Origin of the sequence: Bradyrhizobium sp. CCBAU 11434, assembly GCF_028128895.1 — a bacterium.
Classification (GTDB): Bacteria; Pseudomonadota; Alphaproteobacteria; order Rhizobiales; family Xanthobacteraceae; genus Bradyrhizobium; species Bradyrhizobium zhengyangense.
On record NZ_LBJX01000081.1, the window covers coordinates 1 to 55188 of the forward strand.

60 protein-coding genes and 9 pseudogenes (1 of these 69 only partly in view) are annotated in these 55188 nt (G+C 61.0%); 44 read left to right on the forward strand and 25 right to left on the reverse strand.

Annotated features, from left to right (window positions below; translation table 11 throughout):
• The 9 genes and pseudogenes from XI06_RS17565 to XI06_RS17610 all read left to right on the forward strand — a co-directional run.
• Positions 1-201, forward strand: a 201-nt coding sequence (locus XI06_RS17565; RefSeq protein WP_271606006.1) for a DUF3363 domain-containing protein, incomplete at its 5' end; no start/stop codon positions are given.
• A gap of 35 nt (positions 202-236) precedes the next feature.
• A pseudogene (gene traG, locus XI06_RS17570) lies at positions 237-1489 on the forward strand (IncP-type conjugal transfer protein TraG); the annotation flags it as partial.
• Between the two features lie 10 nt (positions 1490-1499).
• Positions 1500-1916: pseudogene (locus XI06_RS17575) on the forward strand (ABC transporter ATP-binding protein); the annotation flags it as partial.
• Between the two features lie 14 nt (positions 1917-1930).
• Positions 1931-2797: an ABC transporter permease gene (locus tag XI06_RS17580; protein WP_237873155.1), complete on the forward strand. Its 867-nt coding sequence runs from the start codon at positions 1931-1933 to the stop codon at positions 2795-2797.
• A 49-nt stretch (positions 2798-2846) separates the two neighbouring features.
• Positions 2847-3864 (forward strand): annotated as a pseudogene (locus XI06_RS43495) (ABC transporter substrate-binding protein).
• 72 nt (positions 3865-3936) lie between these two features.
• The gene (locus tag XI06_RS17595; protein ID WP_237873152.1) at positions 3937-4776 is read left to right on the forward strand and encodes an MBL fold metallo-hydrolase; all 840 of its coding nucleotides are present in this window, start codon (positions 3937-3939) and stop codon (positions 4774-4776) included.
• The gene (locus XI06_RS17600) at positions 4773-4964 is read left to right on the forward strand and encodes a hypothetical protein (RefSeq protein WP_237873151.1); all 192 of its coding nucleotides are present in this window, start codon (positions 4773-4775) and stop codon (positions 4962-4964) included. Before XI06_RS17595 ends, XI06_RS17600 begins: the two co-directional genes overlap by 4 nt.
• 227 nt (positions 4965-5191) lie before the next feature.
• On the forward strand, positions 5192-5548 hold the full coding sequence (locus tag XI06_RS17605) for a hypothetical protein (protein ID WP_237892059.1): 357 nt from the start codon (positions 5192-5194) through the stop codon (positions 5546-5548).
• A gap of 368 nt (positions 5549-5916) precedes the next feature.
• A complete protein-coding gene (locus XI06_RS17610; RefSeq protein ID WP_237873149.1) occupies positions 5917-6306 on the forward strand; it encodes a response regulator in 390 nt (129 codons plus the stop codon).
• Positions 6307-6469: 163 nt separating this feature from the next.
• On the opposite strand, the gene rpoH is transcribed toward XI06_RS17610, so the two are convergent.
• The gene (rpoH, locus tag XI06_RS17615; protein WP_237873148.1) at positions 6470-7426 is read right to left on the reverse strand and encodes an RNA polymerase sigma factor RpoH; all 957 of its coding nucleotides are present in this window, start codon (positions 7424-7426) and stop codon (positions 6470-6472) included.
• 243 nt (positions 7427-7669) lie between these two features.
• Here rpoH and XI06_RS17620 point away from each other — a divergent pair, with 243 nt between their 5' ends.
• Positions 7670-7960: a hypothetical protein gene (locus tag XI06_RS17620; RefSeq protein ID WP_237873147.1), complete on the forward strand. Its 291-nt coding sequence runs from the start codon at positions 7670-7672 to the stop codon at positions 7958-7960.
• Positions 7961-8315: 355 nt separating this feature from the next.
• Here XI06_RS17620 and XI06_RS17625 read toward each other — a convergent pair whose 3' ends face one another.
• A complete protein-coding gene (locus XI06_RS17625; RefSeq protein ID WP_237873174.1) occupies positions 8316-8774 on the reverse strand; it encodes an Hsp20 family protein in 459 nt (152 codons plus the stop codon).
• Positions 8775-9208: 434 nt separating this feature from the next.
• On the opposite strand from XI06_RS17625, the gene groES reads away from it, so the two are divergent.
• The 10 genes from groES (at position 9209) to XI06_RS17675 (ending at position 17111) form a co-directional block, all read left to right on the forward strand.
• Positions 9209-9523 (forward strand): co-chaperone GroES, encoded by a 315-nt coding sequence (groES, locus tag XI06_RS17630; protein WP_237873146.1) that lies wholly within the window; start codon positions 9209-9211, stop codon positions 9521-9523.
• Between the two features lie 35 nt (positions 9524-9558).
• Positions 9559-11178 carry a chaperonin GroEL gene (groL, locus tag XI06_RS17635; RefSeq protein WP_237873145.1) on the forward strand — a complete coding sequence of 540 codons (1620 nt, stop codon included), beginning with the start codon at positions 9559-9561 and terminating at the stop codon, positions 11176-11178.
• 86 nt (positions 11179-11264) lie between these two features.
• The gene (locus XI06_RS17640) at positions 11265-11651 is read left to right on the forward strand and encodes a hypothetical protein (RefSeq protein WP_237873144.1); all 387 of its coding nucleotides are present in this window, start codon (positions 11265-11267) and stop codon (positions 11649-11651) included.
• A 17-nt stretch (positions 11652-11668) separates the two neighbouring features.
• Positions 11669-11857 carry a hypothetical protein gene (locus tag XI06_RS17645; RefSeq protein ID WP_237873143.1) on the forward strand — a complete coding sequence of 63 codons (189 nt, stop codon included), beginning with the start codon at positions 11669-11671 and terminating at the stop codon, positions 11855-11857.
• A gap of 216 nt (positions 11858-12073) precedes the next feature.
• Positions 12074-12532, forward strand: a complete 459-nt coding sequence (locus XI06_RS17650) for an Hsp20 family protein (RefSeq protein WP_128949211.1) — start codon at positions 12074-12076, stop codon at positions 12530-12532.
• Between the two features lie 81 nt (positions 12533-12613).
• Positions 12614-13105, forward strand: a complete 492-nt coding sequence (locus XI06_RS17655) for an Hsp20/alpha crystallin family protein (protein ID WP_237873142.1) — start codon at positions 12614-12616, stop codon at positions 13103-13105.
• Positions 13106-13186: 81 nt separating this feature from the next.
• Positions 13187-13522 carry a hypothetical protein gene (locus XI06_RS17660; RefSeq protein WP_194480939.1) on the forward strand — a complete coding sequence of 112 codons (336 nt, stop codon included), beginning with the start codon at positions 13187-13189 and terminating at the stop codon, positions 13520-13522.
• A 129-nt stretch (positions 13523-13651) separates the two neighbouring features.
• Positions 13652-14827, forward strand: coding sequence for a trypsin-like peptidase domain-containing protein (locus XI06_RS17665; RefSeq protein WP_377803196.1), 1176 nt, complete (start codon positions 13652-13654; stop codon positions 14825-14827).
• Between the two features lie 21 nt (positions 14828-14848).
• Complete coding sequence (locus XI06_RS17670; protein ID WP_237873141.1) at positions 14849-15154, forward strand: hypothetical protein; 306 nt, start codon at positions 14849-14851, stop codon at positions 15152-15154.
• A 1057-nt stretch (positions 15155-16211) separates the two neighbouring features.
• Entirely contained in the window at positions 16212-17111 is a 900-nt protein-coding gene (locus tag XI06_RS17675) for a hypothetical protein (protein WP_237892058.1), read from the forward strand.
• A gap of 102 nt (positions 17112-17213) precedes the next feature.
• Here XI06_RS17675 and XI06_RS17680 read toward each other — a convergent pair whose 3' ends face one another.
• Positions 17214-17723 carry a lipocalin-like domain-containing protein gene (locus tag XI06_RS17680; protein WP_237873139.1) on the reverse strand — a complete coding sequence of 170 codons (510 nt, stop codon included), beginning with the start codon at positions 17721-17723 and terminating at the stop codon, positions 17214-17216.
• 201 nt (positions 17724-17924) lie between these two features.
• Positions 17925-18896: an MBL fold metallo-hydrolase gene (locus tag XI06_RS17685; protein ID WP_237892057.1), complete on the reverse strand. Its 972-nt coding sequence runs from the start codon at positions 18894-18896 to the stop codon at positions 17925-17927.
• Positions 18897-19056: 160 nt separating this feature from the next.
• On the opposite strand from XI06_RS17685, the gene XI06_RS17690 reads away from it, so the two are divergent.
• From XI06_RS17690 to XI06_RS17700, 3 genes are all read left to right on the forward strand, one after another.
• Positions 19057-19542 carry a lipocalin-like domain-containing protein gene (locus tag XI06_RS17690; protein ID WP_128962341.1) on the forward strand — a complete coding sequence of 162 codons (486 nt, stop codon included), beginning with the start codon at positions 19057-19059 and terminating at the stop codon, positions 19540-19542.
• A gap of 181 nt (positions 19543-19723) precedes the next feature.
• The gene (locus tag XI06_RS17695) at positions 19724-19993 is read left to right on the forward strand and encodes a hypothetical protein (RefSeq protein ID WP_237867333.1); all 270 of its coding nucleotides are present in this window, start codon (positions 19724-19726) and stop codon (positions 19991-19993) included.
• An 84-nt stretch (positions 19994-20077) separates the two neighbouring features.
• Complete coding sequence (locus XI06_RS17700) at positions 20078-21844, forward strand: adenylate/guanylate cyclase domain-containing protein (RefSeq protein ID WP_237873136.1); 1767 nt, start codon at positions 20078-20080, stop codon at positions 21842-21844.
• A 43-nt stretch (positions 21845-21887) separates the two neighbouring features.
• Here the strand turns inward: XI06_RS17700 and ku are convergent, their stop codons facing one another.
• Positions 21888-22811, reverse strand: coding sequence for a non-homologous end joining protein Ku (gene ku / locus XI06_RS17705; protein WP_271606007.1), 924 nt, complete (start codon positions 22809-22811; stop codon positions 21888-21890).
• A gap of 166 nt (positions 22812-22977) precedes the next feature.
• Between ku and XI06_RS17710 the strand changes: the two genes are divergently transcribed.
• Both XI06_RS17710 and XI06_RS17715 read left to right on the forward strand, forming a co-directional pair.
• Positions 22978-23208, forward strand: coding sequence for a hypothetical protein (locus XI06_RS17710; RefSeq protein ID WP_237867329.1), 231 nt, complete (start codon positions 22978-22980; stop codon positions 23206-23208).
• A 362-nt stretch (positions 23209-23570) separates the two neighbouring features.
• Entirely contained in the window at positions 23571-24083 is a 513-nt protein-coding gene (locus tag XI06_RS17715; RefSeq protein ID WP_237873134.1) for a GAF domain-containing protein, read from the forward strand.
• Between the two features lie 70 nt (positions 24084-24153).
• Here the strand turns inward: XI06_RS17715 and XI06_RS17720 are convergent, their stop codons facing one another.
• The gene (locus XI06_RS17720; RefSeq protein WP_237873132.1) at positions 24154-24363 is read right to left on the reverse strand and encodes a hypothetical protein; all 210 of its coding nucleotides are present in this window, start codon (positions 24361-24363) and stop codon (positions 24154-24156) included.
• Between the two features lie 517 nt (positions 24364-24880).
• Between XI06_RS17720 and XI06_RS17725 the strand changes: the two genes are divergently transcribed.
• On the forward strand, positions 24881-25081 hold the full coding sequence (locus tag XI06_RS17725) for a hypothetical protein (RefSeq protein WP_237873131.1): 201 nt from the start codon (positions 24881-24883) through the stop codon (positions 25079-25081).
• 327 nt (positions 25082-25408) lie between these two features.
• The gene (locus XI06_RS17730) at positions 25409-25567 is read left to right on the forward strand and encodes a hypothetical protein (RefSeq protein WP_237864914.1); all 159 of its coding nucleotides are present in this window, start codon (positions 25409-25411) and stop codon (positions 25565-25567) included.
• Positions 25568-25586: 19 nt separating this feature from the next.
• On the opposite strand, the gene XI06_RS17735 is transcribed toward XI06_RS17730, so the two are convergent.
• Entirely contained in the window at positions 25587-26195 is a 609-nt protein-coding gene (locus XI06_RS17735; RefSeq protein ID WP_237873130.1) for a cell envelope biogenesis protein TolA, read from the reverse strand.
• A gap of 248 nt (positions 26196-26443) precedes the next feature.
• Here XI06_RS17735 and XI06_RS17740 point away from each other — a divergent pair.
• Positions 26444-27340 (forward strand): annotated as a pseudogene (locus XI06_RS17740) (3'-5' exonuclease).
• Positions 27341-27351: 11 nt separating this feature from the next.
• On the opposite strand, the gene XI06_RS17745 reads toward XI06_RS17740, so the two are convergent.
• The 3 genes and pseudogenes from XI06_RS17745 to XI06_RS17755 form a co-directional block, all read right to left on the reverse strand.
• Complete coding sequence (locus XI06_RS17745; protein WP_271606008.1) at positions 27352-28140, reverse strand: hypothetical protein; 789 nt, start codon at positions 28138-28140, stop codon at positions 27352-27354.
• A 91-nt stretch (positions 28141-28231) separates the two neighbouring features.
• On the reverse strand, positions 28232-29131 hold the full coding sequence (locus XI06_RS17750) for a methyltransferase domain-containing protein (RefSeq protein WP_271606009.1): 900 nt from the start codon (positions 29129-29131) through the stop codon (positions 28232-28234).
• Positions 29132-29207: 76 nt separating this feature from the next.
• Positions 29208-29390 (reverse strand): annotated as a pseudogene (locus tag XI06_RS17755) (DUF3606 domain-containing protein).
• 113 nt (positions 29391-29503) lie between these two features.
• On the opposite strand from XI06_RS17755, the pseudogene ligD (XI06_RS17760) reads away from it, so the two are divergent.
• Positions 29504-30423 (forward strand): annotated as a pseudogene (gene ligD / locus XI06_RS17760) (non-homologous end-joining DNA ligase).
• Between the two features lie 58 nt (positions 30424-30481).
• On the opposite strand, the gene XI06_RS17765 reads toward ligD (XI06_RS17760), so the two are convergent.
• The 4 genes and pseudogenes from XI06_RS17765 to XI06_RS17780 form a co-directional block, all read right to left on the reverse strand.
• On the reverse strand, positions 30482-30745 hold the full coding sequence (locus tag XI06_RS17765; protein WP_237873128.1) for a GlsB/YeaQ/YmgE family stress response membrane protein: 264 nt from the start codon (positions 30743-30745) through the stop codon (positions 30482-30484).
• A gap of 23 nt (positions 30746-30768) precedes the next feature.
• A pseudogene (locus XI06_RS17770) lies at positions 30769-31225 on the reverse strand (YidB family protein).
• A gap of 74 nt (positions 31226-31299) precedes the next feature.
• Positions 31300-31920: a hypothetical protein gene (locus XI06_RS17775; RefSeq protein ID WP_237864907.1), complete on the reverse strand. Its 621-nt coding sequence runs from the start codon at positions 31918-31920 to the stop codon at positions 31300-31302.
• A 37-nt stretch (positions 31921-31957) separates the two neighbouring features.
• A complete protein-coding gene (locus XI06_RS17780; protein WP_237873127.1) occupies positions 31958-32278 on the reverse strand; it encodes a hypothetical protein in 321 nt (106 codons plus the stop codon).
• A 466-nt stretch (positions 32279-32744) separates the two neighbouring features.
• Between XI06_RS17780 and XI06_RS17785 the strand changes: the two genes are divergently transcribed.
• The 4 genes from XI06_RS17785 to ligD (XI06_RS17800) all read left to right on the forward strand — a co-directional run bounded on the left by XI06_RS17785 (position 32745) and on the right by ligD (XI06_RS17800) (position 36688).
• Positions 32745-34424 (forward strand): DNA polymerase/3'-5' exonuclease PolX, encoded by a 1680-nt coding sequence (locus XI06_RS17785; protein WP_271606010.1) that lies wholly within the window; start codon positions 32745-32747, stop codon positions 34422-34424.
• A gap of 78 nt (positions 34425-34502) precedes the next feature.
• Positions 34503-34742, forward strand: a complete 240-nt coding sequence (locus XI06_RS17790; RefSeq protein ID WP_011090751.1) for a DUF2171 domain-containing protein — start codon at positions 34503-34505, stop codon at positions 34740-34742.
• Positions 34743-35418: 676 nt separating this feature from the next.
• Complete coding sequence (locus XI06_RS17795) at positions 35419-35607, forward strand: hypothetical protein (protein ID WP_080677645.1); 189 nt, start codon at positions 35419-35421, stop codon at positions 35605-35607.
• Positions 35608-35740: 133 nt separating this feature from the next.
• Complete coding sequence (gene ligD / locus XI06_RS17800; RefSeq protein WP_237873125.1) at positions 35741-36688, forward strand: non-homologous end-joining DNA ligase; 948 nt, start codon at positions 35741-35743, stop codon at positions 36686-36688.
• Positions 36689-37317: 629 nt separating this feature from the next.
• On the opposite strand, the gene XI06_RS17805 is transcribed toward ligD (XI06_RS17800), so the two are convergent.
• The 6 genes and pseudogenes from XI06_RS17805 to XI06_RS17830 all read right to left on the reverse strand — a co-directional run bounded on the left by XI06_RS17805 (position 37318) and on the right by XI06_RS17830 (position 41548).
• Complete coding sequence (locus XI06_RS17805; RefSeq protein WP_237873123.1) at positions 37318-38049, reverse strand: hypothetical protein; 732 nt, start codon at positions 38047-38049, stop codon at positions 37318-37320.
• A complete protein-coding gene (locus XI06_RS17810; protein ID WP_237873121.1) occupies positions 38046-38462 on the reverse strand; it encodes a phage holin family protein in 417 nt (138 codons plus the stop codon). The genes XI06_RS17805 and XI06_RS17810 overlap by 4 nt, the downstream gene beginning before the upstream one ends.
• On the reverse strand, positions 38459-39124 hold the full coding sequence (locus XI06_RS17815) for a hypothetical protein (RefSeq protein ID WP_011090757.1): 666 nt from the start codon (positions 39122-39124) through the stop codon (positions 38459-38461). The genes XI06_RS17810 and XI06_RS17815 overlap by 4 nt, the downstream gene beginning before the upstream one ends.
• A 10-nt stretch (positions 39125-39134) precedes the next feature.
• Positions 39135-40097 (reverse strand): DUF3618 domain-containing protein, encoded by a 963-nt coding sequence (locus XI06_RS17820; RefSeq protein WP_237873120.1) that lies wholly within the window; start codon positions 40095-40097, stop codon positions 39135-39137.
• An 813-nt stretch (positions 40098-40910) separates the two neighbouring features.
• Entirely contained in the window at positions 40911-41333 is a 423-nt protein-coding gene (locus XI06_RS17825; protein ID WP_028150871.1) for a hypothetical protein, read from the reverse strand.
• Positions 41334-41348: 15 nt separating this feature from the next.
• Positions 41349-41548, reverse strand: a pseudogene (locus tag XI06_RS17830) (hypothetical protein).
• Between the two features lie 221 nt (positions 41549-41769).
• On the opposite strand from XI06_RS17830, the gene XI06_RS17835 reads away from it, so the two are divergent.
• Together XI06_RS17835 and XI06_RS17840 are read left to right on the forward strand one after the other, a co-directional pair.
• Positions 41770-43134 (forward strand): carbohydrate porin, encoded by a 1365-nt coding sequence (locus XI06_RS17835; RefSeq protein ID WP_237873172.1) that lies wholly within the window; start codon positions 41770-41772, stop codon positions 43132-43134.
• 90 nt (positions 43135-43224) lie between these two features.
• A protein-coding gene (locus tag XI06_RS17840) for an IS630 family transposase (RefSeq protein ID WP_271606012.1) occupies positions 43225-44173 on the forward strand; the annotation gives its coding sequence in 2 pieces (ribosomal slippage) (positions 43225-43560 and positions 43562-44173; 948 coding nt in all).
• 6 nt (positions 44174-44179) lie between these two features.
• Here XI06_RS17840 and XI06_RS17845 read toward each other — a convergent pair.
• Positions 44180-45490, reverse strand: a complete 1311-nt coding sequence (locus XI06_RS17845; protein ID WP_028150869.1) for an NRAMP family divalent metal transporter — start codon at positions 45488-45490, stop codon at positions 44180-44182.
• A 274-nt stretch (positions 45491-45764) separates the two neighbouring features.
• Here XI06_RS17845 and XI06_RS17850 point away from each other — a divergent pair, with 274 nt between their 5' ends.
• The 5 genes from XI06_RS17850 to XI06_RS17875 all read left to right on the forward strand — a co-directional run bounded on the left by XI06_RS17850 (position 45765) and on the right by XI06_RS17875 (position 49190).
• Complete coding sequence (locus XI06_RS17850; protein ID WP_237891506.1) at positions 45765-46286, forward strand: hypothetical protein; 522 nt, start codon at positions 45765-45767, stop codon at positions 46284-46286.
• Between the two features lie 294 nt (positions 46287-46580).
• Entirely contained in the window at positions 46581-47213 is a 633-nt protein-coding gene (locus XI06_RS17855) for a cysteine hydrolase family protein (RefSeq protein ID WP_237891505.1), read from the forward strand.
• Entirely contained in the window at positions 47213-47716 is a 504-nt protein-coding gene (locus XI06_RS17860) for a hypothetical protein (protein WP_237891504.1), read from the forward strand. The genes XI06_RS17855 and XI06_RS17860 overlap by 1 nt, the downstream gene beginning before the upstream one ends.
• A 293-nt stretch (positions 47717-48009) precedes the next feature.
• On the forward strand, positions 48010-48153 hold the full coding sequence (locus tag XI06_RS17870; RefSeq protein WP_237864895.1) for a hypothetical protein: 144 nt from the start codon (positions 48010-48012) through the stop codon (positions 48151-48153).
• A gap of 881 nt (positions 48154-49034) precedes the next feature.
• Entirely contained in the window at positions 49035-49190 is a 156-nt protein-coding gene (locus tag XI06_RS17875; RefSeq protein ID WP_237891503.1) for a hypothetical protein, read from the forward strand.
• Positions 49191-49445: 255 nt separating this feature from the next.
• On the opposite strand, the gene XI06_RS17880 is transcribed toward XI06_RS17875, so the two are convergent.
• The gene (locus XI06_RS17880; protein WP_028150865.1) at positions 49446-50006 is read right to left on the reverse strand and encodes a type 1 glutamine amidotransferase domain-containing protein; all 561 of its coding nucleotides are present in this window, start codon (positions 50004-50006) and stop codon (positions 49446-49448) included.
• Positions 50007-50143: 137 nt separating this feature from the next.
• On the opposite strand from XI06_RS17880, the pseudogene XI06_RS17885 reads away from it, so the two are divergent.
• Both XI06_RS17885 and XI06_RS17890 read left to right on the forward strand, forming a co-directional pair.
• Positions 50144-50470 (forward strand): annotated as a pseudogene (locus tag XI06_RS17885) (SDR family NAD(P)-dependent oxidoreductase); the annotation flags it as partial.
• 109 nt (positions 50471-50579) lie between these two features.
• The gene (locus XI06_RS17890; RefSeq protein WP_271606011.1) at positions 50580-50900 is read left to right on the forward strand and encodes an SDR family NAD(P)-dependent oxidoreductase; all 321 of its coding nucleotides are present in this window, start codon (positions 50580-50582) and stop codon (positions 50898-50900) included.
• Between the two features lie 22 nt (positions 50901-50922).
• Here the strand turns inward: XI06_RS17890 and XI06_RS17895 are convergent, their stop codons facing one another.
• The 3 genes from XI06_RS17895 to XI06_RS17905 all read right to left on the reverse strand — a co-directional run bounded on the left by XI06_RS17895 (position 50923) and on the right by XI06_RS17905 (position 53261).
• A complete protein-coding gene (locus XI06_RS17895) occupies positions 50923-51600 on the reverse strand; it encodes an HAD family hydrolase (protein WP_237891502.1) in 678 nt (225 codons plus the stop codon).
• Positions 51601-52094: 494 nt separating this feature from the next.
• Positions 52095-52316, reverse strand: a complete 222-nt coding sequence (locus XI06_RS17900) for a hypothetical protein (protein WP_164935702.1) — start codon at positions 52314-52316, stop codon at positions 52095-52097.
• Positions 52317-53021: 705 nt separating this feature from the next.
• Entirely contained in the window at positions 53022-53261 is a 240-nt protein-coding gene (locus XI06_RS17905; protein WP_164935701.1) for a hypothetical protein, read from the reverse strand.
• Positions 53262-53730: 469 nt separating this feature from the next.
• Between XI06_RS17905 and XI06_RS17910 the strand changes: the two genes are divergently transcribed.
• Entirely contained in the window at positions 53731-54486 is a 756-nt protein-coding gene (locus tag XI06_RS17910; RefSeq protein WP_237891501.1) for a DUF72 domain-containing protein, read from the forward strand.
• A 154-nt stretch (positions 54487-54640) separates the two neighbouring features.
• Positions 54641-55188, forward strand: the beginning of a protein-coding gene (uvrA, locus tag XI06_RS17915) for an excinuclease ABC subunit UvrA (RefSeq protein ID WP_237891500.1). Its footprint extends 1996 nt past the window's final position; the window shows 548 of its 2544 coding nt (coding positions 1-548); it begins with the start codon at positions 54641-54643; the stop codon falls past the right edge of the window.

Here is a 55188-nt window from a genome sequence, read left to right on the forward strand (position 1 = left end):
GAGCACATGGCGGGCACGTATCGCCAGCGGCTGACGCTCACCTCGGGACGCTTCGCCATGATCGATAATGGGCTCGGCTACCAGCTCGTGCCCTGGTCGCACGAACTCGAAAAGAGGTTCGGCCAACACGTCACCGGCGTCGTGAAGGACAGCGGTGGCATCGAATGGGGCTTTGGTCGGAAGCGCGACCTCGGCTTCTAGCAATCTACCAATTCAGTTGCGGAAGGACGCTCGGAATGTCCGGAACCAAAATACTCTGGGGGCAAGTGATCGTTGTCGGCCTGATCGTCTTGCTGGCCATCTGGGGAGCAACCGAGTGGACGGCGTGGCGGCTCGCTTGGCAACCGGAGCTTGGGCGGCCCTGGTTCGAGCTGTTCGGCTTCAAGATCTATTATCCGCCAATCTTCTTCTGGTGGTGGTTCGTCTACGATGCCTACGCGCCACAAGTCTTTGTCGAGGGAGCCTTCATCGCGGCGTCCGGGACCTTCGTTTCGATCGCGGTGGCGATCGGCATGTCGGTCTGGCGCGCGCGTGAAGCAAAGAATGTCGAGACTTATGGCTCGGCGCGCTGGGCCGATGCCGAAGAGGTCCAGGCGGCCGGACTTCTTGGTCCGGATGGCGTGGTGCTCGGCAAGCTCGACCGCGATTACCTCCGCCATGACGGACCGGAGCACGGCAAAGGCGTCGGTCTTGTCGTCCCCTCCCTGCTGGCCTGGCCCGGCTCGGCCATCGTGCACGACATCAAGGGTGAGAACTGGCAGCTGACCGCGGGCTTTCGCTCGCGGCATGGCCGCGTCCTGTTGTTTGACCCCACCAACCCAAAGTCCGCAGCCTACAATCCGCTGCTCGAGGTCCGGCGCGGGGAATGGGAGGTTCGTGACGTGCAGAACGTCGCCGACGTCCTGGTCGACCCCGAAGGCTCGCTCGATAAGCGGAACCACTGGGAGAAGACCAGTCATTCACTCCTGGTCGGCGCCATTCTCCATGTCCTCTATGCCGAGGCGGATCGACCTTGGCCGGTGTCACCGCCTTCCTGTCCGACCCGAAGCGGCCGATCGAGGCGACGCTGAAGGCGATGATGACCACGCCGCACCTTGGCGAGCAGGGGGCTCATCCCGTCGTCGCCTCGACCGCACGCGAGCTACTCAACAAGTCGGAGAATGAACGTTCTGGCGTCCTATCTACCGCGATGTCGTTCCTCGGGCTGTACCGTGATCCCGTCGTGGCCCAGGTGACCCGCCGCTGCGACTGGCGAATTGCCGACCTGATCTCCGATCCTCGGCCAGCGTCGCTTTACCTCGTGGTGCCGCCTTCCGACATCTCGCGGACCAAGCCGCTGATCCGCCTGGTGCTGAACCAGATCGGCCGTCGCCTGACCGAAGACTTGCACGCCAGCAACCGCCGGCACCGTGTCTTGATGATGCTCGACGAGTTCCCGGCACTCGGGCGGCTCGATTTCTTCGAGTCCGCGCCAGCCTTCATGGCGGGCAACTGCGACCGAGGCTGAAGATCGCGCAAAGTCCTATATCGACAAGGTCGGGCTGACGAAATTCATCGACAGCTATCCTCACATGCTGTCGGGCGGTATGAAGCAGCGCGTCGCCATCGCCCGTGGCATGGCGATGGAGCCCGACGTCCTGCTCATGGACGAGCCTTTCGCTGCGCTCGACGCGCTGACGCGTCGTAAGATGCAGGACGAACTGCTGCGGCTGTGGGATGACACGCGCTTTACAGTGCTGTTCGTCACGCATTCGATCGAGGAAGCGATCCGCATCGGCACGCGCATTTTGCTGCTGTCGCCCCATCCCGGCGAGGTCAAGGCCGAGCTCAACAGCGTACCGCCGGAGGAATTGGGCACCGGGACGCAGGCGGCGCTCGAAACCCGCATCAACGACATGCTGTTCGCAGCGCATTGAGAGGAGCGACCAGCATGACCGATCTTCTCACGTTCCGCCCCGAAATTGTTCACGAAGTCCATTCCAGCGACGCACCGGTCATCGCCAAGTCAATTGGGGTCGCCGAGCGCATCTACAGCTATGGTTTCGTCCGTAAGACCTTGATCCTTGCCGGGCTTGCCATCGCATGGGAGGCGTATGGCCGCTGGCTCGGCAACCCGCTGCTGTTTCCAACCTTCGGTCAGACCGTCGAGGCCTTCGTCAGCAATATTGCCAGCGGCGTCATTCCGCAGCGCATGCTGGTATCGCTCCAGACGCTGGTGATCGGGTACGGTATCGGCATCGGCCTGGCTGCGTTGCTGACGACGCTGGCGATCGGCTCCCGGATCGGCGCCGACTTGCTTGAGACGCTGACCTCGATGTTCAATCCGCTGCCGGCGATTGCGCTGCTGCCGCTTGCGCTCATCTGGTTCGGCCTCGGCTCGGGTAGCGTGATCTTCGTTCTCGTGCATTCCGTACTCTGGGCGATCGCGCTGAACACCCATGCCCGCTTCCGGTCGGTTTCCAACACGCTGCGCATGGTCGGCCAGAATTACGGGTTGCGCGGCCTCAAACTGGTACGTCTTATCCTCATCCCCGCAGCGTTCCCTGCGATCCTGACGGGTCTCAAGGTCGGCTGGGCCTTTGCTTGGCGCACACTGATCGCGGCCGAACTCGTATTCGGCGTCTCGTCGGGGGCAGGGGGCCTCGGCTGGTTCATCTATGAGAACCGGAATCAGCTCGAGACGGCGAATGTTTTCGCAGGACTGTTCACGGTGATCCTGATTGGGCTCTTCGTCGAGAACGTCATTTTCGCGACGATCGAGCGCAAGACGATCCGACGCTGGGGCATGCAACACTGAAGCCTGTCACTAATAAAAGCCGAATGGACACACTACGGGAGGATACCAGATGTCATCGAAGAACCGCTTTATGGGCGCGCTTGCTGCCGCGGCTCTCTGCGCAATCTTTTGTTCGGGCATCGCCCGCGCAGAAGTGAGCGAGGTTCGCGTCTCCAAGGGTTTCGGTATCCTCTATTTGCCGCTGATCGTTATGCAGGATCAGCAACTCCTGGAGAAGAGGGCCAAGACGGCCGGGCTCGGCGACATAAAGGTGACGTGGCTCATGCTGGATGGCGGCAACGTCATAAACGATGCGATGATGGCCGGTACGCTCGATTTCGCGGGCACCGGCGCCCCCGGATTCATCACACTCTGGGCCAAGGCCAAGGGCATCCCGAATGTCGAGGTGGTCGGTGTATCCGGTATGAGTTCGACTTCGCTCTGGCTCAACACCAACAAGCCAGAGATCAAATCGCTGAAGGACTTTACCAGCAAAGACAAGATCGCGCTGCCCGGTATCAAGACGTCTCTCGCCGCCGTGGTGCTTCAGGCGATTGCGGCCAAGGAGTTTGGGGATACGAACTTTGCCAAGATGGACCCGATGACCGTGAGCTTGCCCCACCCCGAAGCCCTAACAGCGCTGCAGCGGCAAGACCGAGATTGACTCGCATTTCACTTCGCCACCGTTCCAATATATCGAAGCGAAGGCGCCCGGAATCCATCGTGTGCTAAACTCGGTCGACTATCTCGGCAACATCACTCTTGACGTCGCTTTCGCTCCGAAAAAGTTCGTAGACGCCAATCCGAAGATGACCCAGGCCTTCATTGATGCAATGGATGACGCGACAGCTCTCATCGCCAAGGACAAAAAACTGGCCGCCGAGATCTACGCCAGGAGTTCGAAGATCAAGGTCGACCCTGTGGAAATCCAAGACATGATCGTGGATCCGGATACGCGCTTCTCGACAGTACCGACAGGTATGATGCAGTTCTCTGAATTCATGCACCGAGCGGGGTCGATCAAACTTAAACCGACGAAGTGGAGCGATATGTTCGTACCCCAACTCGCGAGCCGTCCGGGGAGCTAGCGTCTGCAACACTTCGATTGAAAGCTCGCTACCCATAGCCTCTCACCGGCAGCAGCTCACGGGAAACTCTCCATGCCCAAATTCATTGGAATGATCGCCGGTGTTGCTCTTGGCCTGGTGTCCACCGCGCTGTTTGGGCAAAATGCTGCTCTGACCGACCCGCCTGCGGTCGCCGCGCACTTGGCTGAGGCCCGTGAATTCGCGGGCGACCTCTATCTGCCGGTGCAGCAGCATCTTTGTTACATTCATTCCCCCGAGGACGAGGCGCGGGTCGCAGATCGCAAGGCTCGCAATCGTCTCGGCCCGACACCGGTGTTCGACAATTTCTACTATGTTGGCACGCAGGAGGTCTCGGCTTGGGCGCTGACCACGAGCGATGGGATTATCCTTTTCGACTCGCTCAACAATCCCGATGAAGCGAAGGCCTACATCGTCCAAGGGCTGCGCGACCTCGGGCTGAATCCGGGACAGGTCAAATATGTCGTGATCACACACGGCCATGGTGATCATTTCGGCGGAGCCCAATATATCAGGGATACCTTCGGTGCGAGGTTGGTGGCCAGCGCAGTCGACTGGGATGTGATGGCCAACGGCATCAATCGCTTCCCACCACAATGGCGTGACGTCGTGCCGCAACGCGACATGGTGCTGGCGGACGGCCAGACGCTGACATTGGGGGACGCCAGCATCACGTTTCATATCACGCCCGGCCATACGCAAGGCACCCTGTCCTCGATCTTTCGGGTCCAGGATCACGGTAAATCCCACGTCGTGGCTTTTTGGGTGGCATTGGGGTTCCCACCAACGCCGAATCGCTGCGGCAATACATTCAATCCGACGAGGATTTCCGTCGGCTTGCCGACGCTGCGGGCGCCGAGGTGGGTATCACCAACCATCCTCACGCCGACATGACTCTGGAATGGGTCGCTGCGATCCGCGATGCCAAGCCAGCTGCAGCAAATCCGCTGGTCGTCGGCCAGCCTAACGTCGATCGCTGGCTCGGCGTGATCCGCGAATGCGCCGAGGCCCAGCTGGCTCGTCTCAATGCTGGCCTGAAGCCGATGGGACGCCGTCCGCCAGCCAACCTTGACAAGCCCTGATTTAACCGTTGCTCAATCACGCTACGCCACTCGCGGTTGCACTTAGTGCCACGGTTGCGGATAGCCCCTCGAGGCTTGCGGGCACAAGATTCCCGAGTTCTCCGGCGTTTCGAAGCTGTTGTCGAAGAAGAAGGGCCGAGCCCGAGACGAACGGAATCCCTTCTCTCCAGAAGACCTGACCTCGATTTTTCGACAGCCGCCGTGGACGGGATGTGAAAGCCTCAAGAATGTTTAGTCCGGAGACATGGAAGAACCGGGTGGTCCCGGGCGAGGTGATCTATCACGACGCTCTATCGATCGTGCCTTATCTCGCGAGATACACGTTGGCACGTCGCGAGGAACTCTGCGGCCTCGATGTCGATGATGTGTTGGACGAGAGTGGGATCCCCTACATTTTCGTTCGTCCAAACGAACACCGGACGCTCAAAAATCCGCAGTCCACGCGAAGAATTCCGCTGATCGGCGAAGTGGTTCGTCTCGGATTTCTTCGCTATCGCGCAGAAATTAAATCGCTCGTGCTGACATTCTGGGCCATGGTGGAGACAACGTCGCGGAAGAGCGTTATTCCAGTGCCGCCAAACTGAAGCAGATGCTTGAGGCACTCGAAAAGCTTCCGATCGTGACAGAGCAGATTGTGGCGAGGGAGATTTGCCTGCGTCCGGATGTCCTGCAAAAGCGACAGCGGCCGTCCGCTCGTCCGAGACGGCAAACGCAGGTGAAAAGGAAACCCCAACCATAAGCGGGCTCGTGCGTGAGCTTGCCGTCAATGCTCGCATAGTGGATACATGAAGCTACCGGGTCGTGGTTAGCTCAGCCGTCGGACTCTTCCGGTCGCGGAGCGGCCCCACACGTGCCATTGGTTTAGTTGACATTCCCGCGGGCCGGTTTCGCATCTGGAACTTATGTGCACTTTAACACTTAGCAGTTGCCGCATTGGTGCGGCGGAGATGGATTGTGCACAGCGCAGTACTATATAGTGGTAGAAGACGATTCTCTGATCCAAGACCTTGTCGACGCCGCGCTTGCCGAGGGCGGATTTGAAAACGAGATCGTTGCATCTGGTGAGAAGGCGGTCGCACTGCTTCAAGGCGCGCCTACGAAGTATCGAGCGCTCCTGACCGATATTAACTTGAAAGGCCAATTGACGGGCTGGGACGTTGCCAAACGGGCCAGGGAGCTTAATCCGGAGATGCCGGTAATTTACATGACCGGCGCTGCGGCGGACGAGTGGCCCTCGCATGGCGTACCTAATAGCATTCTTCTGAACAAGCCATTTGCGCCTGCCCAAGTCGTGACGGCTGTCTCTCAATTGATCAACCAGGCGCCGCCGCCGAAAGAATAAGCTCGCCTCAGTTCGCGGAACCTTCAACCAACGCAAATTTCCGCTATTGGCTCTTCGCGTCATTCAGCTGCGCTGCAGAATTTGGTTGCTATGGTGCATAGCGTACTGTGGCAATCGGTCCGCCCGGGAGGTTCATGCGTTCACGGCCTAGATATCGTTAAATTCAGTAACTCGCCGAAAGAGGTCTCTCTCGATTTTCTTGTGTCGATTGGATCGACATGGCATTACTTGCGACCAGTTGTCGCGGCTTCAAAGAATTGCCGGCCGGTTGCATTGCCAGCCTTATCTTCTCAAATGCTCGCTGCTCTATTTGGCGGACCCTCTCGCGGGATACTCCATATTCTGCCGCGAGTTCCTCCAGTGTTGGAGGCGTATCGGTCAACTGGCGCGCAGTGAAGATGTGTCGCTCGCGCGGACCAAGCGTCTGGATAGCGGCTCGCAACGCTTGTCGGCGTTGGACCAATTCGTGTTCATCAGCCAGCTTGTCGTCTTGTGCAGGCGAGGGGTCTACAAGCCGTTCTATCGCTTCGTCGGCGTCCGGATCGTCGTGAGTGCGGGAATTCAGGGATACGTCGCCGCGCAGGCGCCGGTCCATGTCTACTACCTCTCGTTCCGGCACCTCGAGGCGCGCAGCAATTGCTTGAACCTGCTCAGGATGCAGATCTCCGTCCTCGACAGCCGAGATCGCACGCTTAGCTTGCCGTAGTTTGAAGAAGAGTTTCTTTTGTGCGTTGTTTGTTGAAACCTTCACCATCGACCAGGATCGAAGTACGTATTCCTGAATCGTCGCCCTGATCCACCACAATGCGAACGTTGAAAGACGAACCCCTCGTTCTGGGTCGAAGCGTCGCACGGCCTGCATCAATCCGATATTGCCTTCGGAAACGATGTCGGCGATGGGCAATCCGTAACCGCGGTATCGCATCGCAACCTTTGCAACAAGGCGCAGGTGGCTTGTGACGAGGCGATAGGCCGCTTCGCGATCCCCCAGTTGGCGCCAACGTCTCGCGAATTGGGTCTCCTCTTCCTGGGTCAGGATCGGAAATTTCTTGATCTGAGCGAGATAGTGAGTCAGTCCGGTTGCAATCGAAGGCAGTGGCCGAGAATACGTGTTGTACATGTGCCCCTCGCAGTGGCTCTCATAAGGTAAGGCCGGTATGGAGCGGCGATCAGCGAAGGGTTGCTCTCGAAAGCACTCTTGCAATGACCGCCATGCTCAAAAGGCATCCGACTGATCCGACTAGTGCGGCAACATCAGCGGGATCCTTCAGCATCGATTTGTCCTCCAGAGGTCGTCATGATGCCGACGCCCTGAAGGGAACTGGGGTCCTGTCCGCCGATCCTTTTGATCCGGCCCGCATTCATGATCGAGCCTCTCGGTCTCCGTTTGCGAGGAGAGATCACACAGCGCATCGACGATATCTTCGAGCTGGGCGCTCGTATCGTCGTGGCGCGGGATCAGGTGGGAGCGATCTTCGCCGAGGCAGTGATCCGCGAGCCAGGAGGACAAGATGGCCCGCTTCTCGTACGCGGTGAGATCGGGATCATCGAGTACATCCAGGGGATGCTCAAAAGCGCCGGCCGGATGCAGGAACTCCGTCAACTCCAATGGCGTTGTGTGCTGATCTGCCCCGGGTTTCGTCGTCCGGAGTGACAGGCAATACGGGTAGGCCTCTCGCAGGAGATCCTTCACGGAAGCTCGTTCGTCAAGCAATCGTCGCTCGATATAGCCTCGTTCAAGATCTGTGAGAGACGTTTCGAGGAGCCTGCGATAACGGCGAATATTGTTTCGGTGCGCGCGAAGCCGTTCGATATGGTGGCCAGTCATGACTGCTTCTCTCTCGCGTCGTGTAGAGTTGCCGCGCTTGGTCCGACGAAAGTAACGTCGGCCGTCGCTGGTCGGCAGACGCGTGCTATCGTCCGCGGTCGTCAGCCGCATTGGATCCTCCTGTTCGTTGACAAATGGCGGCAGCCGCGCAAACGCGCGCGGCGCCGATCAGGCAGCCTGATTACGCCGCTGCCTTGGTCTCTAGTTTTTGGACATTGTCAGCTGGCGCGCCGTTTATCGCGATCCGACGCGGTTTCATGGCATCCGGAATCTCGCGGACCAGGTCGACCTTGAGCAGCCCGTTCTCGAAGGATGCGCTCTTGACCTGGACGTAATCCGCCAGATTGAACTTTCGCTTGAAATTGCGGGTAGAGATGCCGCGATGGATGAAATTCCGCTCGGCATGATCCGGCTTGCTGCCCGCGATCACGACCACGTTCTGTTCAGCCGTGATTGCGATATCGCTTGGCGCGAAGCCCGCAACCGCCAGCGAAATTTGATAGCGGTCTTCGCAGAGGCGTTCGATGTTGTAAGGTGGGTAGTTATTCTCGCCGGCATGCTGCGCCATTTCTGCGAGGTCAAAGAGGCGGTCGAATCCGATGCTCGAACGCCAAAGAGGTGAGAAGTCGTAATTGCGCATAGCCAAATCCTCCAAAAGAGCAAGATGGTTACGAGCGGCACCGGACACGACCGGTGCCCGTCTCATTGATCCGGACCCATGAGGCGTCCGAACCCCACATTTTCTGTGGCGTCGGAAAATTAGCAAAACCGTTTTCGGTTTCAAGAGGGGGCCGAAAAAATTGTGGCGCCGGCGCACGAAATGCGGATTATCGAAATCAGCGGCACGGCAAGAACTTAGCGCAACGCGTGCACGGTTTACCAATCGTTGACGGCAAGCCCTTGGTTCATCCCAGAAGCTTTGGTCCGAATGCAAGGGCGCCGTTACGGGCAAAAAAAAATTTCACTTGAGCGGTCTTGAACGGGGCCGATTCGACTCCCAGTTCGTTTTCCGCCCGGGGGCCGTTTCCGGACCCGGATTTTGAACATCGCTGAACCTGATTGAGGAGGATGTGCATGCATTTCCGTCCATTGCACGATCGCGTGCTCGTGCGCCGCATTGATGCCGAAGAGAAAACGTCTGGCGGCATCATCATTCCCGACACTGCCAAGGAGAAGCCGCAGCAGGGCGAGATCATCGCCGTCGGCCCAGGAGTTCGCAACGAGCAGGGCCAACTCGTGCCGCTCGACGTCAAGACCGGCGACCGCGTGCTGTTTGCGAAGTGGTCGGGCACCGAGGTCAAGATCGACGGCAAGGAGCTGCTGATCATGAAGGAGAGCGACCTTCTGGGCGTGGTCGAAAAGGCCGAAGCGCTCAAGACGGCAGCGTGAGCTGACAGTCATCGAAGAGAAGGGAGATTTTCAAAATGGCTGCCAAGGACGTAAAGTTTTCGACCGAAGCCCGCGAGCGAATGCTGCGGGGTGTGGACACGCTGGCGAACGCGGTGAAGGTCACGCTCGGTCCGAAGGGGCGTAACGTCGTGATCGAAAAATCGTTCGGCGCGCCCCGCATCACCAAGGACGGCGTCACCGTGGCCAAGGAGATCGAGCTCGAGGACAAGTTCGAGAACATGGGCGCGCAGATGGTGCGCGAAGTCGCCTCCAAGACCAACGATCTGGCGGGCGACGGCACCACCACCGCAACCGTGCTGGCGCAGGCGATCGTCAAGGAAGGCGCCAAGGCCGTTGCGGCTGGCATGAACCCGATGGACCTGAAGCGCGGGATCGATCTGGCGGTGGACGCAATCGTCACTGACCTCAAGACTCACGCCAAGAAGGTCACCTCCAACGACGAGATCGCCCAGGTCGGCACCATCTCGGCCAATGGTGACACCGAGATCGGCCGCTTCCTCGCCGAGGCCATGCAGAAGGTCGGCAACGAGGGGGTCATCACGGTCGAGGAAGCCAAGAGTTTGAACACCGAACTCGAAGTGGTCGAAGGCATGCAGTTCGACCGCGGCTACGTCTCGCCCTACTTCGTCACCAACGCCGAAAAGATGCGGGTCGAGCTCGAGGATCCCTACGTGCTCATCCACGAGAAGAAGCTTTCAGGTCTGCAAACCATGCTGCCGCTGCTCGAGCAGGTCGTGCAATCCGGCAAGCCGCTTCTGATCATCGCCGAGGAAGTCGAAGGCGAAGCACTCGCCACCCTGGTCGTGAACCGCCTGCGCGGCGGGCTAAAGGTCGCCGCCGTCAAGGCGCCCGGCTTTGGCGACCGGCGCAAGGCCATGCTGGAGGACATCGCGATCCTCACTGGCGGCACCGTGATCTCCGAAGACCTCGGCATCAAGCTCGAAAACGTCACGGTCAAGATGCTCGGCCGCGCCAAGAAGGTGGTAATCGACAAGGAGAACACCACGATCGTTGATGGTGCCGGTGCCAGGAAGGACATCGACGCTCGGAGCCAGCAGATCAAGGCGCAGATTGAGGAGACAACCTCCGACTACGACCGCGAGAAGCTGCAGGAACGGCTGGCGAAGCTCGCCGGTGGCGTCGCGGTGATCCGTGTCGGTGGAGCGACCGAGATCGAAGTGAAGGAGCGCAAGGATCGCGTCGACGACGCATTGCACGCGACCCGGGCGGCCGTCGAAGAAGGCATCCTGCCGGGTGGCGGCGTGGCGCTATTGCGCTCGCTCAAGGCGCTTGAGGGCATCAAGATCGCCCATTCCGACCAGAAGGCCGGCGTCGATATCGTACGCCGCGCGGTCCAGGTGCCTGCACGCCAGATCGTGCAAAATGCCGGTGAGGACGGGTCGGTGGTGGTAGGCAAGCTTCTGGAGCACCAGAGCTACAACTGGGGCTTCAATGCCGCGACCGGCGAATACCAGGACATGGTGAAGGCCGGCGTGATCGATCCCGCGAAGGTCGTGCGCACCGCCCTGCAGGATGCGGCCTCGGTCGCGTCGCTGCTCATCACCACGGAAGCGCTGGTGGCGGACAAGCCGAAGAAAACGGAAGCCGCGCCGGCTCCTGCCATGGACTTCTAACGCGCATTGGGCCCGGCTGATCGGCCGGGCCCACCCTCACATCCAGAAAGGCATCTGGATCTGTTTTCGAACGATAGGAGCATGAGATGATCAAGGATCAATTCACATTCTCCGCTCGGGCGGAGGGCACCCACAAAACCCTAATCAATCTCCTCGCAGTAACGCTCGGTGGTGTCGTGGCGCTGGCGCCGTTTGCGGCGCGAGGGTCGGAAGCGACGTCACCGCTACGGGCGGCAAAAAGCGGCTTCGAACAAATTGCCTTGCCGCCGATTCCGTACCTGGACACGATGCCCTGGCTGACCTGGCCGCAGGCGCCTTCCACGATGAAGGTGGATACGCTGCTTTCGCCGGTCCTGGATGCGCCCCGGCTGAGGTTCGATCTTTTGCCGACCCAGCGCGAGGGGGCCCCGCCTGCAACCAGCCAGTCCGGGTGGAGCGGCCGGCCGATCCGGCCGCTCCAAACTTCCGTCTGAGCTGTGTGAGGAATTTCATGCCGTTTGAACCCGTTGTTGGCGGCGCGGTTGCGTTTCTGATCGAAAGCCAGAGACGCGTTATTTCGCATTGCGAAAGGCTCTTGCCTGCGAGCGACCTAACTTCTGAGGATCGCGCTCGCCTCATGCGCCTGCGCAATGATGCTGAAGCACAACTGGCCCGCCTGCCTTACGCCGAGGCCGCGTAACCTGGATTGAAATTGCGGCATGACCGGAACTTGAAGATTTTTTTGAGCAACCCTCTTGAAATCATCTTCCATTTTTTAAGTCATTTTTCGCCGCGAGAGCGGTGTGCCGGACGCCAGTTTAGGGTCCGGTACGGGCGCCGGACCGGGCTTCGGACCGTTCCGTAAACACGGCCTGGCGTTCCTTCGTATCCATCTTGCTCTTTGGAGGACTTGGCTATGAGGACACTCGACTTCGCGCCGCTGTGGCGCTCCACGATTGGCTTCGATCACCTGGCAGACCTCGTCGATTCAACGCTGCGTCAGGCGACCGAAGACAACTATCCCCCCTACAACATTGAACGTTTCGGCGAAGACCACTACCGGGTCACGCTGGCAGTGGCCGGCTTCGGTGTTCAGGACATCGCCGTGACGGCGGAACAGAACGTGCTGACCGTTGAGGGCAAGAAGCCAGACGGTGGCGCGCGCGAATACCTTTACCAAGGTATCGCGGCCCGTCCGTTCCGGCGTGTGTTCAACCTCGCTGACTATGTCCAGGTCAAGCAGGCCTCGTTCCAAGACGGTCTGCTGATCATTGATCTCGTGCGCGAGGTGCCGGAAGCGATGAAGCCGCGCCGTATCGAGATCGGAACGGCGGCTTCTTCCTCACCCCAGATCGCGCAAAAGAAGGCAGCTTAGGCGCGATTGCAGCATCGAGACGGGGCGTGCGGCGCTTGAAGCGTCCGCACCCCTGTCCCCATGAACAAGTGAGGTAAAACAATGGCTATTCGTGATCTCATTCCTTGGTCGAAACCGCAGGAGCTTGCGCCCGCCCGCGACAGCTTCGATCCCTTCCTGACACTGCACCGTGAAATGAACCGTCTGTTCGACGATGTGTTCCGCGGCTTTGGCAGCCCGGGCCTGTCGTCGTCGATGGAAGGTCGCTTTGGCTGGCCGAAGGTCGAGCTCAGCGAAACGGACAAGGCACTGACCGTGTCGGCCGAACTGCCGGGGATGACCGAAAAGGACGTTCAGGTGGAAATCACCAATGGCGTCCTGACGATCCGCGGCGAGAAGAAGGCCGAGGACCATGGAGAAGGCCGATACTTCAGCGAGCGGTATTACGGCGCCTTCGAGCGCCAGATTCCGCTCGACGATGTGCAGGAAGACAAGGTTGAGGCGACGTTCAAGAACGGTGTCCTGACTGTCTCGTTGCCCAAATCGGACAAGCCGCGCGAGGGCGTGAAGCGCATCGCGATCAATGCGGCATAATCAGAACCAGGAAGCGACGGCTCCGCCGCCGTTTCTTCCCACAGCAATCCCTCGGAAAGGAGAGATAAGGGAGACGCGACGATGACGAACGCAAACACAAATGCTCACAATCTTCATCCGATCTTTCACCCCGCCGCTCACTACGATTCTCCAAGGAGCGTCCTGAACGACAATGAGCTCTCCACGCCGGAGAAGCGCATCATCCTGTCGTCCTGGGCCTCCGACATGTATGCGGTGGAATCCTGTCCGTGGTTGCGCAAGATTCCCGGCATGAGCCATACGGTCCGGCTCGCGGATATTCTCGCAGCCTTGCGCAAGCTCGACGGCGACAATGACAATGATGACCCGCCGCGTGGTGGCGGCGTGCCGATGCGGCTGCGGCGGCCTTGGGCCGCCGCAGAACGGAGGGCCGCATGATGGTCACGCACGCTGTCCTCGGCCTTGTCTTGTTCGGTCATATGGCTGCGGCCTATGTCGTTCCCTGCGTCGCTCTGCAACGTGCGATGCGGCTGCCGGCAAGCGCTTGAGGCGGCTCCCGCGAATATCATGGTGCACAAGATGAAAAATGGTCGCGTAATCCGATTGGCGCTGTTGGTGTTGACGCTGACGTTTGGGGCACCGTCTCTCGTGACGGCGCAAGTTCCCGATCTCAAGACCGGAGCGCCGATCCCGACATTGGCGCCGCTCGTTCGCCAAGTCACGCCTGCGGTCGTTAACATTTCGGTGCACGGTCGCGTGCGTGAAGACAATCCCCTCTACCGTGACCCGGTGTTCCGCGAATTCTTTGATGTTCCGAAGCAAATCGAGAAAGAGGTCAACGCAACCGGCTCCGGAGTGATCGTCGATGCTCTGCGCGGCTATGTACTCACCAACAATCACGTCGTCGAAGGCACTTCCACCGTGCAAGTCACCACGAAGGAGGGCCGACAGTTTTCGGCCAAGGTGATTGGTCGCGATCCGCCGACCGATGTGGCCGTGTTACAGATCCAGAGCCCCGTGGGGCTCAAGGCGCTTGCTTTTGGCGACAGTGACATCCTGGAGGTTGGTGATTTTGTGCTCGCGATCGGCAATCCCTTTGGTCTGGGTCAAACCGTAACCTCGGGTCTGGTCAGCGCACTCGGCCGCACCGGCCTTGGCAAGCAGGGCTTTGAGGATTTCATTCAGACTGACGCGGCGATTAATCCCGGCAATTCCGGCGGTGCGCTGGTCAGCCTCCGCGGCGAGCTAGTCGGAATCAATTCAGCGATCATCTCGCCAGCGGGCGGAAACGTCGGAATTGGCTTTGCGATCCCGTCCAATATGGCGCGGAGAGTGATGGAGCAAATCGTTGCTACCGGCCATGTCGAACGTGGCCGCATCGGCGTTTCTTTGCAGGACCCGCGGCTGTCCGGTGCTCGGGCCGAAGGTGCTTTGATAGCTGAGGTTCTGCCAAACTCGCCGGCGGAAATGGCCGGTCTGCGCAAAGGGGACATTGTGACAATGGCCGACGACCGTCCCATTCGGTCGGCTGCGCAATTGCGCAACAAGGTCGGCTTGGCGCGAGTTGGACAGGACTTGAAACTAACGCTTCAACGAAGAGAAGGCACAAGCAGTGTCGTTGTCAAAGTGGCGCCTCGGATGGAACGAGGCGCGGCAATTACCCCAGGTACCCTCGGATTGACGAGCCGACTACCGTCGGCCGGGCTTGCGGGGCCCTATCACCGGTCCGGGACATCGACTTAACATCTTACGATGAGAACCCCAATGATTGAGAATCTCAAGGACAGGACCGAACCAGAAGCGGATGTTCGCGAGCGACAAGCGTTGAGTGCTCCTGTCACGAAGGCGACCCGAGCGAATTCGGCCGTATTGGTTCGAGTGCATCACGGCAACACCGAACGTTATCTTCGCTTGCTCCGAACCAAACTAATGGCCGCAGAGCGCCAGTTCGTCGAGCGACGTTTGTTTGAGGAGCAGCGTGCAGCGGATAAGCTCATCTCCAGTTCTTTCAGTACTGCTTCGGCTCAAGCGACCGATGGCTATATCCCGAGCCCGAACCGTGCTGCATAATACCGTGTCGCATCAATTTCCTACTTTCGAGATCATCCTGCAGCCCAAGGGCCGGCGATGGCGCTGGCGCGTATGTTCAACGAACGGGACAGTCGTTATGCAGGGCTCGCGAAGCTCGCGCGCTGCTGCGAGATATGATGCGCATAACGCGTTGTTTCTTGTGCTGCTCTCGACAACCAGCGCGGGCTGGCCCCGGGGGTAGGGGCTCGGCAAACCTATGATCGCTCCGCTATTTCCACGGGCCCTCAGCGAGCGATCATTGAAGACTTTTTCGGTCTCCGTCTCAGACGCCCGGTAATTACCTCCTTTCTGTATAAGGTTGGGGGCGGTTGTGGCCTTGGGATCGGAGCCGCGACCGGCTCTGACCCGCCGCCCCTGAGGGAGTACGCCACGCTTCTAGTAGCAGCATCTTGAGAAATCGGCTGGCATGAGGGATAGCGTCGACCCGTGCGGCGGGTAACGCTCAAACAGCGAGGTCATATGAGGTGATTAGCGAAGAAGGGCATTCCACGTATCGCTCGGCACGTCGGCCAACGGAGATGGCGCCTTCAGTCGCGTATGTGTCCTGGCTGACGGCGGATGCGTCGTCAATTTCGATAGTTTGAACTGCCACGTCGTAGGGAGAAGAGTAGGACGCTTTTCAACGGACGTCCCCCGTTACTACCCCAGAAATGTAACGCGTAGTTGTGTGAAAAGTAACGCGCCGTTTCCAGCTCACCAAAATCGGCCGGTAACGCGCAGTTTAGTGAAATGAGACGCCCGGTTTGGCAGTTTTCGAAGAACGGGGTTTGCCGTTGGAAAGGAATATTTTTCTCCTGTGCGTGATATGCACGCGCCCGTCGCGTAAGCCGTGCTGGGCAGTGCGAACGAAAGGCGCCGGAGCCTGCGAGAAGCCGAGAATGCGAAGTCGCATGTCAGCCCGTAAAGGGCAGGCGGTAGACTCGCCTAGGCTTGCGGGCGCGCATGGCCACGACTTGGGTGCGACGATTGCCCAACAAGTTATTGGAACGAAAAAACCCAGCGGCAGGTCCGTTCACTTGTCGCGACGTTCGTCGAAATGATCGGCGAGGACCATGTTCGAGCCCTCGCCCAGGGCCGCATTGCCGAGTATCGCTCGCTTCTGCTCGCTCTTCCGCGAAGCTACGGCAAGGGCCAGCGTGACCGCGCCACGCCGCTTTCCGAATGGCTGGAACGCGCCAAGAAATTGCCTGCACACGAGGTCGGGCGCGAGTCGGGTACGGTCAATCGACATCTTACGCAGCTTCAGGAGGTGTTAGTCTACATCGAGGCTTGCGGGCACAAGATTCCAGAGTTCTCCGGCGTTTCGAAGCTGCTGTCGAAGAAGAAGGGTCGCGCCCGCGACGAACGGAATCCTTTCTCTCCAGAAGACCTGACCTCGATCTTTCGACAGCCGCCGTGGACGGGATGCGAAAGCCTCAAGAAGCGGATGGTCCCGGGCGAGGTGATCTATCACGACGCTCTATCTATCGTGCCTTATCTTGCGAGATACACGTTGGCACGTCGCGAGGAACTCTGCGGCCTCGATGTCGATGATGTGTTGGAGGAGAGTGGGATCCCCTACATTTTCGTTCGTCCAAACGAACACCGGACGCTCAAGAATCCGCAGTCCACGCGAAGAATACCCCTGATCGGCGAAGTGGTCCGTCTCGGGCTTCTTCGCTACAGGGCGGAAATCAAATCGCTCGGACATAAACTGCTGTTCCCGGAGCTCCGCGCCGCAAGTGATCGCACGCCGTTGGGCGACGTCTTTTATGGCGACTGGATCAAAGTTCAAAATGTGGCTGTCGCCAACGCTGCTGAAGAGAAAAAGACTTTCCATTCGTTCAGGAAAGTCGGTGGTGCCGATCTGAAGGACGGCGGGGTCCCCTCCGAACTTCGAGCGGACATTCTTGGCCACTTCCGGACGGGGCTCTCCGGATCGTGGCACGGGGCGTGAAGGAAGATCCGGCGCCTGCGGCTTAAAGTTCTGCACTAGCCGCGGGACGGGTGGACCGGGGGCGTCGCCGCATGTCTACGGCCCGATTGCCCACTTGTCGGATCACTTCGCTCTTTTCCAGATCACGTCGACTACGTCTCCCGCAGGAGGACGAACAGTCAGCGTCAGTTGATCTCCCGCAACCGCGACGAAGCGCTTCTGTTGCGTGCCATTCCAGTTGGGAAACGAACTGCCTTCGACCTGGATCGCGATGCTGCCATCTGCCTCGTTCGTCGAATACGTTCCGAAGTAGGTTATCGTGCCGTCCGCGGTCTCTTTGTTCTCCTCGGATGTGCCCTGCCACAGGGCATTACTCGCGTATTTGGCTCGATCCGATCGCATCACCGTGATGATGTAGTGCCCATTCCCGTCGAAGAAAGCGATGCCCTTCGGAGCGGCCCCATAACGCTCGATCTTGGTGCCGTCGCTTTTCTTCTGCTCCCACGACAGCAGCGTCCACGTACCGACCAGTTGATCTTTCAACGATTGCTTCTGCCCGATCGCGTCGACTGTCATCATGATAAATCCAGAAGCCGCAATCGCGCACGCGGCGAAAATTGCACGCAAAGTCATCGGTCCATCCCTAGGCAATAGTCTCGACCAGACGCCTGCACGGTACCATGCACAGCCACGCCGGTTGAATCCTTCATCCAGCTATTCAAAGTGCTGGCTGCTTCTTGCCAAGGGCCAGAAGCATCCTGACGTGCCGAGCGGTTCGCCCGCTACCGGCTGCAGTCGTCGTCGCATAGTCATGGCTTAGTGCCACGGGGGATGTCACCCCTTGGCTGCGAATAAGTAGCCGTTGCCATCCTTGGCAACCGTGCCGACGTTCGGCATCAACCAGTGAGTACCCGAAATGGTGAGCTTGTCGGCGACCGCGCGATCGAAGATCTTCCTTCGCGTTTCCACCGCCATTTGCGGATCCTGATCGATCGAGAGCTGCCACTCGGGATGTGTTGCAATGTGGGGCGCAAGATTGACCACGTCGGCGCTGATCAGGAACTGCTCGCCGCCGGAAGCGACGAGATGCGCGACCATTCCCGGGCTATGGCCGGGCACCTCAATTGCGTGCACGCCAGGCAGGAGTTCAGGTTCTCCCTCGAATGTCCTGACGTTTTTCCAAGTCGCCACGGTAGCCTGAATGCGCCGCGCGAGGCCCTTGCGCGTCGGTCCGAGATCGAGTGACTCGACCCCTGGGCGCGTCCACCATTTCAATTCCGCGGCGGGCACTACGATGTCGGCATCCGGGAAGACCTGCGCATCGCTCTCATTGTTCATGAGGCCATAAATGTGGTCGCCGTGGAGATGGGAGATGAGGATCGTCTTGACTGCCTTGGGGTCAAGGCCCGCCGCCGCCATGCTCTCGAATAACCGGCCGTTCCCCTCGCCATAAATCGAATGACCGCCCGTACCCGCGTCGATCAGGACCACTTGACCGCGCAGCTTGAGCGCCATGACGATAAACCGCACGGGCGCCTGATTCTCGGGAAAACCGGCACCACGCAACACGGTCTTCACTTGGTCGGCGCTGACATTCCTGACCATACTGTCGCGCAGCGGCGCCTCCCGCATGCCATCGATCAGGGAGAAGACCTCAATGTCGCCGACCTTGTATTTGCGGAAAGGTTGAGTGACGGACTGTTGAGCGTAAGCCGCGTCGACAAAGGTGATCGGCTTATCGAGTCCAAACGCGGCGCAGGCACCTGCTGCGCCAAGTGTGAGGTCGCGGCGCGAAATATCGAACATCGTTCGCTACTCCTCGTTGGACGATCAGCATATCAACGAGAACGTGCGCTGTACAAGGCGGTTTCGGGCATCGGACATCTCGCCCGAAGGGTATCGCGGGTCTTGTGGGTTTCGGCTAATCTGCCAAAGTTGAGCACGATCTACTTTTGAGGAGGACAACGTGGTGCGTCTCCTTGCCTTGGCCTTTGCCGCCTATTGCTATCTGCAGCCCGCGTTGCTTCTCGCGGACGATGCAGCAGGGCAACTCGCAGGTAGCTGGAAACTCACAGCCTGGACCATTCAGATTATCGGTGGCGAGCTCACCGAACCGATGGGCCACGATCCGAAGGGGCGGGCAGTTTTTACGCCGGACGGGCACGTCGCGTTCATCATTGCCGCGGCAAATCGCAAGCCGGCAGCCAACGATGCGGAGTCGGCAGCCCTGCTCAAGAGTCTACTTGCCTACACCGGAAAATTCACAATAGAGAGCGACAGGTTTACGACCAAGGTCGACATTTCGTGGAACGAGCTTCTAACGGGTCAAGATCAAGTCAGGTTCTTCAAGCTCGAAGGGGACAAGCTGAGCCTCAGAACGGCCGAACAAATCAGCGCCGTCTATCCGGGCAAGAAAGTCGTGGGGACATTAGAATGGGAACGCGAGCGCTAAGGCGGACAAGCTCGAAGTTGCGCACCCCTTGGCAGCGTGATTCAACGAAAAGTAAGTCCGCTTTGCCCCCACAGGAACAGGTGGACAAGCTGGAGCTCCGCCGATTGCGAATCCCTGACCCGTGCTAACCGCCGGGAACGATCAGGTGGGCGGAAGGATTCGTCCGGCAGGAGCGATCTCGATGCTGATGACGAAGGAAAGACGGTCGGCAATCCGGACGCTGCGGGGCTGGGCGATCGGCGTGCTGCAGGAGGCCGGCGTCATCCGCGAATGCGAGGAGCACGGTTGGATGCAGGACCGCGCCGATCCCCATGCCCGCGAGCGCGCCTTCGATGTGGCCCGCCGCGAACCACCGCCCGGTGCCTCGCGGGCGGACGCCGTCGCGGAGATACGCGACGTCCTGAATTCGATCGGCGATACCTGCCCGGAGTGTCCGCCGCATGTCAGTTAGCGACGACGACATCTTCGGAGTCCTAGCCGACGTGTACTGCCGTGTGCTTTACTTTCCGGGTGACATCGCCGGCAGGGGCGTAAGTTGAGCGAAGCGCGCGTTGAGCGGAGGTTGGCGGCGGTTCTGGCGGCCGATGTGGCCGGCTACAGCCGGCTCATGGGAGCGGACGAGATGGGCACGTTGGCGGCCCTGAAAGCATGCCGTCGCGAGATTGTTGATCCCGCTATCGCCAGACATGGAGGCAGGATCGTCAAGACCACAGGTGACGGCATGCTGGTCGAATTTGCCAGTGTCGTCGATGCCGTCACGTCTGCGATGGCCGTGCAGGAGGAGATGGCAAAGCGCGCCGGACATCTCGCAGCCCCGATCACCTTTCGCATCGGCATCAATGTCGGCGACATCATCCTGGACGGCGACGACATCTTCGGCGACGGCGTCAACATCGCCGCACGGGTCGAAAGCGAGTGCGAACCCGGAGGCGTGTACCTTTCCGACGACGCGTTTCGGCAGGTCCGCGGCAAGACAGCGTTCGCGTTCGAGGACGCCGGCGAGCGAAACTTGAAAAATATCGACCGACCAGTCCGCCTCTATGCGGTTCGGCCCGCGGATGGCTCGAATCGGCCGTCCAAGCCGTCTCGGATGAACGGCAAGCCGCTCCCTCTTCCGGACAGGCCATCGATTGCCGTCTTACCGTTCCAAAACATGTCCGGCGACCCCGAACAGGACTACTTTGCCGACGGCGTCGTCGAGGAGATCATTACGGCGCTGTCGCACTTCAAATCGCTGTTCGTGATCGCCCGCAACTCGAGCTTCACCTACAAGGGGAAAGCGGTCGACATCAAGCAGGTCGGGCGCGAGCTTGGCGTCCGCTACGTTCTTGAGGGCAGTCTGCGAAAGGCGGGAGACAGGGTACGCATCACGGGGCAGCTCATCGATGCATCGACCGGAGCGCACGTCTGGGCCGACAAGCTCGACGGCGACTTGCGCGACATATTCGCTCTGCAGGATCAGGTCGCCGAAAAGGTCGCTGCCGTTATCGAGCCGAACATCAAGCGGGCCGAAATCGAAGGAGCGGCGAAGCGACGACCTGAAAGTCTGAACGCGTACGACACGTATCTGCGCGCGCTGCCTCGGTACTACTCGCTGACCAAGGAGGGCTTCGAGGAGGCCCTCAGCTTGTGCTATCGCGCTCTTGACATGGACTCTCGCTACACGGCCGCCGCTCGGCTCGCGGCGGAGGTGCTGGGCGTAAAGGTAGCCCAAGGGTGGTCGTCGGACGTCAAGGCAGACTACGCAGAAGCATTCCGCTTGGGCAGACTGGCCCTGACGATCGACGACACAGATCCCGACTCGCTTGCACAATGGGGGCGCGGCGTCGCCGCCTTCTCGGACGACTATGACGCCGCAAAGGACGCCGTTGATCGCGCGGTTGCGCTCAACCCCAATTCCGCCCGCGCTTGGACCAACCGTGGCTGGACGTATCGATACATGAAGGACGTCGACGAGGCGGTGACCAGTTTCGAGCGAGCGATCCGCCTCAATCCGCTCGATCCGATGTTGTACGACACCCTGACTGGGCTTGCGAGTGCACTCATTGTGGCCGATCGTGACGAAGAAGCGGCGGCGCAGGCGAGGAAGGCGCTCGGGTTGAACCCCCGGTTTACCTCCGCGCATCGTGTCCTGGCAGCGGCCCTGGCCCTTCTAGGACGCGAAACGGAAGCGAGGAACGCCGCTGCCGCCTTGCTAAAGATCGAGCCGTCCTTTTCGATCGGCAAGTGGGCCACCTACGGAGGCCACTGGCAAGGCCAGCGGTTCTTGGAGGGACTTAGGCTTGCCGGGCTTCCCGAGTGATCTTCGAGAACAGCAGTGCCGACGTCGTGGCGCCGCACGCGCTCTACGCCGACTTCCGCTGCGGCTTGGCCGATGGTTTCTTCGCAGCCGCTTCCTTCGGCTTCTTGCCCTCGATCGGCATCAGCATTTCCTTCTGCCCAGCCGATGCCTTGCGCCCCTTCTTGGCGGGCTTGCCGGCCTTCGCCGGCGCGGCCTCCTTCCCGACGGACCGGCGCAGCGCCTCCATCAAGTCGACGACATTGGTCGCCGCCGGCTTGGACTTCGGGGTAATCGGCTTGCCGGCGCGCTTCTGATTGATGAGGTCGATCAGCGCGGTCTCGTAATGGTCCTCGAACTTCTCGGGCTCGAACCGTCCCGCCTTCTGGTTCACGATGTGCCTGGCGAGGTCGAGCATGTCTTTCGTGACCTTCACGTCCTGGATCTCGTCGAAATACTCCTGCTCCGAGCGCACTTCGTAGGGGTAGCGCAGCAGGGTGCCGACGAGCCCCTTGTCCATCGGCTCCAGCGCGATGATGTGCTCGCGGTTGGTCAGTACGACGCGGCCGATCGCGACCTTGTCCATCTCGCGGATGGTCTCGCGGATCACTGCGAAGGCGTCGTGGCCGACCTTGCCGTCGGGGCGGATGTAGTACGGGCGGATCAGGTAGCGCGGGTCGATGTCCGACTTGTCGACGAACTCGTCGATCTCGATGGTGCGCGTCGATTCCAGCGCGATCTCCTCGAGCTCCTCTTTGGTCACCTCGATGTATTGCCCCTTGTCGAGCTCGTAGCCCTTGACGATGTCCTCGTTCGGCACCTCGTCGCCGGTGTCGGCGTCGACCTTCATGTACTTGATGCGGTGTCCGGTCTGCCGGTTGAGCTGGTTGAACGAGATCTTCTCGCTCTCGGAGGTGGCCGGGTAGAGCGCGACCGGACAGGTCACCAGGGACAGTCTCAGGAAGCCTTTCCAGTTGGCGCGGGGGGCCATGTACGCAGAACTCCGGTTGGGATGGCTTGGATTCAAGACGAACGAGCGGGGCCGGTTCCGACAGGCCCCTCGTCACCGAGGAAGATTCATTCGCTCGGCCGGCTGGTGCCAGCCGAATCCGATGGAGAGGCATTGACTCCCTCGGAACAAATAAAGAACATGAGCCATGCCCGCAGCACCAGAACCTGCCGCGCCCGCCGAGGGCGATCTCGAGCTCGCCGCCCATCAGGCGATCGCAGCCTGCGGCGGGGACGCCCGGGACGCGGTGAAGGCGCTGCTCGTGGCCAACGGTTTTCTCGAGGCCCAACTGGACAAACTCAGGAAGAAGGTCTCGACAGGTTACGCCCGGGGACGACTTCCAGGGGCACGCGCGCATTGGAGTGAGCCAGATGACTGACGTGACCTACTACGTCGCTCTGCCGTTCATTTTCTCCGACGACGGCGTGGCCGCCGACGACGATTGAAGAGGCCCGCTGGTGAGAAAGACGCTGGAATGCATCGACGCTTGGTCTCGCGGAGCTCTCGGCCGGATTGGACCCTTGGAGCTCTTTCCTGCCTCCTCGCCCGCGCTTGCGTCGTGATGCTGCAACTTACGCTAGGACCTTAGGCTGGCCACCGGCTGGCTATTGACCCCGACTTCGAGGCCGCCTGAACCAAGAAAGGCTTTGCGAGTTCCTAGATTGATGACGAGAGCGTCCATGCGGAGAAAGCATACCGCTGACCGACCTATCCGCATAAGCTGGGGTAGTGGATCGACCGATGCCAAAGAATTCTTCTTCAGATATGACTGATCCGCTCGACTCGCAGATTGCCACCTTGTGCGGCCGAGTGGAGGCATTGGTGCCTGGATGCAGAGCGGGCGTCTGCATTGCAAGTGCCGATCATACCAAGTTGGAGCGATCCGTCTTTCCCAATCTGCCGCCGACGTTTCAGCAGGCCATCAAGGAACTCCCAATGGGACCACCTTACATCGGCTGCTGCACGGCCGCGATGCAGGGGAATCAAATCATCACCGTTCACGACTTGGAGAAGGAAAGCCGGTTCAGCGACCTCTTCATCGCGACGTGCCTTTCGCACGGCATAAGATCGTTGCGCTCGCGCCCCGTTTATGGTCGAGCGGAAGCAGCTATCGGCACTTTCGTCATGGGTTATGGTGAGCCGAGCGACGACCAGCGCTTCGACCTACCCTACATAGATTTTGCCGCAGATGCGGTCGGGGCAATGCTCCAGCGGGAACTTGATCGAACGCGCGGACCTCTTTCAAGCCACTGATACCGCTTCCGCCGGTCGCGGCGCCAGGGCGTACTGATCGGGCGACCTTGAGCGGGTCCGGATGCGGCCTTCAGGCCGAATGCCGCACGTGCGGCGGCGGTCCGCTCCGATCGCCGAGCAGCTTGCCGGTCACGGCGTTCACGAAATGCAGCGAGGCGCAGGCCGGGCACCGCACCGAAACGCGGATGTTTTCGGCGGGGCGCTGCAGGGCTGCATCGTCGAGCTGATGCTGCACGTTCATGCCGGTGCGCGAACACCTATAGATGATCTGGCGCTGCATGACATCACCATGCTCCCGGATCCGCCCGTGCGAAATTGCGGTTGATTACCTAAGGGCCCCTCCGACACGAACAAGTCGGATCGTTGCGACAGGTCAACGGCAAAACAGACGCTCGTCCCAAATTGTTACCTACATCGGCAGCAAGCGCCAGGTTTGTTCGAACGCGAAGTTACTCCAACGCCGCTCATTTCGCGGGCGGGCGAAGAGGACTGTCAGCCCATTTGAGGGCCGCCGGGTCGTGCAGCGGGTCGTCGTCGCAGCTGGTGCAGACGTAGCGCAGTCGCCCCTCCCGAGCTTCGTCGGGCACAGCCTTCATCGGCTTGCCGCACCCCGGGCACGCCTTCCGGATCGGGTAGAGTACCGCCATTGGATTTGCCCCTGCCTCAGGTAGCTTAGTTCCCGACGTGCGGAGAGCGCAAGTGGATCGCAGGAAGCTATCCGACAGCGTCAGATCTCTTGACGCGACGGCCACCCCGCGTTGAAATTCGGCTTTCAGTGAGTTGCGGGGGGTGGCGTCGTGGAAGAGTTCTACAGGAGCTTCGCGCAGCGGGCGCGCGATCTGGCCGAGAATGCGGACCCGTTCACCAGGCGACGGCTGCTCGACCTGGCTCAGCGATACGATCTCAAGAGCAGAGCCGGAGCCTCGGGCGGAAGGTCGATCCCACCGCGGGCGACGCCTCCGACGGTGCTGTTCTCGGGCTCTGGCGAGGCCCGATAGATCCTCGAGCAAAACCTCACCGATCGCCCTCTTCGCCTTGGGAGGTGATCTCGGCCGCGCGCCTCTCGCATTCCTCGGCGAGATCAGTGAGACGCTCGACCGTGTCCGGATCCGTGATCGAGGCAACAAGCCTCCGGCACCGTTCGGCCTGCGCCAGCAATTTGGCTCTCTCATTCTCCATGGGAGATAACGACCGCTGCTCACTGCAGTTGCTCGCCGTCTGCGCCACATCCGCGAGCTCAAATCGCGCAGCATGTGAGACCCAGTTCACACGGCGCCACGCCCCGTCCAGCTACGGTGTCCTCTCCCGTTCTTCGGAGAAGACCGATGTTTGTCACCTTGGCCAGAGCGCTCTCACAAGCGACCCGCGCGGAAGTCGATACCGAGGAGCTGAAGATCGTCGCGATCTTCTGCGGCGCCGGCCTGCTGCTGTCATTGTTGGCGGCCATGGCCTTCGGACTCAGCCTCGGAGCCGAGCCGTTCTGAGCCTCGGCTCCAGCGCGTCCTAGTCTCGCGCCCGACGGAGAGCCGCCTGCAGCTTCTCGCGCTCCCGCTCCCAGCGCGTGTCCTCGGCCTGAGCGCGCTCGTCGAGCGTGGCCCGCTCGGCTTCGATATCAGCTACTCTCGCGTCGTGCGCCCGCTTGGCCTTCTCGATATCGGCTTGCGCCTGGGCGACAGCCTTGTCGCGGCGGGCGCGGTCCCTCTCGCGAGCGGCTTCCTCCTTGCGTCGCTCGGCGTCCTGTCGGCGCTGCTCCTTCTCGAAATCCTGCGCGGCTTTGCGCGCGGCCTTGTCGTCGATCTTGGCCGGGCGCTTCGCAGGCTTGGCCTGACGCCGCTTGGGACGTCTGGCGCCTTCCTCTTCCGCCAGGTCGGTCGGCAGCTCGGCGTGCTCGGTGAAACCGCCGGTCGAGCCGACCGGACGCCGCAGCACCACGCCCGGCTTCGCCATCGTGACGGCGACGATGTCGGGGTCGTCCGTTTCACGCGCGGCGCCTTGATGGAAGAGGTTGCTGCTGGCGCCCCAGGCCTCCAGCGCCGCCTTCATCGATGGCGCCGCGACCGCCTGGTCGTAGAAGCCCAGCGACGTGACGTAGGTTTTCAGTTTTCTCGCCATTGAGCTGCTCGCTCAGCCTGTCGTGAACAACGACGCTACGCAGGAGGGCCGGCCCGTGTTCCCAACCCTGGGAGACGGTCCGAACTCCGCCCCGCTGCCGAGCCGCTCAGCCGATGCTGCTGCGCCTGCAATCCGGCCGAACAACATCTACGCTCCTGAAAACGCCGTGAATCGCTTGAATCTCGGATACCTCGCGGGCCCGTATTGTGCCACACCGGTAAGCGAACAGCGCTATCCCTTGAGAATCGATGCTTCAACACACGACCGATCTCGCGGCCTTGGCCGAGGCACTCAGCCGATCGTCGGACTATCGGGTGCTGCGCCGCCTGGTCCCGCGCATACCGTTGTCCCGGCCAGCGGGGCAGGAAACCAGGACCGGCATCCTGCTCGACACAGAGACGACCGGCCTCGATCATCGTAAGGACGAGATTCATCGAGCTCGGCATGGTTAAATTCGACTACACGGCGGAGGGGAGGATTGTCGGCGTCAGGGACACGTTCGCCGCCTTCAACGAACCTTCCGCCCCCATCCCACCCGAGATAACCGCGATTACTGGCATCACCGACGAGATGGTCGCCGGCCAGCGGATCGACGACGCTGCCGTCTCCGCGTTCGTCGACGACGCGGTCATCACGATCGCGCATAACAGTGGTTTCGACCGGAAGTTCGCGGAGCGCTATTGGCCGGTCTTCGAGCAGAAGGCCTGGGGCTGCAGCGCGACCGAAATCGACTGGCGTGAGCACGGCTTCGCAGGCGCGCAACTCGGCGATCTGCTGAACGGGACCGGCTTCTTCCACCAGGCGCACCGCGCCGTCGATGACTGCCACGCACTGCTGGAGTCCTGGACTTCGTACTGCCGACGACCGGTGCGCCGGCGCTCGCGCTTCTGCTCGAGACCGCCCGCAGGCCGACGCTGCGGGTCTGGGCGGAGCAGACCGCGTTCGAGCTCAAGGACTCGCTGAAGCGGCGCGGCTATCGCTGGAACGACGGCAGCGACGGCAGACCCAAGTCCTGGTTCATAGATGTCAACGAGAGCGGTCTGGACGACGAGATCGCCTTCCTGCGAGCCGAGATCTACATGCGCGAGGTCGAGCCAAGCGTACAGCGGCTGACCGCATTCACCCGGTTTTCCTGCCGGGCATAGCGATAAATCCTTCAGGGCGTCCATCCTCGCGTGCCCAAAAGAACGCCGTGATTTCTGCCGGCAGCATTGAAATCGTAGATCTTCAGGTCGGACCAATCGAGCTTTCCTTGAACCTCGGCCAGAGACTCCTTATCCAACTTCTCGTACACCTGAACGGCGAAAAGGATCCGCCTAGCGGCAAAGGCGTCGCCGAACTCCGCGATGATCTTGGTTATGGGAGGTTCTGTCCGGCGCAGATCGAGGCCTTCCATCTCATTCAGCGCAGTGCCCCAAGGCGGCGCCACGAAGACGATCATGGCCTCATCGGGCGCGGTATGGAGTTGACCCAGCATGACGCTGTAATCGCCGCACTTCAGATCGATGGCCCGATCGAGGGCCGCGAGGTTTTGCTTGGTCAGCTGAAAGACCTGAGGGTCGAACTCGAAGGCGATCCCGCGCGATCGCTGCACGTGCCGCAATATCCAGTACAAGGTATTGCAAGAGCCTGCGAAAGGATCGACGACGACCCACCGGCCCGGTGCCGGAAGCGACGCCGCGACGGCCGCGACGTCCTGCCCGATGCGGTCGGCAACGGCATCTCGGGTGCACTCGACGGCGGTCCGGCCGAGCAAACGCACTCCGCGCGCGTACCACTCGGCCGGCTTCATGCCGTACAGCCGGACGAAGTCGGGATCGGAGAAGCTGTCGCTACCGTATCGACGGACCTCGTCCAAGGTCAACAGCTGGTTGCGCTTCGCGCCGTGCAGCAGCAACGCTCGGTCATGAATCGGTGTCTCGGATTCCTTCGAACGCTCATTCATGTACGGAAGCTCCTGCGATCGACGTTTCCAATTTCAGCACGCTGTCAGGGCTCGGCTGCCACGAGCAGACCCGGACGAACGAAATGGACGGTCAGCGCAGCGATGCGACAACCACGAAGGACTCCTGTGGAAACGTCAGCCTGCCGTTCGCGAGCATCGAGGGATCCAGACGGGCCGCCACGTCGTCGGCGATAGTCGTGATCGTGCGCTCACGTCCGGCGTCGTCCTCTCTCGTCAACAGTGCGGCCATCGGGGTCGCCGTGAGCTGGAAGCGAACGTAGTCGAGCGCCGATGGAAAGCCGATCTGCTTGGTCACGGTCTCGACACCCACACGGTCGAAGCCCGCCTGGCGCACCCAATTGCCCACCTCGTCGGCGTTGCACGTAAGATGCTCGGCACGTTTGGTCCGCGAGGACTCTGGCCCGAGAAACCCATCCAGCGCCTGCACGAAAGCGTTCGCGGCCGGAGTGTGCTCGATTGCGCTGTAAACGCTCAGCCCGAGACGTCCTGTTGGTCTGAGGACCCGGGCCATCTCTCTAAGAGCCTGCGGTCGGTCGGGGAAGAATTGCAGCCCGAGTTGGCAGAGCACGAGATCGAAGCTGCGCGTTGAGAAGGGCAAATCCAGCGCGCTGCCCTCGGTCCACTCCACGTCGCTGGATTTCGCCCGGGCCACGGCCAGCATAGCCCCGTTGAGGTCTATGCCGACCAGCCTTCCGACGTGGCCGCGCTCGGCCAGCCGTCGCGCCACGACACCGGTCCCGCACGCCACGTCCAGTACGCTTTCGCCCTTCGCAGGCTCGATGCGATCGAGTAGATCATCAGCCCAGACCGACGTGATGGCGGGGACGAGATACCGTTCATACAATTCGGGAGCGCTGGCATCCATCTGCCAATGATCGTGAACTGTCATGACACCCTCTTGAAATTGGCCGGGTGAAACCGAGAAGATCAACAAATATTCCCCATGCTGACCGATAAGGACGGCCAACACAAGGTCTCTAAAAGTATGCTCGTCTTCCGGCGGAGTGTCGACGTTTGGCAGAAACCGGCGAAGACTGGCCGCTGGTTCAGCGTCCCAAGCGCTTCTCGACCCGCTTGCGGCTATTGCCGACCTTCTTGACAGCCTTCTTCACGGCCGATGCCGAGCGGCCGGTCTTCTTCGCTTCGTAGCGGACTTCCTAGTCCTGTCCCTTGGCGACGCGCGCCCGGTCCTGCTTGCGTCCACGCGCTGTCTTCTTCGCTGCCGCCATTGGCTCCTCCTCTTTCGAACTGACGGCGATGCAACGCTGCAAGGATTCGGGGGTTCCTGAAACGAATCCTGCCGTCCCGGCTTGAGTCCACCAGTTGCGTTGGAGTTCGTTGCGTGGCGTTTCAGCGACGTAAACCGGCGGCGGTCGGCGTGAAGGCGCCGTTCCCCGGCTTCGTAGAACCGGCCTTGGCATCATCGATCGAGAAGGTGCCGTCCGGGGCGCGATGGATTCACGAAATCAAGTTCGATGGCTACCGGGTCCAGGTCCAGCTGGCGAACGAAGCCGTGAGGGTATTCACCCGCCGCGGCCACGACTGGACCAACCGCTTCAAGAAGGTCGCCGACGACGCCTGGCACATCAAGGCGGGGTCGGCGATCGTGGACGGTGAAATCGTGGTCCCCGCCGCGGACGGCACGACGGACTTCTCGGTCCTTCAGAACGAACTGAAAGGCAAGTCGACCAGCATCGTACTGGTCGCCTTCGATCTCTGTACGTGAACGGCCGCGACCTCCGGAAGCTGCCGCTCTTCCAGCGCAAGACCGAACTCAAGAAGATCATCGACGGCACCGAGATCCAGTTCAGCGAAAGCTTCGAGCTTGAAGGTGCCGACATATTCGCACATGCCTGCAAGATCGGGCTCGAGGGCATCGTTTCGAAGGTACGCGACAGCGCATACGCCAGCGGCCGCGGCAACAACTGGGTGAAGAAGACCTGCGCGCAGCGGGAGACCCTGACGATCGCCGGCTTCGCGCTCGACGAGGGGAAATGGGACGGCATATACCTCGGACGGCGAAAGGGCGACGACCTCGTCTACGCAGGCAAGGTCGATCACGGCTTCGACAAGGTTTCGGCTGCCGAGTTGCAGAAGCGTCTGAAGCCGCTGATCCGGAAGACCCAACCCTACGCGAAGCGGATCGCACACAAGGGCATCTGGGTCGAGCCGAGGCTGTTGGCCGAGGTCGAGTACAGGGCCAAGTCCGCCGAAGGAAAGGTCCGGCATCCGTTCTTCAAGGGACTGCGAGAAGACCTTTGATTTGGTTTCGAAGAGCCGCTGCGCTTCGATCCGCCGCGGCTCCTGCTGCTTGGTCGGTCTAGATAGCCCGGCCGCTCCTGCCCGCCATCAGCCCATAGACGAACAGTACGATGATCGCGCCGATGACGGCGCCGACCAGCCCCGCTCCTTCGCCAGGCCGATACCAGCCGAGCCCCTGACCGAGATAGGTCGCCACGAACGCTCCCACGATTCCAAGGATCGTGGTCAGAACGAAACCAGTCGGCTCGTTGCCGCCGGGCATGATGAATTTCGCGATGACTCCTGCGATGAAACCGATGATGATCGTCCAGATGATGCCCATTTTCCCTCCGAGTGCGCGTTGTGTTAACCAGCCGACGGAGAAGGAACGCGTCCATCGGGCGTGTATTTGTCCACGGCAGTCGGCAGCTCGCGGGACAAGCGGTCGAGTATCTCCTGCTGCGACATTCCAGTCTGCTGTTCCAGCTTCTGCAGGACATCCGGACCGATCGCCTGCTTAAGTTCGGGCGGCGTGACCTCCCGGTTCGGCCCGTGATCGACCCAGGACTGCGCGGCGTCACCCTGACCGTTCTGTTTGAAGTGCTCGAGAAGTTCGCCGATCCCGCCGTTGAGCAACCACGCCACCGCCGCCGACGAGGCCGCCCAAGTTGCCGAGCATGCCGCTTAGCGAATCCTTGTTGCCTGCCGCCGGCTGCCCGGTGGTCGCGTTGCGAAACATCTCCGCCAGCTTGTCCCGATTCTGGTAACCGGCGAGAGCGAGCATGCCCAAGAGGGCGGTCATCGATGGCATTCCGCGGCTCATTTTCCGCTCCTGTATTCGATCGTTGTCGCGTGCAAAAAAAGGCGGCCCGCTTTGGAGGCGGGCTGCCAACCGATTTACCGTACGCCTGTGCCGTAGAGTTGGCGCTCGCGGCGGACCTCGTCCGCGCCGTAAGGTTGCGCCGCGGGATCGTAGCTCTTCCACCCCGACTTTTGCCAAGCCGCGCTGCGGTCGCGCAGATTGACGGCGGATTGGTCGAGGATTGCTTCGTACCGCGCACGGTCGCCGTCAGCAACGCGGGCCGAAACCATCGTGCCGCCGCGCCTTACGCCTTCGGCATAGAGAGGTGCTTCTTCCTCGGAAACGCCGGCTTGCGTCAGCGCACCGACGACTCCGCCCGTGGCGCCGCCGGCGACCGCGCCCAGCGCCGTCGAGGCGAGCCATCCGGCCGCGACCACCGGACCCAAGCCCGGAATGGCCAGCAGTCCAAGGCCAGCGAGCAGACCGGCTGCGCCGCCGAGACCCGCGCCGACGCCGGCCCCCGTGGCAGCACCTTCGGCACGATCGTCGACACCGTCGCGGTCGCGATCGACTTTCTTGTCTGTGCTGTACCAGTTGTCCGAATTGTTCGCGACGATGCTCACCTCCGAATGCGGCAGACCTGCCGCTTCGAGGCTCGTCACCGCGCGCTGTGCGTCGGAATAGTTGTCGTAGAGACGTGAAATCGTAACGGTCATTTTGAATCCTTGTCTGCGTTCGCTACTGCGCTCAGTGTTACTTGGCCGCGTTGACGTTGCCCTGAAAATCCAGGCTGACGTTTGTCGATGTGCCGCCCTTGCTGGCCTTGCCGCGCCACACGCCGTTGTCGTCCTTCTTCAGGCCCGTGACGTCGGTGTAACCGGCCTGCTCGATCTTCGATTTGGCTTGGCCCTCGGTGAAGCTGTTGGCCCCCGAAACCGGTTTGTCGGAATTGTTCTGGCCGGAACTGTTGACCGCGTTGTTGTTCGGGCGGTCGGTCGCCGGCGGATTTTGCGCGAACGACGGACCCGTCAGAAGCGAAGCGACCGTCAGCAGCAGAAGAACTTTCTTGTTCATGTCGTCCTCCAGTATTGGCCGGGCACAACATGTGCTGCGCCCAGAGGTTCCAAGTTTTCCCGGTCGGATTGACGCAGCACTCAGGCCGTGACGCCGACGCCGCGAGCCCGCCGCGGCGCCGGCGCCGGAGAATGAGACCCATGGCTGCTGATCGAACCATGAGGGGTAGCCGGCGTTTACTGACATCATGTCAGACGCTTTCGACTATTTCCGCGCCTACGCAGTCCGGGCTCTTTGCAAGGCGCGAGCGATGCCGAAGGGCCGGATGAAGCACCTGCAGCTTGTGGTCGGCCGGATCTATAACCTTCTCAAGAAGGAGGCGGCTTACGGCCCGAACACGCAGCACCTCGAGGATTTTCGCGCGGCCCGGAAGCTGGAGAGCTCTCTCGATCGTCGGTCAAGCGACCGCCCCGGGGGTCGCCTTACTCCGGCGGCGCCGCGAAGCTCGGACCGGGAGGCTGGCTGAATGCCTTCGCTCGACGCGCGCGATGTGGCAAGTCTCCTGCGAGAGTACGCGCAGCGCACCGCCTTGCGAGGCGGCAATCCCTACCGGGCGAAAGCCTACTCTCGGGCCGCCGACAGCCTGGCGGCTCTTGCCGTCCCTCTGGACGTGCTCATCGCCGAAGACCGGCTTACGGAGATCCCGGGGGTCGGCGACGCGATAACCGACATCATCACCAAGCTTCACATAACGGGCAGTCATCCCAGCCTCGAAAAGCTGCGGAAGGAGATTCCCGAGGGCGTGCTCGAGATGCTCGCTGTGCCCGGCCTTCGTTCGGAGAAGGTGCTGCGCCTCTACAAGGATCTCGGCATCGCTTCGCTCGCGGAATTGGAAGCCGCTGCCAAGGACGACCGCATCAAGAAGGCAAAAGGACTCGGCGCCGCGCTGCAGACCAAGATCCTGCAGAACCTAGCGATCGCCAAAAGTGGAGAAGGTCGCCTTCACTTGCACCGTGCCGCCGCCTTGCTCGAGCACGCGCGTGATTCCATCCGGAATGCCCGGCCCGAACTCAAGCGCGCGACGTTCGCCGGTGATTTCCGTCGAGGCTGCGAACTCGTCGGCGACCTCGTAATCGTTGCGGAGGCGGCCAAGCCGGACAAGACATCGACGCCACCGGCCGACGGGCTGCAAATCCGAGTATCTGACCGCAAGCACTTCGGCGCTGCTCTCCTCTTCGCGACAGGCTCCGCCACTCATATCGAACAACTCCAAGCTTTGGCTGCGGAAAAGAGGATGCGATTGGAGCCCGACGGCTTGCACAAGGGGCGCACCCTAATCGCCAGCGAGGAGGCGGAGATCTACCGCGCCCTCGGTCTGCCCTTCATCGACCCTGAGCTCCGGGAAGGGCGCGGCGAGATCGAGACGGCTCTGAAAGGCAAGCTTCCAATGCTCGTCACCGATCAGGACCTGCGCGGCATCCTTCACTGCCACACCGATGCCTCCGACGGCACCGAGACCCTGGAGACCATGGCGAAGGCGACGCGCCAGCGAGGCTTCGAGTATTTCGGCGTCGCCGACCATTCCAAGTCTGCCCACTATGCGGGCGGTCTCTCCGTCGAGGAGATCGCGCAGCAGCATCGGGAAGCCGACCGGCTGAACAAGCGCTTCGGCAAGGATTTCCGGATTCTGAAAGGCATCGAGTCCGACATTCTGGCCGACGGCTCGCTCGACTATGACGACGACGTGCTGGAGCGCTTCGACTTCGTGGTGGCCAGCATCCACGGTCGCTTCAAGTTGGATCGCAAAGCGCAGACGCAGCGCCTGCTTGGGGCTATTTCCGATCCCCACACGACCATCATCGGCCACATGACCGGGCGACAGCTCCAGCGGCGGCCGGGCTACGAAATCGACGTCGAGAAGGTGCTGCGTGCTTGCGCGAAGCACGATGTCGTCGTCGAAATCAATGCCCATCCATGGCGGCTCGACCTGGACTGGCGCTGGTACCAGGCGGCCCTCGACTTCGGCTGCATGCTGAGCATCAATCCGGACGCGCACTCGATTCCCGAGCTCGACCACATGCACTGGGGCGTCCTGATGGCCCGCAAGGGTGGTGTCCCCGCCGAGCGGGTCCTGAACGCGATGTCGCTTTCAGAGATCACGCGCTACCTACGCCAGAAGCGGCGCTCGCTCTCGCGGGCGGCCTGATCGGCGTATGCTGAGCGTTGGGAAGCAATCAAAAGTTTCCCGGACCGACCGATTATTATTGCTGACTGAGAGATACCGATGACAGACATTTCTAAGATCAAGGAACACATGGACGTGATTTCGTCGGATAGAAAGATGGTCGGAAAAGTCGATCATCTGGACGGAACCGATAAGATCAAGCTGACGAAGCAGAGTTCGCCGGACGGTCAGCATCATCACTTCATTCCGCTCTCATGGGTCGATCACGTCGATCAGCACGTGCATCTCAATAAGACAGGCGCCGACATCACCTCACACTGGCAGCACGCTCAAAGCTGACCAACCGACCGGTCAACCCATGCATCACTGCGGCAAAGGCGTCCAAAACCACGTAGGCGCGCCACCTGCCCGACTCTAAGAACGGTCCCGCCGCCGGCCCGTTTCCAGCGCGAAGCCAAGGAGCAACAATGACGGATCAGGCACGATATGGAGCGCTGAAGGGCGCAGCCGCGGCAGGCGCATTCGCTCCGGTCGGACCAGCGGGGCACATTGCGCTCGGACAACATCGTAGGCACCACTTCAGCAAAGCGACCCTTGACCGCATAGTCCTGGTGGAAGGCCACGGCGTCGAAGGCGACGCCCACGCCGGCGCGTTCGTTCGGCACCGCTCCTTGTCCGTCGCCGCCTGCCCAAGTTCCGGCAGTTCCATCTGATCCCATCCTAGCTCTTGGCGTCCCTTCTTGATGCCGGCTTCGAGGTCCCTGCGGGCGACCTCGGCGAGAACCTCACCACTGCCGGTCTGGACCTCGAGCGGATGACGCCACATCGAAGGGCGCCTCGCTCAGTGCCTTGCGGCCGACCTGCGGCAATCTGAAACCCATCACAGTAGACGCACTAGCTTCGCCCGAACTGGAACAATTGTCCAAGCGATCTAATTGAAGTTTGTTACGACTTAGCTGGGATGACACGGAGTTTTCCTGGAGAAGCGTGTAGTTGATCAGGAAAGGTGCTTCACATGGATCACGGACGAAAATCATCAAAAGCGGGGGAACAGGCCGCTGAAGGCTTGCGCGAGGCGACTGCTAAGGAAGAAGCGAAAAACGAGACCAAGTCGGGACACGATCTAGCTAAGGGCGCTGACCGCTTTGAAGAACGATCTAAAAGCTCCGATGGAAGAAGCGCAAAAGAAAAACAAAAAGGGTGAATGTAAGACCCGGCGTGGCGTCCGCCACTGGCTCATCTGCGAAGCGGTCCCGAGCCAACGAAAGTCCGCTCATCGAAGTACACTCCGACAATGCTCTCGGAGCGTTCGTCCGGTGGACGTTTTGGAGAACTGAATGGGCCGCACGTCGAGTTTGCCGAAACGCCTGCAGCCGATGCTCGCGACCTTGACAGATGATCCGTTCGACGATCCCGCCTGGGTCTTCGAAGACAAATACGACGGCTTCCGTATGATTGCCGAAATCAGGGACGGCAGGGCCGCTCTCTACAGCCGCAACGGCAAGCTGATCAGCCGCAGCTATACCGAGGTGGCCGCAGCGCTCGAGATGGTGAAGGGCGACGCCGTGATCGATGGCGAGTTGGTCGCGATCGGAAAAGACGGAGTATCTCATTTCCAGTTGCTTCAGAATGCCCTCCGCCATGAAGCGAAGCTGCTGTATTTCGCCTTCGATCTCATGTTCGCGAATGGAGAAGATCTGCGGAAGCGGCCTCTCCTCGAACGCAAGGAGCGGCTCAAAACCATTCTGCCGCGCCACGGGCTGATCGGTTTTAGCCGCCACCGCAAGGGGAAGGGCAGGAAGTTCTTCGCTGAGGCCGAGCGCGATGGGCTCGAAGGCATCATGGCGAAGCGCATCGACGGTGCATACGCGTCCGGAAGCCGGACTCCGGACTGGCTCAAGATCAAGACCGCGAAGCGCCAGGAGGTCGTCATCGTCGGCTTCACGGCGCCAAGGCGCACCAGGCCTTTCTTCGGTGCCTTAGTTCTTGCTGTCAGGGAGAAGGAGTCCTGGCGGTACATCGGGCATGTGGGAACGGGCTTCAGTCACCAAACGTTGGCGGAGCTTCACTCCAGGCTAACCCGGCTGCAAGTGGCGAAGTCGCCTTTTCCTGCGAAAGTGAAGGATGAGACAGTCACGACCTGGGTGAGACCTTTCTTGGTAGCCGAGGTAAAGTTCGCAGAGTGGACCACCAAGGGTGAACTGCGCCAGCCCGTCTACCTAGGCCTCAGATCCGACAAACAGGCGAAAGACGTCGTGCGCGAACAAGAGCGGCTTCGCTCATAGGATTTCAGCGACCTAGTTTCACGCGGACCTCCGGGCGAGGAAGAATGGCAGGTACCCCTCCTATGAATCCGATGTGAGTCGTCTGGTCTTCCACTCTTGGCAGCTCGAGGGAACGACGCTCAGGCGGGACCGTTCGAAAGACGTTGCAGAATTTCAGACCGAAAGGAGCGGCTGGTGCGCATACTCTTCGTCGAGTATGACTCGCTGATCCGGGAGCTCGTGGTGGAGGCTCGACGTCATCCACGCCTCGACCGGCGGAGAGGCACTGGCATCGTGCGGGCGAAGCGCCGCCGATGTTCTCATCACCGACGTGCAACTGCTGGGAAGCGTCGATGGATGGCAGATCGCCGAACGCTCAAGCAGGATCCGGGATTGCGGGTTATCTACGCCATCGGCTTTTCGCCGGTCGCGCCTCGTCCGGCGGCAACGTGTTCCTGCGCAAGCCTTTCCCACCGGAGGTAGCGTTGCGAAACATGTCCGCTAACTTGCGCGATTTTGGTAACCCGCGATTGTGAGCATGTCCCAAAAGGGCAGTCATGGATGGCATTCCGCGGCTAATGTTAGGCTCCTAATTTTCCAAACGGGGGATCGTGGTTGCGCGAGAGGTCGGAAGCATGGGCCGGCAACTCTCACAACTGTTTGGTCTTTTCCTTCGCGGCCTGGGTGGCATCAGTCCCCGCTTGCCTCATCCGATCGACTGCCTCGGCTCCCATGTCGCTCGCTTCGGCCACGAGCGTATCGGCAGCTTCGCGCAGCGCCTGAGACACGGCGGATCCGCGCCTGCTCAGATCATCCTTCACTTCGTCGCTGACCTCGCCGATGTAGTTGTCTTCTATCTGAGACGTTCGAAATGCGCTCGCAAGTGCTGCGCCTATCGCCAAGCCAACGGCGCCGATTACCAGGGGCTGTTTCTCCATGACGTCGCCGATTGAAGACTGAGCTTTCGCCAAGGTGTCTGCTGTCGGTAGAGGACTTCCCATCTGGGCGAACTGTTCGCGAGCGTAAGCCACGCCTTCGTCGAAGCGGTCGCGGACGCTGTCCGTTGCATCAGACATCGAGCCGACCGCAGTATCGGCGGCTGTATCTACCGTCCCGCGCGAACCGCTCCCTTCATGATCCATGTCCGGGGCGGTCGGAGGCGCTGCGGTCCGCTGCAAGCCCGAGGCTGCAGCCCGCAGATTGGTCGCACCGGCGCCGACGACGTCTGATGCGACGGTGGCCGCGGATCGCGCAGCCCCCTTCAACTTCGCGTCCCCGAGCATCAGCCAAAGTGCTCCGCCGCCGATCAGCGCGGCGGAAAGCGGGTTCTCTCGGGCTGCAGCAAGGAAACTATCAAAAAAGCCGGTTTGCGGGCCGCTCATCGCATCATTCCCTTCACGGTGTCTTTGTCCTTTTCAAGCTGCCTTATGGTCTCCCGCGGAGCCAGGCTGCGCGCATCCAGCCGCTTGATGCCCATGGCAAACAAAGCGCCCGATATGGCAGCGGCGACAATCGCGGAAGTCAGGTAGGCTAATGTTGGCGACCACCCCCCGTTGATCAACGCGGATGCCAGGGCGAACAACGCCATGACGATGGCCGGGATGACAAGGACGGCGCCCCCGGCCAAAAGTCCAAATGCTTTGCCGAGCCTTTGCACCTTTTCGCCAAGTTCGGCCTTCGCCAGGTCGACCTCATTCTGGAAAAGCTTGGTGACCTGAACCAGCGCATCTCCGACAAGGCCCGAAATGTTGCTAAGATCGCTTTTCCCCGTTTCGATGTCGTGCTCGATGCTCATGATGCGCTGCCGTCCTGCGAAGGTGGCTTCTGCTGCTGTCCGGTCGGTGATCCCGTAGAGGTCTGGCCACCGAAGTCCTTGCTCGCATAAGCGGCTCGGCCGCCGGATGAGCCAGCTTCCGCGCCTGTCGCCGAGCCCGTCCGCTGCGCGGTCGAGCTGCCTCCCGAAGCCTTCAGAAACCGTACAGCGGCGAACCCAGCCAAGACAGACAGGCCAAGAAAAGCCGCGGGTTGTCGCTTCGCAAAATCGGTCGCACCGTCGACGAGGTCGCGAAAGCTGCCGTCGCGAACCTTTGCGGCCGCGTCTTCCACATAATCGGCGGCTGAGTTGATACCGCGTGCGGCAAATGGCACGTCAGTTTGGAATGCGCCGGCGGCCTGGCGGAAGTTTCCGGCCAAGCGCTGGATGAAATCGGCGCTGGTCTGCTGCTGTTCTCGTGCCCGTTCTTGGATCTGGTCGACGGTGCCGCTGGCGACGTTCTTGGCTGCATCGGTGGCTTCGCTGAACTTGTCCCGTGCCATGTCCGCCGATGCCTGCAGGGCTTCTCCGGCGCGCTGCTTTATCTCGGCCCCTGCATCGCCGATCTGTTCCTTCAGACCGATGGAGGAGTTGCTCTTACCTTTGTTGAAGTTGGCCGGCTTGATGACGTCTGAATCGCTCATGGTGTATCTCTCAGGTGCTAGAATTTCGGGAGGGGCTGAACGCCGCGTCGACAACTTCTGCGGCCGCTTCCTTGAGGTTGTCGGCCAGATTCCGGGTCATACGGCTCGCGTGCCGCCCCAGATCGGCTTCACTCACGCTCCTTGTCGCGGCATCGGCGGCCGACAACGTCGCATCCTTGGTCGCCTCCAAACCGGATTCAGCTGCTTCGCCTGCAGCGCGCTTCAGGCTATCGCTGGCGGGGCCGGCCGTCCGGTCTTCGAACTTCGTTTCCGGCAGGGCCGCCGCGATTATTGCGCCGATGGCGATGCCAAGTCCTCCGATCAGCGCGGCATTATCACCGATGATCTGACGCGCTTGTTCTGGAGCGGCGTTCGCCGAATCCTTGATGGCATCCATCCCTCTGGTGATGTTGTCACCGATCGCCCCTGCGGCCTCCGTTGCTCGAGCCTTGAGGTCGTCGGCTGATGTCTTGGCCGCATCCATGGCATCGTTGACCGCACCAGCGGCCCGCCCTTGGGACTCGGAGAGTTTCGCCTGCGCCCCACTTTTCGCTTCCTGCACCCTCTCGGCAGTTTCGTCGATAAACCGACTAGCTCCATCCATCACGGGCGACACCGCTTCAGCAGCCCGGTCGCGCACGCTCTTGGAGGTAAGAGCGAGGCCCGCAGTAATCATGAGAAGCGGCAGGGGCGCCCCTCGGGCCAATCGCAGCAGCGGCACAGCCACCGCGGTACCCGCGGCGACCGCGCCCAGCGGGTTATTCATCATTTTCTGTTTGAGCTCTTTGACCCAGCCTTGAGCCGTGTCGCTCACATAGTCCGACACTTCCGATTTAATTCGCTGAGGCGTGACCATGTCACGCAGATCCTGCTTCGTGTCGGATAGTCCCTGCTTCAGACGGTCGACCGTGGCCGCCAGCTCCGCCCGGTTACGCTCGGACTCGCGTCGTAGCTCATCCACCGATCGTGTCATGTTCATCCTCTTGGGCTTATTTTTGGACACTGCTTCGAGGACGAACTCGCCTTTGGTTGGATCGTTCCTAGTTGCTCGTCCGGCGCTCTCGCGATCAAGAACGCTCGAAAGCAGGACAGACAGGTCTGGCGAATCCTTCCGCAAAGGCACGGAGGAACGGCCCTGAGTACTCCGCTGAACCGTCCACGTCCGGTTCTATCGCCGCCCACGTCGGCGGCATCGCCGCTTTCCCGGCTTCGCTCTCTTATGTCCCTCAGGTCCGGGAAGCATGGCGGCGGAGATTGGCGGACGACCCGTCTGCAACATGCTCGCCGCCCTCAAGCTGGGCCTTAGTCTCCCGGACAACAAGGAACGGGGCGAGTCTCCCCCTCGCGAGGTGAGCCTCGGCGCGACCAACATGCCCTCCAAGGTGCGATGGACTGCAGCTCCCTCGTGGCGGCGGCCGATCGCGTGCTCTAGGCCGCCAAGGACAGCGACCGCGATCGACTCGTCACGGCGATCGTAGAACTGACCGGCCTCCGGACGCCCTGCGTCCTCATCGACCGCTTCCGGGCCGGCGGAGCGGTTGCGGGTGGCGATACCGCGCGGATTCGGCTCACGTCCACATCGTTTCGCGCCTTATCGACTTTGTAAGAGCCTGGTGCACAACCCGGCAACCCCATCTCCGAATCGAAACGCGTTCGGTAGTCGGGCGGGCATGGCCGGAAACAAGGTAACGGCGGTACGCTTAGGGCTGGGGAGACAATCGACAGTCCGGGACTAACCAAGCCGCCGCGCCCAGCCGGCGGTTTCTTTTTTGACCTCGATATCACCTCAGGAGGCGTTCGCCCTCGCCCGTTCGCGCGCCTCGCGACGACGTTCGCGGCGTTCGCGCCGCCGCTTGGCACGGTCAGTAGGCTGAGGCAGGGGAGGAAGCTGGTTTGGAGTGACTATCGGAGCCGTAGCCTCCTCGACGAAAGGCGCCTGAATCGGTTCGGGCGCGGCGGGGCGAGCCTCCATGAACTCGAGCACTGCCCTCCCATTGGCCGTGATCTGCCATCCGCCGCTGATGCGTTCGACCAGCCCTTGTGAAAAGATGTCGAGATCCGGAACCCGGGCGGCGAGGCGCTTGGTTCGATCCGCCCATTCGCGGCCACTGGTCGCCAGGATGGCCATGTCGCGCTTGAGGTCTTCCATGAGGGCGAAGCCGTCCGAATAGCTCACCAGGATCTTCAGCACCGTGACCTGGAAATTCACGCCCGCCTCGACCGATCAGCGCGACATCGTGGGTGCGCGCGAAAGGGCATCACGGCCTACCTGCCTGAGTTCTTCCAGCGATACCTCACCTTTGGTAGCAGCCTCCAGTATCTTTGAGGCAACATGGGTACGCGCTCCGATCTCGCGGTGCGAAACGCTCTCGCAAACTTCGTTTAAGACCGCGCGCATAGCGCAGTAGTTGTCGGATCGAACATGAATGCCCCCAGAAGGGAAGACCCCATCATAGCCAACATTTCGCGTGCCGCGATTCAAAAATGTTAACGATTGCGATAGGCCAGTTGGTCTGACCGACCTTTTGGAAATTGGCTCGACGGTGGACTTACCTTGCAATATCGGGCAATTCGTAAGGCTATCTTCGAGATCAGGAAGTCGCGTGTCGAGACCTCACCGAGTCTATAGGCAGGTCGTTCTTTCGATGTCGGTAGTCATGCTCCTGGCAGCTGGCGCCGCGGCCCAGGAGGACAAGAAGACCGACGACGACAAGCCGGCCGATCCGGACACGGGTGAGAGCACCGTGGAGGAAAAGACGCTCGGCATTCTGCCCAATCCGCTGCAGAAGTACGGCGTGAAGTTCGCGGCCACTTACATAGGCGAGGCGTTTGGTAACGCTACCGGCGGCCTGAAACAGGGCGCTATCTACGAAGGTCGCCTCAACCTCGCGGTGGATGTCGACCTGCAGAAGCTCGTCGGCGTCGACAAGCTCACTTTTCACGCCAACATGTTCCAGATCCATGGCGACGGTCTATCGCGCAGTAATCTTCAGAACTTCTTCGTCGTCAGCGGCATCGAGGCCTTGCCGTCGACGCGACTTTACGAAGCCTATTTCGAGAAGCAATGGGGCGCAAAGAAAGTCTCGTTGAAAGTCGGCCAGCTTGCCGCCGACAGCGAATTCTTCAACACCAAATATACTGACGTGTTCACCAACGCCTCGATGGGTTGGCCCGCGATCACCTCGCTCGATCTTCCCAGCGGCGGACCGTCGCCACCTTTGGCGGCTATGGGCGCAAGGCTGCTGGTCAACGTGACTGACCAACTTTCGCTTCTGGGCGGGATCTTCGACGGCGACCAAGCCGGACCCGGCTCAGGCGACCCGCAGCAGCGCAATCGCTACGGCGTGAATTTTCGCGTCAACGATCCGCCGTTGCTTCTAGGTCAAATCCAGTACGCCTGGAACAACAAGAAGGGCGACCCGAACCTGACCGGCCAGGTCAAGTTGGGCGGCTGGCGCCATTTCGGCTCTTTCGCCGATCAACAGCTCGCGTCTAATGGCGTCTCGTTCGCCGCTCCCGGCACTAGCGCGGAGCCTCTATTGCTGGCAGGAGATATCGGTGGCTGGGCAGTGTTCGAGCAACAGATCTACCGGGTGCCTCACAGCGACGATCGTGGGATCGGTCTCTTCGCAAGGGCCGCTGGCGCGCCCGCCGATCGCAACCTGATCGATCTCTACGCCGATGCCGGCCTCGAGTTCATCGGCCTTCGCGACGACCGGCCCTACGACAAATTCGGGATCGCCGCGGGTTGTGCGCATGTCTCAAAACGGGCGCAGGCGCTCGACGCCGACTACCGGACGTTGGTCAATCCAAGCTGGCCGATCCGAAGCTTCGAAGGATTGCTGACGGCCGTCTATCAGTATCAGATCAGGGATGGCTGGACGGTACAGCCGAACTTTCAATACATCGTCCACCCCGGCGGTGGAGCAACATTACCCGTCGGCCCGCTGGCGGGGAAGATTCTCAAGAACGCTTCGGTGTTCGGCCTCAGGACCACACTCAAGTTCTAGAGCGGTTCACAGATTTATTGAATCGGAAGGGATTCCGGAGCTGGGGCGAATATGATTCAAGATGCTGGCTGGGCTGGAGGCCAGCATCCGATGGTCCGACCAATTTCCAACGATTTACGTAAGCGCGCGGTATCCGCCGTTTCCAAAGGTGAGAGCTGCCGATCTGTGGCGGAACGGTTTGGTGTTGCGGTCTCGTCAGTTGTGAAGTGGTCACAGCGTTATCGAACGACCGGCTCGGTAGCGCCCGGCAAGATGGGTGGCCACCGTAAGCCTGTGCTTGATCCGCACCGCGCCTTCATCGTCGAGCGGATCACTCAGACGCCGCACCTGACGCTGCATGGTCTGAAGGCGGAATTGGCAGCCCGCGGGGTCAAGGTCTCACACAATGCGGTCTGGCTGTTCCTGCGCCGGGAAGGGCTGCGGTTCAAAAAAAACACTGTTCGCCCTCGAACAGGCTCGCGCCGACGTCTCTCGTAGGCGCTTGCGTTGGCGATCCTGGCAGGCCGGGCTCGATCCGGGCCGGCTCGTCTTCATCGATGAGACCTGGATCAAGACCAACATGGCCCCTTTGCGAGGCTGGGGACCCAAAGGGGCTCGCCTGCGCGGCTTCGCTCCGCACGGTCACTGGCGTACCCTCACATTCCTCGGCGCGCTCCGCCATGACAAACTCACGGCACCCTGCGTCTTCGACGGCCCAATCAACGGTGAATGCTTCCGCGGTTACGTCAAGCACATCCTCCTGCCGACCCTGCGCCAAGGCGACATCGTCATTCTCGACAATCTCGGAAGCCACAAGTCGAAAGCCGTCAGGCAGATGATCAAGGCGGCCGGCGCCAGGCTCTGGTACCTGCCGCCATACTCGCCCGACCTTAACCCGATTGAACAGGCTTTCTCCAAGATCAAACATTGGATGCGGCAAGCTCAGAAGCGCACCATCGAGGACACTTGGCGCCACATCGGTCACCTCGTCCAGGACATCCAGCCTCGCGAATGCGCCAACTACTTCGCCAGCGCCGGTTATGCTTCAATCAAAATGTGAAACGCTCTAAGACGACGAGCCCATGAACATCGTGGCGACCATGCCAACGATGCAGAGAGCCATCGCGGCGGTCGCCGCCCAGCCCAACCAGTACAAGGGCCCGGTGACGACAAGCTTGCCCATGACCTTCGGTCGCCGGACGAGCACCATCAGAAGGACCATCACAGGCGCGGCCAGCACTCCGTTGACCACAGCGCTCCAATAGAGGGCTTTGATCGGATCAATCGGGGTGAAGTTGAGCCCGATACCGCAGAACCCCGAAAGTGCCAGCACGGAGTAGAACGCGATGGCCTCCTTCGGCTTACGGGACAGACCGACCTTCCAGCGACGCCCTTCGCCAATGGCGTATGCGGTTGAGCCGGCCAGGACAGGGATCGCCAACAGTCCGGTCCCGACGATGCCGAGCGCGAAGATGAGCTCGGCGAAAGGACCTGCGATCGGCTTCAAGGCTTCCGCCGCTTGCGCCGAACTTTCGATGTCGGTCTTGCCTTGGGCGTGAAGCGTCGCCGCGGTCGTCACGATGATGGAAAGCGCGATGAGGTTTGAGAAGGCCATGCCGATCATCGTGTCCAGCCGGATACGCCGGAATTCTTCCGGTGCGTCAGACGAATCCTTCTTTAAAGGCTTCTTGTCGGCGTCGATTCGCTGCTCCTCGGCTTCTTGCGACGACTGCCAGACGAAGAGATAAGGCGATATCGTCGTGCCGAGAATGGCGACGAGCGTCGTCAAAAACGCAGCGTCCCAGCTTACGCGGGGGATTAGGACGCCCTTCAGCGCCTCCTCCCAAGGCACCTTTACGACGGCGAGAGCGATCACGTACGCGAACAAGCTAAGCGTCAACCACTTCAGCACGGACACGTACCGGTCGTAATTGAAGAAGATTTGGGCGAGGACCGACAGAGTGCCGAACAGCACCACGTAGGCGATGCCGGGACCTCCGATCAAAAGCTTCAGCGCGTCCGCCATCGCGCCGAGATCGGCGGCGATGTTGATCGTATTGGCGACGAAAAGCAGTCCCACCAGACTCCAGACCCAAGCTGCGCCGAAGTTCCGGCATACATTCCCCGCGATGCCGTGGCCGGTCACTCGCCCTATCCGTCCGGAGATCTCCTGGATCGCAGCCATGAGGGGGTAAGAGAGCAGCATGGTCCAACCGATGCCGAACCCAAGCTGCGCGCCGGCCTGGCTGTAGGTGCCTATCCCGGACGGATCATCGTCGGACGCGCCGGTGATGAGGCCTGGTCCCAGCGTCGAGAGAAAGTTGCGGACGCGGAACGTCTTTCGCCTCTGAACCTTCGGTTCGATCGCCGCATCCATTCGAATGGTTCTCCAAACATTCTGGGACAGTCTCTCATGCGCAGAACTAAGTCATCAAAGTGCTCGCCCGCCCGGGCGCTCGGCCAAGGAGGGAGGATCGAAGGCTGCTAGTGTCCGCGTCGCTCCGGGTAGGGTAGGTTCCGAACGGCGCCTGATAACGGGCTGGAACCCCCGACGTTCCTTAGCCGGGAGCGGCGAGATCTGCTTGCGGACTTGCTGGTAAGGGCGGCCTGATAGTGTCACGATGTGCTATCGACAAATCCGGGGGTGTGTCATGCGATCGCAGGTCCGGCTTCCCGATCCGATCGCCGCCGTCTTCATCACGGAGCAGCTCGCCGACCGCCAGACTGCCGCGCCTGACTTCCTGCGCGAAAAACTTGCCATTCAGAACCTTGCTGAGGTGATGTCCGACCATCCGGATGAGGTGCTGCCCCGGCTGGTCAAACTCGGCATGGAAATCTGCGGGGCTCACTCCGCCGGCATCAGCATCTTCGAGCCGGAAGTCGGCCAGTTCCGCTGGTACGCGCTCGCGGGCGAACTGGCGACCTTCGACGGCGCGACGACTCCGCGGAATTTCAGCCCCTGCGGGGTCTGCCTCGATCTGGCCCAGCCCATCCTCATGGAACATCCAGAACGTGCCTACGACTGGATCCGAGACGCGGGAATCACGGTGCCCGAGGTGCTGCTCGTCCAATTGACCATGAAGGGGGCGGACGCGGCTTCAGCAAGCCGGTGCAGACCATATTACGCTGATGAAAGGGGAACGCCGTCGACGGCGATGCCACCCGGACCTTGAAAAGATGCCGCTCGGCACACGCATCGTACGCGGTCGTCGAGCTGACGGGCCTGCGGACGCCCTGCGTGCTCATGGATCGCTTCAGGACCGGCCTAAAAAGGCAGGTCGTGTGCCGATAAAAACGGACCCTGCATTCAGATGCGGCGTCATGGACGTGGTGCGAGCGGGCGGACAAGTGGCAGAGTCATCCTGCCTGATGGATGTCAAAAACGCTTCCTTCGCTATAGCCCCGTGGCAAGCCGGAGGAACCAAGCCGCTACACCTCCGTTGGAGCTGGCTTTTGAGGACAGGTCCATGACGAAGGGTGACGAACTCCACTGCGGCGCTCCCCGGAACGCAGTCCATCTCTGCGTCGACATGCAGCGGATGTTCGCGGGAGGTACGGATTGGACGATGCCGTGGCTGCCGCGCGTCCTGCCGAACGTCGTCGCGATCACCTCCGCCCATCCCGAGCGGACAATCTTCACGCGCTTCATCCCGGCGCAAAGCCCAGGCCAGGGCGCCGGCATGTGGCGGCGCTACTACGAACGCTGGAGTTCGATGACTATCGACCGGCTCGGGCCGGAAATGGTCGATCTGGTGCAGGAGCTCGCCCGCTTCGTCCCGCCCGCGCGCACTTTCGACAAGTACGTCTACTCGCCTTGGACAGGGAGCGGCCTGCATGCGCAACTTCGCGAAGCCGGCGTCGAAACCGTCATCGTCACAGGCGGCGAAACCGACGTTTGCGTCCTCGCAACCGTATTGGGCGCGGTCGACTGGGGCTTCCGCGTGATCCTCGTCGTCGATGCGCTTTGCAGCTCCGCCGACGAGACGCATGATTCCATGATGAAGATCTACATGAACCGGTTCGGCCAGCAGGTGGAGTGCGTCACGACCGAAACGCTTCTCGCCAACTGGCCGGCCGACGGCCGGGCTAGGTCCCTCTGATGAACCGTTCCTACGTCGTGCAGATCCTCGTGCCGAAGGAGACCGGCAAGGGCGAGCCGGTTTCCAAGGAATGGTTCGACAAATTCCTGCAGAAGCTGACCGACGAGTTCGGCGGGGCTACCAGCTACATCCGGGCCCCTGCAAAGGGCCTGTGGCGCAGCGGCGACACGACCGAGCGCGACGATATCGCGGTCGTCGAGGTCATGGCCGCGAAGCTCGCACCGGAATTCTGGCGGTCCCTCCGCGAGCGGCTCGAACGAGAGCTCTCGCAGGAGGATCCAATCAAGAGGAACGCCATGGGATCACCAATGACATCAAGACGCTCCATGCTCCGGTGGAGTTCTTCGCATTTTGACTGCGGACATCGCAGCCGTATCAGGATGGCTGCGATGGAATGCTCGGATCGAAAACGTCGTGAAGTGCACATTTTGAGTAATTTGAGCCGATTCTCTCGCCCTGCGAATTTAATCTTCGATAGCGAAACCGTTTCTGGACTATGGTAGTCTGTGTTCTATCACAGCCCGGTCCGTGGCTTTTATCTGTGATGAGAACGCCGGTAGCGCTCCCGCCTTCCTCGAAGGATAGGAGCGCGCCATGGCAAGTCGGCGTCGTTTCAAGCAAACAAGATCGCTCAAAGATCGGCTCGCGTCGTTCGCCAAGGATGCGCGAGAAAAGGCGTCGTCTCTCCCGCCTGGCGCAGAGAAAGACGAGCTGCTTCGCAAGGCGGGACAGGCTGACACCACGGCCCGCGCTGCGATCTGGATCAATTCGCCTGGCTTGCAGCCGCCGAAATAACGTGAAGGATTATCAAGCCTCCATTGAAAAGCTTCGCAAGGATGCTGCCGAGGCGGCGCTGATCCGCGACTCGGCTATGGATGAAGCAAAACGTGAAGTATTCAATCGTCTATGGGAGCACCTCAATCGTCTCGCTGATGAATGAGCAGGCGCTCCGAAAGGGGCAGACATAAGAGAAAAGGATCTACCCAAAAGCCTCTTGCTCAAAAGGAGCCCGAGGGGCTGAACGACTTTCGAGAGTTGGCCCGCGAGGGCATCGAGGAGCAGCGCGAGCAAGCGCAACAAGGCTTCCGGCGAGTTCATAGGCGTCAAGAAGCCCGCGAAGGGCAAGAAGGCTGCCAAAAAAATACAAGGGCGTGCGGGTCGAGAAGAAGGCCGCGAAAAGAAGAAGGCGCGACGATAGGAACGGACGACACAGGCGCCGGTTGAGCGCAACAACTCTGGAGGTTCGCCGTGAAAATAGTCCCGTTGATAACAGCAGGCCTGATCGTCCTTTCGACTGCCGGTGCCTCGGCGCAATCAGGCGGCGCTCCGAGCGGACGAGGAGCGGTGACCGGTGATCCCGCGGCCAGCTCGACAGCGCCGAACGCGGATCCGCGCAGCACGACTGGCATGTCACCAGGCTCGCGCAGCGGTAGCGGCACGTCCACGTCCGGCGGGAAGGATGACAACGGCGATCAGGGGCGAGACAGAATGCCGGACAGCAATATGGCAGTAAGGCCGCAGAGCGATCAGCCGCAAAAGCCGCACTGACCCCCGATAGGAACGAGGCTGGCACCCAGCCGTTGGTTCCTTGAGGTGCTGGCATCTCCGCCCCCTGAGATGTCGGTACTGAGAGCCCCGTGGCGCCGCCGCTGCGGGGCTTGTCTTTTAAGGAGCCTACGATGAGTGACCGTACAGGCAATGAACCTTCGCCGTTGATTATTTTCGGCATCGCGATCGTCCCCATCATTGCGGTATTGGCGTGGTTCGCTTTCTGATCGCGACATTCAGCCCCATTCGGGCGCTAAATCGCGCGAGGCACCTATGAAGATCGACCTACCTGGTGATTTCTCACATTATACGCAGATGACATCGTCCGCTCAGCAATTCTACAAAGAGGCGGCGGCCTGCCGCGAAGAGGCATCTCGAAGCCTCAACGCTGTCGATCGCGAGGGCTGGGCAAAGCTTGCCCGCGAATAGGCGGAACTCGCGCTCGCGGCGGAGCGTGGCCAGATTTTCCGTCGGCGGTAGGGTGGCTGCATCCCAAGGACGTGCTACTTGCTGGATTGAGCTTCCGAGCGCAGCCCCTTCAAGGGGCCGATGGCCGTAAGCGATGCCGCCGGGATTCTAGCGTCGTGGGCGAATTTCGCGAGTGTCGTGAATGTTGCCTCGCCGGATTCGAGGATTGCGACGCGTGCTTCCGAGCCCGCCTCGTCCGATAGTTGGGCGCTCGTCTCATGCCCCGCTGCGCTGGGTGTGCCGACCTTCCTTGACCTCTTCCACGATCTTGGCGCAGAAGGCCTCGAGATCGCCCGGGTTGCGCGAGGTGATGATGCCCTGGTCAACGACGACCTCTGCATCTTCCCACTTCGCACCGGCATTCGCGACGTCTGTCTTAATCGACCTAAAGGACGTCATTTTGCGACCTCTTGCGATTCCGGTCTCAATGAGAAGCCATGGGGCGTGGCAGACGGCCGCCACGACCTTCTTGGCATCAAAGATATCCTTGATGAACTTCAGCGCCTTGGGCTCGACGCGCAGGAGATCCGGATTGATCTGCCCGCCAGGCAATACGATCGCGTCGTAGTCGGCGGCCGACGCCTCGTCGAGCGTCTTGTCGACCTTCACGGGCCGACCCCAATCCTTCTGGTCCCAGCCCTTGATCTCGCCGGCGGCGAGCGACACCACATCGACCGTCGCGCCAGCTTGCTTCAGGCGCTCTTGCGGCACTTCCAACTCGGCCTGCTCGAAACCGTTCGTGGCGAGAATGGCGATCTTTTTGCCGGTCAGATCCATGGGTCCAATCCTTCATTTCGGGGTTTCCTCCAACAATCGATCGTCTCGAGCATCGTTCCTGAAAAGCTGGATCGGGCGGGAATTATGACCCGACCGTCGCGGCGACGGTAGAATTGAAAGCAGCAGGAGAGTTTCGCATGGCCGACAGGTTCCACGGCAAGGTCGTTGCAGTCACTGAAGGGGCTTCCGGCATCGGAGAGGCGACAGCGCGCCGCTTCGTTACGGAGGGCGCGAAAGGCGCTGGTCGACCGCGAGGAAGCCTCACTCGAAAAGGTGGCCAGAGCCTGCCTGCCGACCAGGTCACGGTTCAGACGGCCGACGTGTCGGATTCGCGTGCCGTCGATGGAATGGTCGCGGCCGTCGTCCGCCCCTTCGGACGGCTAGACGTCATCGTGAACAACGCCGGCGTCCGTGAAGATCCCGCTTCAATCACTGACGAGAAATGGCGGAAGGTCATGTCGACCGACATCGATGGCGTGTTTTATGGCTGCCGCGCGTCGCTGCGCACCTCGAAAAGACCAGGGGCGCGCTCGTCAACACGGCGTCGGTCTCTGGGATCGGCGGCGATTGGGCATGAGCCCATACAACGCGGCGAAGGGCGTCGTGGTCAATCTGACGCGTGCCCTCGCCCTGGACCTCGGCAAGAAGGGCATCCGCGTGAACGCGGTCTGTCCCAGCCTGACGGGAACCGGCATGACGGAAGATATGATGGACGACAAGAAGCTGCTGGCAAAGTTCGCCGAGCGGATCTCGTTGGGTGGCGTCTGCGAACCGCAGGAAGTCGCCGCGGTCATCGTGTTCCTGGCAAGCGACGACGCGAGCTTCATGACCAGTGCCAACGTCGCGGTCGACGGGGGCGTATCCGCCTCCAATGGACAACCGCCTCAGGAATAGCCGTCGAGCGTCGTCCACCGTTCTACTTTGCGAGCGCCGTGTCGTCGAAGCGTGCGTAGAGGGTGCTCGGTCCTGGGTACACTTCGACGCACCCGGCCTCCCGCAGCGAATGTTCGGTAAATCCGCCGCAGAGGACGCCGATCGTCGGGATTCCGGCCTTGCGGGCCGCGATGGCATCGTACGGCGTGTCGCCAATCGCGACCGCTTCGGCTCCTACGATGTCTAGCTTCTTTAGCACGACCTCAAAGATGTCCGGGGCTGGTTTGGATTCGTCGACGTCTTCTGAGGACGTCGCGACGTCTACCAAACCTGAGATGGCCGCGATGTGGAGGTACTTCTTCAGTTCATCCTTCTTCGCCGAGGAAGCCACGGCGATGCGGAGACCGGTCTCGCGGACGCGCTGCAGGAGTTTCGGAACAGCCGAGAAGGGACGGACAAGGGGCAGATAAGTCGACTTGAACCAATTGCCGCGCCACTCCTCCAGATCTCTGCCGTGTTCATTCTGCTGCTGCTCGGACAGAAAAACGGGAATCAGCTTATCGCCGCCTTTCCCGATCTGGCTGCGCACTTGCTCGAAGGTGACGTCGTGACCGAACTTGACCATCGCTTCTTGCCAAGCGAGCGCGTGGAGATCGACCGAGTCCAGAAGCGTGCCGTCAAGATCGAAAATGGCTGCTTTAGGCAATTCGAGATCCTCCATGACTAAAACTATCGAGCGACACGTACCACTCGGCGTAGCGTGTGTTCTTCACCCATGCGCCGGTTGAGGTCTGGAGCGCCGTCGTTCCAACATAAGGTCCACGGTCGCCCAGCGCGCGCTTGGCATCGTCGACGGCTCGACGCGCGGCGGATTCCGCATTCGGATCCGACGACGGCCTCGCGTCTCGATCGCTCCGGATCTCGTTCCGCTGAATTGGCGGAGCCCGGTCCTACCCTTCCTTCAACGCCAACTTGACCTCACGCACCGGCCAGCTTTCGCCCCCGCGATCACGCGGACCTTTGCGTCTCCGCCGACCAGCTGAGAACTCAGATCATCGTTGGCCGGCATGACGACGATTTCCGTCTCGGGCTTCGAGTTCAGCGCCAGATCGAGATCGCCGGGGAAATTCGCCAGCGCGAGCCATCCTCAAGCTCGACGAGGTGGCTCTCGGAGTGCGATCTGATCTTCATGGCGCGGCCCAGAGGTGCCCCGCGCTACTTCTGCCCCGATGGAGCCTGGGCGTTCGAATTATTCGGGTTTTGCTTATTGGCTTCGTGATGTCCGACCGCGCATCCCGCCGCAGCGCCAAGTTTGCCATGGCCCGCCATGTGGCCAGCGACGCCGCCAACGATGGCGCCCTTGATACATCCTTTGGCTTCCGCCGGTGAAGCCAGCGCGAGCACGGACAGGCAGGTGATGACCAAGATTGTTCTCATGATCGTTCTCCGATTTGGCGACGTTCGGAGAATCAAGTCGCATGGGGGATCGTCGTTCCGCTCGGGCAGCCGGTGGTCGCTGATTGCACGGTTCGCAGCCCCGGAACCTCCCATTCGTGCCTCGCTGGGGAAATTCCTGAATCCCGAAATCCGGTTTTCCTCAGGACGGCGGACTCGGAAACGCGCGCGCGGCAAAAGGCCGGCACAGAGTCTGGGGCTTGGACGGTGGCGCTGCAATCCTCTCCGAGTCGAAGCGGCCCCGTGCGTGCTCCCGAGAAAAAGGGAACCTTAACCCACCGGTCGCAACGTCATCTCAACGCCGACGGGCGAACCACAGTCCCAACACGAAGGCCGTCAGCGCGGACGCTTTCGTCATCGCTGCGGTTTCGCTGGCGTCCATGCCGTCCTCCTACGTCTAACAAAGCAAGCGTCTTGGGACCCACCGGTTCCTGGCCGACTTGCGTTATCCCCGGCGCTTGGTTTCCTTACGGTCGCTTCCACTGCCTGTTGCCCGGCCCTCGCAAGTGGAGGGGGTGCGAGCAATCGACCGCGAATAAGAACTGTCGATTGCGGCTCTCGGACGTTGACGGAACGTGCGGCGGTCGAGGCAAGAGACTGGACTGGCCCGCTGCCGCGAGCGTCGGCTGTCATCGTTGTTGAGGAATTTTGAGCGCTCCGCGACGCCGATCGCTTAACGTGCCTAGCCTAGGCAGATAGCCGCACGACATTGGCCGCCACGATCTTGCGATAGTTGTCAATCACGTGACCCGAATGCCCGCCTTGAATGAGAATGTTGCGGGCTTCCGCCATCGCGTTGACCTTTTCGTTCACCATCAGGAACATCTCTTCAGATGTGCCTTTCCCGGCCGCGATAAGCTTCAGGCGCATGTCGATGACCTGCATGGCGTCCATCATCAGCGTCAGGGCGGGATACCAGAAAAGCATTTTAGAACTCCGGGCCCAGATGTTGAGCCGATTGGCCATATGTCCCTAACCAAGCATACGGCAAAACGGTTGTTCCTAAGTCAGACCTGGCACTCCGGGACGGTATTCTTGGGCGCGAGCTCCGAGCAACGATCCAGGCACGTGGGCTGTCATCAGGAACGACACGTGCCGCTCTCCATTATCGGACGGAGGGAAACGTGGTGTCATCATCGAATGCCGACCGATTCACAAGCAAGGCGGAGGAATGTCGCCACCTGGCGGCACGGGCCGGAAGCGAAGCGGACAAGAACGCCTGGCTTCGGCTCGCTGAGGAGTGGGAAAGGCTTGCCGAGCACGCGTCTCAGGGACGGGGCATCTTCGACAGGTACGATTAGCTCAGGAATAGTCTGCCAGACATGGAGAACCTTGTCGCCTATCGTAGGCTGCTCGGGCTATCGACGATGAGAGGCATCATGTCGCGGCGCTCATCATGAGTGCCTTAGCGAGTGGTCGGCGAGGTCGGGCCAAAGCAGGGCCCGCGCTGCGGATCGGTACGGCCGGGTGGAGCATCGACAAACGCTATGCCGGCGGACTTCCAGCACCAGGAAGTCATCTCGAACGCTATGCGCGACGTCTAAACGCCGTCGAGATCAATTCCTCTTTCCGAAGAAGGCACAAACCAAGGACATACGAGCGCTGGGCGAGTTCGGTGCCTGAAGACTTCAAGTTCTCTGTGAAGCTCCCGGAAGAAATCACCCACGATCGGGGCCTGGTCGGCTGCGATGAAATCCTGAAAATCTTTGCGGCTGAAAATGCGGGCTTGGGATCGAAACTCGGGACGTGGCTCATTCAGCTGCCGCCGAAGCTCGCATTCGACGCGAAGACATTCGACAGCTTCTTCGACTTGGTCAACGGATGCAGCGATGCCATGGTCGCGGTCGAGCCGCGGAATGCCACTTGGTTCACTGAGGAAGTCGAAAGCAGATTGATTGAACGACGCGTCGCGCGGGTGGCAGCGGATCCCGCTAGGGTGCCGGGCTCCGGAGAGCCAGGTGGTTGGCGCGGTCTGGCCTATTTCCGTTGGCACGGGTCCCCCCGCATGTACTATTCCGACTACGACCGCCAGGCCCTTTTCTCACTGGGGCGGCGTCTCGAAAGCGCTCGCCTTCGGGGAGCCGAGACGTGGTGCATCTTCGACAATACGGCGGCTGGGGCCGCATTGGGAAATGCTCTGGAGCTATCGTAGCTGTGGCGATGTTTCAGAGCTCGGGACCACGCAACCCGTTCCGGAATGACCAAAGAGCCAAATGAATCAACCGACGGGCAAGGAACGGGCTGTTTCGTAGGGACTTTCCCATGTCGGAGCTGCCGCGGCTTTCGCGAGCGCCTAGGGAGGTCGCATGAACAAGCTGGTCAGCTCCGTAATCGGACGAGACATCGCAGATGGCGGCTTTGTTCGCGTTCGCGGAGCTCGAGAGCATAATCTCAAGGACGTCTCGGTCGAGATTCCTCGCAATGCGCTCGTGGTGTTTACCGGCGTCTCCGGATCCGGAAAGTCGTCCTTGGCTTTCGGGACGCTGTATGCAGAGGCCCAGCGTCGCTACCTCGAGTCAGTCTCGCCGTATGCCCGGCGGCTTTTTCACCAGATGGCAGTGCCCGAGGTGGATTCAGTAGAGGGGTTACCACCCGCGGTGGCATTGCAGCAGCAGCGCGGCTCGCCGACCACGAGGTCGTCCGTCGGCAGCGTGACCACGTTGTCCAATCTGCTGCGTATGCTCTATTCTCGTGCCGGCGACTATCCGCGCAAGCAGCCCTTGCTTTATGCGGAGTCGTTCTCGCCGAACACGCCCGAGGGTGCCTGTCCCACCTGCCATGGCATCGGCCGGGTCCATGAGGTCAGCGAACGCACGCTTGTGCCCGACGACTCCCTCACCATCCGGGAACGGGC

Coding starts and splice junctions, on each gene's coding strand:
- XI06_RS17895 (WP_237891502.1), bottom strand. CDS start 51,600: ATGGAGGATCTCGAATTGCCTAAAGCAGCCATTTTCGATCTTGACGGC.
- XI06_RS17670 (WP_237873141.1), top strand. CDS start 14,849: ATGATTGAGAATCTCAAGGACAGGACCGAACCAGAAGCGGATGTTCGC.
- XI06_RS17675 (WP_237892058.1), top strand. CDS start 16,212: ATGATCGGCGAGGACCATGTTCGAGCCCTCGCCCAGGGCCGCATTGCC.
- XI06_RS17650 (WP_128949211.1), top strand. CDS start 12,074: ATGAGGACACTCGACTTCGCGCCGCTGTGGCGCTCCACGATTGGCTTC.
- XI06_RS17850 (WP_237891506.1), top strand. CDS start 45,765: ATGCGATCGCAGGTCCGGCTTCCCGATCCGATCGCCGCCGTCTTCATC.
- XI06_RS17810 (WP_237873121.1), bottom strand. CDS start 38,462: ATGAGCATCGAGCACGACATCGAAACGGGGAAAAGCGATCTTAGCAAC.
- XI06_RS17730 (WP_237864914.1), top strand. CDS start 25,409: ATGTTTGTCACCTTGGCCAGAGCGCTCTCACAAGCGACCCGCGCGGAA.
- XI06_RS17720 (WP_237873132.1), bottom strand. CDS start 24,363: ATGCAGCGCCAGATCATCTATAGGTGTTCGCGCACCGGCATGAACGTG.
- XI06_RS17745 (WP_271606008.1), bottom strand. CDS start 28,140: ATGAATGAGCGTTCGAAGGAATCCGAGACACCGATTCATGACCGAGCG.
- XI06_RS17710 (WP_237867329.1), top strand. CDS start 22,978: ATGCCCGCAGCACCAGAACCTGCCGCGCCCGCCGAGGGCGATCTCGAG.
- rpoH (WP_237873148.1), bottom strand. CDS start 7,426: ATGTACAACACGTATTCTCGGCCACTGCCTTCGATTGCAACCGGACTG.
- XI06_RS17815 (WP_011090757.1), bottom strand. CDS start 39,124: ATGAGCGATTCAGACGTCATCAAGCCGGCCAACTTCAACAAAGGTAAG.
- XI06_RS17715 (WP_237873134.1), top strand. CDS start 23,571: ATGCCAAAGAATTCTTCTTCAGATATGACTGATCCGCTCGACTCGCAG.
- XI06_RS17795 (WP_080677645.1), top strand. CDS start 35,419: ATGGATCACGGACGAAAATCATCAAAAGCGGGGGAACAGGCCGCTGAA.
- ku (WP_271606007.1), bottom strand. CDS start 22,811: ATGGCCCCCCGCGCCAACTGGAAAGGCTTCCTGAGACTGTCCCTGGTG.
- XI06_RS17890 (WP_271606011.1), top strand. CDS start 50,580: ATGAGCCCATACAACGCGGCGAAGGGCGTCGTGGTCAATCTGACGCGT.
- XI06_RS17595 (WP_237873152.1), top strand. CDS start 3,937: ATGCCCAAATTCATTGGAATGATCGCCGGTGTTGCTCTTGGCCTGGTG.
- XI06_RS17805 (WP_237873123.1), bottom strand. CDS start 38,049: ATGAGCGGCCCGCAAACCGGCTTTTTTGATAGTTTCCTTGCTGCAGCC.
- XI06_RS17775 (WP_237864907.1), bottom strand. CDS start 31,920: ATGACCGTTACGATTTCACGTCTCTACGACAACTATTCCGACGCACAG.
- XI06_RS17660 (WP_194480939.1), top strand. CDS start 13,187: ATGACGAACGCAAACACAAATGCTCACAATCTTCATCCGATCTTTCAC.
- XI06_RS17640 (WP_237873144.1), top strand. CDS start 11,265: ATGATCAAGGATCAATTCACATTCTCCGCTCGGGCGGAGGGCACCCAC.
- XI06_RS17875 (WP_237891503.1), top strand. CDS start 49,035: ATGAAGATCGACCTACCTGGTGATTTCTCACATTATACGCAGATGACA.
- XI06_RS17605 (WP_237892059.1), top strand. CDS start 5,192: ATGTTTAGTCCGGAGACATGGAAGAACCGGGTGGTCCCGGGCGAGGTG.
- XI06_RS17880 (WP_028150865.1), bottom strand. CDS start 50,006: ATGGATCTGACCGGCAAAAAGATCGCCATTCTCGCCACGAACGGTTTC.
- XI06_RS17600 (WP_237873151.1), top strand. CDS start 4,773: ATGACTCTGGAATGGGTCGCTGCGATCCGCGATGCCAAGCCAGCTGCA.
- XI06_RS17765 (WP_237873128.1), bottom strand. CDS start 30,745: ATGGGCATCATCTGGACGATCATCATCGGTTTCATCGCAGGAGTCATC.
- XI06_RS17820 (WP_237873120.1), bottom strand. CDS start 40,097: ATGACACGATCGGTGGATGAGCTACGACGCGAGTCCGAGCGTAACCGG.
- XI06_RS17625 (WP_237873174.1), bottom strand. CDS start 8,774: ATGCGCAATTACGACTTCTCACCTCTTTGGCGTTCGAGCATCGGATTC.
- ligD (WP_237873125.1), top strand. CDS start 35,741: ATGGGCCGCACGTCGAGTTTGCCGAAACGCCTGCAGCCGATGCTCGCG.
- XI06_RS17695 (WP_237867333.1), top strand. CDS start 19,724: ATGCTGATGACGAAGGAAAGACGGTCGGCAATCCGGACGCTGCGGGGC.
- XI06_RS17735 (WP_237873130.1), bottom strand. CDS start 26,195: ATGGCGAGAAAACTGAAAACCTACGTCACGTCGCTGGGCTTCTACGAC.
- XI06_RS17655 (WP_237873142.1), top strand. CDS start 12,614: ATGGCTATTCGTGATCTCATTCCTTGGTCGAAACCGCAGGAGCTTGCG.
- XI06_RS17620 (WP_237873147.1), top strand. CDS start 7,670: ATGATCGAGCCTCTCGGTCTCCGTTTGCGAGGAGAGATCACACAGCGC.
- groES (WP_237873146.1), top strand. CDS start 9,209: ATGCATTTCCGTCCATTGCACGATCGCGTGCTCGTGCGCCGCATTGAT.
- XI06_RS17665 (WP_377803196.1), top strand. CDS start 13,652: ATGGTGCACAAGATGAAAAATGGTCGCGTAATCCGATTGGCGCTGTTG.
- XI06_RS17780 (WP_237873127.1), bottom strand. CDS start 32,278: ATGAACAAGAAAGTTCTTCTGCTGCTGACGGTCGCTTCGCTTCTGACG.
- XI06_RS17790 (WP_011090751.1), top strand. CDS start 34,503: ATGACAGACATTTCTAAGATCAAGGAACACATGGACGTGATTTCGTCG.
- XI06_RS17860 (WP_237891504.1), top strand. CDS start 47,213: ATGAACCGTTCCTACGTCGTGCAGATCCTCGTGCCGAAGGAGACCGGC.
- XI06_RS17580 (WP_237873155.1), top strand. CDS start 1,931: ATGACCGATCTTCTCACGTTCCGCCCCGAAATTGTTCACGAAGTCCAT.
- XI06_RS17855 (WP_237891505.1), top strand. CDS start 46,581: ATGACGAAGGGTGACGAACTCCACTGCGGCGCTCCCCGGAACGCAGTC.
- XI06_RS17845 (WP_028150869.1), bottom strand. CDS start 45,490: ATGGATGCGGCGATCGAACCGAAGGTTCAGAGGCGAAAGACGTTCCGC.
- XI06_RS17680 (WP_237873139.1), bottom strand. CDS start 17,723: ATGACTTTGCGTGCAATTTTCGCCGCGTGCGCGATTGCGGCTTCTGGA.
- XI06_RS17785 (WP_271606010.1), top strand. CDS start 32,745: ATGCCTTCGCTCGACGCGCGCGATGTGGCAAGTCTCCTGCGAGAGTAC.
- XI06_RS17910 (WP_237891501.1), top strand. CDS start 53,731: ATGAGTGCCTTAGCGAGTGGTCGGCGAGGTCGGGCCAAAGCAGGGCCC.
- XI06_RS17645 (WP_237873143.1), top strand. CDS start 11,669: ATGCCGTTTGAACCCGTTGTTGGCGGCGCGGTTGCGTTTCTGATCGAA.
- groL (WP_237873145.1), top strand. CDS start 9,559: ATGGCTGCCAAGGACGTAAAGTTTTCGACCGAAGCCCGCGAGCGAATG.
- XI06_RS17900 (WP_164935702.1), bottom strand. CDS start 52,316: ATGAGAACAATCTTGGTCATCACCTGCCTGTCCGTGCTCGCGCTGGCT.
- XI06_RS17835 (WP_237873172.1), top strand. CDS start 41,770: ATGTCGGTAGTCATGCTCCTGGCAGCTGGCGCCGCGGCCCAGGAGGAC.
- XI06_RS17905 (WP_164935701.1), bottom strand. CDS start 53,261: ATGCTTTTCTGGTATCCCGCCCTGACGCTGATGATGGACGCCATGCAG.
- XI06_RS17685 (WP_237892057.1), bottom strand. CDS start 18,896: ATGTTCGATATTTCGCGCCGCGACCTCACACTTGGCGCAGCAGGTGCC.